Source organism: Pontibacter chitinilyticus (assembly GCF_039748935.1).
GTDB classification, from domain to species: domain Bacteria; phylum Bacteroidota; class Bacteroidia; order Cytophagales; family Hymenobacteraceae; genus Pontibacter; species Pontibacter chitinilyticus.
Map to the genome: position 1 here is coordinate 57672 of NZ_JBDIZJ010000001.1, position 57671 is coordinate 115342.

A 57671-nucleotide genomic window follows, 5' to 3' on the forward strand; every position below is an offset into this window, starting at 1 on the left:
TAATCGTATACCAAAAAACCAGCAGCGTTGTATCGACCAGGAACGCTACAAAGCGGTTCGCAAGGCTGCCATAAAGCGAAGTACGCTTAAAGGTAGTAGGAGTAGGCATGGCGATAGCAGTTTGCATAAGGGTAATGTTAAGAATAGATTATATGGGTGGAAGCAAGTAACAGTAACGTATTCTACAATCTTTAACGGGCTGTGGGTTTTCTGAAAAGCACAGCAGGCACTAAAAGTTATTAAATATAAGGAATGGTTTTATTGTAACAAAAATTTTAACTAAAATAATATATAATTTTAGAAGTATAAAGAAGTTTCTTTCTTTTTAAACTTTTAAAAGCTCCTGAAAATTCAACACAAGGTCGGATAATCGGTGAACTGATATTTTTTTGCTGCGAATGGTGGGTTAGCTACATTTTGTATAACTTAGCCCGGCATGGTAGAAGAACTGAAACAACGGCCAATAGGTATTTTTGACAGCGGGATTGGCGGATTAACAGTGGCAAAAGCCTTGGTGAACATGCTGCCTAACGAACGGCTCGTATACTTTGGTGATACGGCGCACCTGCCTTATGGAGATAAATCGACGGCAGCTATTCAGGCTTATGCTGTTAAAATAAGCGATTTGCTTATCAGGCAGCAGTGTAAATTGATCCTGATTGCCTGCAACTCAGCCTCTGCGGCAGCTTATGAACTGGTAAAAGAATACGTAGGCAGCAAGGCCAAAGTGCTGAACGTTATTGACCCCACGGTAGAGTATATCGGCCAGGCATATAAGGGCAAAACAATCGGCCTGATTGGGACCAAGCAGACCGTTAATTCCAACGTATACCGCAAAAAAGTCGATCAGCTCGACCAGCAAATTGCACTTAAATCGCTAGCTACGCCGCTGCTGGCCGATATGATTGAGGAAGGCTTTTTCAATGATTCTATCTCTGAAAGTGTCATTCACGCCTACCTTTCGCACGCGGAGCTAAACGGCATTGAAGCGCTTATACTTGGCTGCACCCATTATCCGCTTATCAAAAAGCAGATAGAGCAGTACTATAGTGGCCGGGTAGATGTGCTGGATGCCAGCCAGATTGTAGCCCGGCATGTAAAAGATTTCCTCGAAGACAACCAACTGGCCTCTGATCAACTGGTTGGAGATCATACTTTCTATGTTTCGGATTTTACCCGTTCGTTTGAAGAAAGCACCCGTATCTTCTTCAATCGCCAGGTGCACCTGGAGCATTACCCTCTATGGGAGTAACACAAGCAAAAAAGTCTTTTATAAATACTGCCCCTATAGGCCTATGTCTGTCATCAGCTTACTACCATCCTGAATACTGCTTTTCCACTTAACCGGCAGCTATTTCTACCGTATCATATAGCAACTCTACAGGCGTGCTGTGCATGTGAAATTGCTTTTGCACTTCGTAAATAGGAGGGCATTTACCTGAAATAACAATTCAAGCAAAAAATATCATTTCAGTTGTAGTGTTTGATTACGCACTATGATTTATGCCTTGTTATAGGTGATGCAAGGCAGTACAACTTCAAACTGGAGGACTTGTGCCAATGATACAAAAGATGGAGGTGCCAGGCGGAGATGCAGTGTTATGGGATAATTTTAGAAGTGGTAGGGAAGAGGCATTTGCTCTTATTTACGACAAGTATGCGGAGGTGCTGTATAGTTATGGTTGTGGCATAAACCCGGATAAGGAATTGGTAAAGGACTGCCTCCAGGATCTTTTTGTAACCATTTGGCAATCGCGCCATACCTTAGGAGCTACAGATTCTATCCGGTATTACCTGTTCAGGGCAATGCGGCGGCAGATCGTGCAAAAGTGTAAACAGCAGCGCAATCTTACTGCTGAAAGCCTGCCAGATGTTGCAGAAAGCTCTTTCGAGGAGAAATGGATTAGCCTTGAAAACGAGACCTACACCAGCAGGATGCTGGAAGCCGCTTTAAAGCAGCTTTCCGACCGGCAGCGTGAAGCCGTTCACCTCCGGTTTTACCAAAAGATGGAGTTCGACGAGATTGCTGCACTTATGGATATTACGCCCCGTGCCGTCTATAAGCTCATTTATCGGGCTGTAGATGTGCTGCAAAAGTATTATGATACGTTCTGCACAACTGCAGAGCCTGCTTCAGAAGATACACCCGTATTGTTGCAGTTTTATACTTTCTTCCTGCTTTTTCTACTTTATACTTAAACATCTTCCCTTAAGCTCTTAGTTTACCTGGCTTAGGCCTCTGCTTGTGCCTACATGGTAGGATTCAGCAGTCGGAGCAGGTTTAGGCCCGTTCTCAGGAGTTGTGTGCGAATACTTGCGGAAGCAGTAATGACGCGGAAAAGATAACCAGCTTCTAAGTATAAACTAGTATACCCAGGTATAAACTTGTATACAGAAGTTTCTCAGTTTGAAGAAAAAATATACTGAGTGATGGGTCACTTTTGCAGCAATCATTCTTTATACCAGTAGCAGCATCTACAACCTGGTACAAATGAGGAAGAGTTACAAAACACTTCACGATTTTATGTTGGATTCCCGCTTCCGCGACTGGGCACATGCTGCCGATGCCGAAACGGAAGCTTGCTGGAAGAATTGGCTTCACGACAATCCGGAAAGAGCGGAGCTGGCCCACCAGGCAAAAAAAATGATTCAGGACCTGAACGCGTGGAATGCACAACTGAAAGCAGATGAGAAGGCGCAACTTTGGTCTTATATCCACGCCAGAAAAGAGGCAGAAGCCGTACCTATTATAAAGAAAGAGGAGCCAAAAGCTGGCGCTGTTATCGTAATGCTGCAGCAAAGCAGGTTTTGGCCGTTAGCCGCCTGTGTAGCAGCAATCCTTTTATGTGGCGCAGCATTTTTATGGAGCCGGTCTGCCCGAAAACAGGAGCCGCTGGCCCAATACAGCACCAACTATAGCCAGGTAAAGCAAGTTACGCTGCCCGATGGCTCACGTGTGGTACTGAATGCTAATTCAACGTTACGCGTAGCAAAGGGCTGGAACAGGAATGCCGTGCGGGAAGTGCAGCTGAACGGTGAGGCATTCTTTACCGTCACGCATCAAAAAAATAACCAGAAGTTCAGGGTGCAGTTGGCAAACGGCTTAGCTGTAGAGGTGCTTGGGACAAAATTTACGGTTACCCGCCGGCCTCAAAAAACAAGGGTTGTGTTAAATGAAGGCAAAGTAAAGGTAAGTATCACCGAGGAACACCTGCTGGGGCTTACCTCCACTACAAAAGCGGCGGCAGTGCTACAACCTGGCGAGCTGCTGGAAGTAAGGCATGATGCAGTGTTTTTGCCTAAGAGGCAGGTGGCAAACCCAGCAATTTACGCTGCTTTCCGCAATCATAAAATGGCCTTTGCTGATACCCCGCTGGCCGAAGTAGCCCGGGTGCTGCAGGATACCTACGGCTATCAGGTTAGCTTTGCCAATGCCGCTATTGCCAACCGAAGATTCACCGGCACTATCCCCACCAACCGGATAGATATACTGTTTACTGCATTAGAGAAGCTATTTAACCTAAAAATAACGGAAGAAGGCAAACAGATTAAAATCACATAAAACCTGAATTTAAACTTCTTCTGAAACAGGAGCTGGATTGCTTAAGAACCTAATTCTATCTAACCTATTAACTTGGAATACATGATGAGACCTTTCTACAAAGTTCCGTTGCTTGTGCCGGTATTTTTATGCGCTGTACTACAGGTGCCTGCGCAGGCGCAGGCGTTAACTGCCTCCACCAGGTTAGTGCCCGTCGCTAACTATACTCCTAAAGAGTCGAATCTGAAACCTTTGACAACCATACTTAGTGAACTGGAAAGCCGCTACCAGGTAAGCTTTAACTATGATAGTAAACTGCTTTCCACCAAGTATGCTAACCAGGAAGTCGTGCGTGCCAGTCAGGGCTCTGTTGAGGTGGTGCTGGCAAGCTTACTGCCGGAGCAAAAGCTACGGGCGGAAAAGATAAACAGAAATACTTACCTGATCTTGCCCTTTACACAGCAAACAAGTATGATGCAGGACCTGATAGTGGTGAAAGCTGTAAAGGCCGCAGCGGTAACAGTAAGCGGCAAGGTGACAGATGAGAACGGAGAGGGCCTTCCAGGGGTAACCGTAGCCCTGCAGGGCACATCAATCGGGGCTACCACCGACATAAATGGCAATTTCACTATAGCTGTACCCGATGGGCAGGAAAATGGCACACTGGCAATCTCTTATATTGGCTATGTGACCCAGCAAGTTCCTATCAACAACCGCAGCACCATCAACATACAGCTGGCGCCAGATGTGAAGGCGCTGGAGGAAGTGGTGGTGATTGGTTACCAGACAGTAAGAAAGCAGGACTTAACGGGCGCTGCGGCGGTGATTAACCCGGAGCAAGCCAATAAAGTAACTGCTGCCTCTGTTGCAGAGTCAGTACAGGGTTTGGCGCCAGGCGTTACCGTGCGGAATTCCGGTGCACCAGGCTCCGGTGCAACCATCGACATCAGAGGTGTCGCCAGTTTTACCAATACGGCCCCTTTGTATGTGATTGATGGCATGATTGCGGATGCGAACCCGACCATCAACACAAATGATATTGAATCGATCCAGATCTTAAAAGATGCGTCGGCAGCAGCTATTTACGGCTCACGCGCAGCAAACGGCGTGATCATCATCACCACCAAAAAAGGAAAAGAAGGTCCGGCCAAAATTGCCGTTTCTGCCAAGTATGGCCTTCAGCAAATTCCGAAGCGTTGGGATGTAATGAACAGCGCAGACTTTGCCGCCACGCAGCGCCAGCAGTACATCAACTCCGGCTTAACGCCACCTGCCAGCGTAGGCGATGCCTTTGACCCGACCATTGATACGGACTGGCAGGATGAGACCACACGCCTGGGAACCCTGGAGGACTATAATGTGACCTTATCAGGTGGCTCTGCTACCGGTAATTACCTGATTTCCGGCAGCTACTTTAACAATAAGGGCGTGTTGGTAAACAATGTTTTTGACCGGGCTAGCTTACGGGTGAATACCCAGGGTGAGAAAGGCAGGCTGACGTTTGGAGAGAACCTGGTGTTGAGCTACTCCACCTCAGAGTATCCTTTGCTGGGCAACGCCTTTTACGACATGCCGCAGTTGCTTCCGGTAATCCGTGTCCGGGACGAGAGTTACATCGATCCGGGCGCTAACAACCCCGGCGGCTGGGGCATTGGCAACCCGATCACGGCCCCAAGCTATGCCTGGAACTATATTGCTATCGGCGACCTGTTTAACTCTACCCATAACTTTACCAGGGCAGTAGGCAACGCGTATGTAGGCTTAAAGCTCTTCGATTGGCTGGATTATAAGTTTAACGCCGGTCTGGATGGCAGCTTCGACTTTAACCAGAACCTGCGCAAACAGGGCAACTGGGTGCTGGCACAGGCCTTTGAAACCAACCACGTATACCAGAACCGCCAGCGCTGGTACAGCATTCTGTTAGAGCATACGCTTAACTTTAACAAGACCTTCGGACAGCATAACATCAATGGTGTTGTAGGGTACACGCAGCAGTCAGGCAACCGGGATATTATTGAAGCCCGCCGCAATGACCTGCAGGTATTTGGCGGCCGGTACTTTACGACCATTAGTTCTGCCATTGGTGATCAGACCTCTGAGGGACGGGTGCTGGACGACTACCGCCTGCATAGTACCTTAGGACGCTTAAACTATACATACGCTGACAAGTACCTCTTGACGTTTACCGGACGTTACGACCAGGACTCCCGTTTTGGCGCCAACAACCGGAACGGTTTCTTCCCCTCTGTTGCCGTAGGCTGGCGGGTGAGTGAGGAAAGTTTCTTTAACGCGCCCTGGGTGACAGACCTGAAACTGAGAGCTTCCTATGGCGAACTGGGCATTAACACAGTAGGTTCCTGGGATTACATACCGGTGATCACCAACAACCCACGCGCTGTTTTCGGGCCGGAGCAGGTACCTTTTGTGGGCGCTTACCAGGCGCAGCTGACCAATACGGATCTACGCTGGGAAACCAGGATATCAAAAAATATCGGCCTGGATGCAAGTTTCCTGAACAACAAGCTGTCTGTAACCGCAGAGTACTATAACTCCCTGTCGAAAGACGTGCTGGTGCAGCTGCCGGTGGCGTTCTACCTCGGTAACTTGGGAGGTGATCCGTTTATCAATGCCGGCTCTATCCGGAACACAGGCGTAGAATTCTCCGCAACTTACCGTAGTGCTGAAAACCCCTTTAAGTGGGACGTTTCCGGCAACTTTACGACGATTAAAAATAAGGTAGAAGACATTGGCAACCTGGGTGAAGGCATCAACTACCTGCAGGTGGGCGCTACCCGCTCGCAAATAGGCCGCGGCATCGGGGAGTGGTACGTGATCAAGACAAATGGCCTGTTCCAGAGCCAGAGCGAAATTGATAACTATGTAAACTCCGACGGAACGGTGATACAGCCTCTGGCCAAGCCCGGCGATGTTCGCTTTGTGGACCTGAACGACGACGGACAAATCAACAACGATGACAGAACCTTTGTCGGATCGCCATGGCCGACTTTGCAGACAGGCGCGCAGTTCAATGCATCTTACCGCAACTTTAGCTTTAACCTGCAGCTGATTGGCGTGTTTGGCTACAAAGTGTTCAACGATGTGCGCAGAATCCTGGACAGCTACCAGAACACGAACTTCCGCAGCGACATCAGTCCCTGGACACCGCAGAATACCAACACTACGGATCCGCGCCTGGGCAGGGATACGGACCCGGGTATTTCGTCCAACAACCGTTACGAGAGCGATCGCTGGCTGGAAGATGCTTCTTATGTACGCATCCGTAACATTGAGCTTGGCTATACTTTGCCACCCAACCTGCTGGGCCTTGCCCATGTGCAGAATGCCCGCATCTATATCAGCGGACAGAACCTGCTGACCTTTACCGGTTATTCCGGCCTGGACCCTGATGTAACCGGAAATGGTATTTTGCAGCGGGGAGTAGATGCCGGTAATTGGCCCGCCAGCCGTGTATACTCCATTGGGTTAGACTTTGGGTTTTAATTAGTAAAACGGAAGAACTTTATGAAAAAGACACTATATATCATACTAGCAGGCGCCTTACTGGCAACAAGCTGCGACAATGAGCTGGACAGGTTAAATCCGAATGCGCCGACTACTGAACTGTTCTGGCAAAATGCAACGGATGCCCAGCAAGGCGTAAATGCCATCTACAGTACCTTGCACCGGGGGGCGATCTCGCGCTGGCAATGGTTTTACTTCACCATCCGCTCTGATGAGGGCTTTAGCGTGAGCCCTGCCACCGACATTATCAACAACATGGACCGGTTCCTGGTAACTGACCTGAACTATGGCAACATGGTGGGGGTGTATTCTGATAATTACATCGGCATCTTCCGGGCGAATCAGGTGCTGGATAACGTGCCGAACATCGACATGGACCCCGCGCTAAAACAACGCCTTATTGGGGAGGCTAAATTCTTGCGCGGCCTTTATTATTTCAACCTGGCAAGTCTGTGGGGGAACGTACCGCTCTTGCTGCAAACCTCGCAGCCCTCAGACCTGCCACCCACCTCACCCCGGGAGCAAGTATGGGCGCAGATAGAGCAGGACCTGACCGACGCAGCAGCCGCATTGCCCGTAAGCTATACCGGCAACGACATTGGCCGGGCAACCAAGGGCGCCGCAAACGCGCTGCTGGCAAAAACATACATGCAGGCCGGAGATTACAGTGCCGCCCTGGAACCGCTGGAATGGCTTGTAAAAGGGGAGGGCAGCACCGTGTATGACCTAATCCCGGATTACCGGGACAACTTCCTCAAGTCTACTGAAAACAACCCCGAATCTGTTTTCGAGTGGCAGTTTGCTGAAAACCCTTCAGAATTTACGGACAACGACGTACAAACACCAAACCAGAACTATGGCACCTCGCTGCCGCAGTTCTTGAGTCCGGCAAACGTGGGCTTTTCAGACGGCGAGGCTTTCAGATGGTTGGTGAAAGAGTTTGAGGAGGAAAAAACGGCTAATGGCGAAAGGGATCCGCGGCTTGCCGCTTCCTTTATATTCGACTCTACCGATGTACGGGGACCGGAGTTTACGATGGTTTACGGCAGGACCTTTAAAGAACGCTATGGCACCGACAACAGGAGGGTATGGTTCCGGAAGTTTCTGAGCGATACCGATCCGGGTCGCACGGGCGAAGGTTTTCGTTCGGCCAACAACTACCGCTATATCCGTTATTCGGAGGTGCTGCTGCTGTATGCGGAGGCGCTGAATGCAGTAGGCAGAACGGAAGAGGCCTATCCTTATGTAGACAGGGTGCGGGAGCGGGTTGGTTTGGCGCCGCTGTCAGATGTGAAGCCTGGCCTGAACCAGCAGCAGTTTCTGGAGCAGCTGAAGCATGAGCGCATCACAGAACTGGCAGGCGAAGGCCACCGCTGGAACGACCTGGACCGATGGGGGTACTTTACCGACCAGCAGAAAATTAACGAGCTGATCCAGCGGGACCCGGCTTTTGCGAACTTCAAAGTAGGCCGGGATGAGTTCTTGCCTATCCCACAACGTGATGTGGACATCAACCCGAACCTGAGCCAGAATCCTAACTGGTAATCTTTTATACAGGGGCCAGCCCCGGCGCTATACAGTGGTGCCGGGGCTGCCTTTCTTTTGCCATGAATGGCCCGAACGTTCTGCTGGTACGTAACTGATGCCAAAGGAGAAAATAGCTTTACCTTTTGCCTATGACGCTGCAACAATATAAGGTGCTCCTGCTTCTTTTTGGATCACTGGTTTATACTTCCTGCAAAGATAATCCGGACCCGAAGCCCGATCCGGTAACCCCGCCCGGTACAACCGTGCACCCGGACGAGCAGCCGCCTTCCGACAACAGCACGCCCTCGCTCACCATTACCTGGGATAACACGGCCCGGAAAATGTCGCATGACGTATTTTCGGCTGAGTATGGGCGCGTAGAGCGGGTAAAAGGCGATACCCTTCTGCTGACTTACCACTTCGGGCCGCAGGGCAACGAGTGGGATAACATTGCGATTCGGCGAAGTATAGACAATGGCGCTACCTGGTCGGAGGCGGAAACGCTGGTGGCCGATACGGACCCTGGGTATTGGGGCTTTGCCAACCCGGATGTAGAAGCGCTGCAAAACGGCGATGTGTTGCTGGCCTATACCGGCCGCGGAAAGCCCGACGATAACCAACACGATAATATACAGCTCCGCATCAGCAAAGACAGGGGCTGGACCTTTGGCCCGGCAAAGATTGTAGCTATCGGACGCTCCTGGGAGCCAAGTATGACCCAATTACCTGACGGGGAAGTAGAGCTGTTCTTGTCCAGTGAAGCCCGCTGGTGGAATGGGCCTGGCTCAACAGCCTCGCAGCAGGAAATACTGCTGGTGCGCTCCAAGGACAGCGGCCAGACCTGGAGAAGTCCTGAGCAGGTAGCCTATACAGCGGGGATGCGCGACGGCATGCCGGTGCCGCTTGTACTGCAAAATGGGAAAGGCATCGTTTTCCCGATTGAGTCGGTGAATAACACCAAATCGCCCTGGATCCTGTGGTCGTCGTTGGAGGCACGGTGGAATTATGCTGATGTAGGCACAACACAGAACAACCGCAGGTGGCTGGCTACCACGCAGCCCATCTGGGGAGGCGCCCCTTACATCATCCAGCTGCCGACCGGCGAAACAATTCTTTCCTGCCAGGACAGCGGCGGCAGATCGATTGGTTCTGAGTGGAAGAAAAATACCATGCTGGTGCTGGTCGGTAACAGCGTGGCGAAGAACTTTACCAACATCACCTATCCCTGGCCGGGCCTGCCCACTAGCGAAGGAGCTTACTACAGTTCACTTTTTCTGAAAGATGCCACTACCCTGGTGCTGCTTACTACCCGTAACTTCAGCGATGGCCACAGCGAAGTATACTGGAAAGAAGGACACATTACCCGGTAAAGGCATGGCTTTATAGTTGGCAAGTCGTTCGGCTTATACTTCATCACCATATAAAACGCCCTATGCTACAGAAATTACTTACGTTATTATTGTTGATAACAGGAGTTGCCCTGCATGCCTCGGCACAGAAAGCCGGCAGCTTTAGCGGCCTGGACATGAACCTGGGAAATATTTACCGCCTGTCTAATGCAGAGACGCGCTCCATCAGCCCTGAAAACTTTACCGGAGAAAAGGGCAAAGGCGGCATGGCAACAGAAGGGACTGGCCAGAATGCCTCGCGTGAGTTGGGGCAGGGATGGAAGGTGAGCCCGTCGGTTGTGATAGAGCCGGGGCAAACCTTTACGTTGGCTGAGATTACAGGGCCGGGAGCTGTGCAGCATATCTGGATGACTCCTACCGGTAACTGGCGCTATTCCATCCTGCGGTTTTACTGGGATGATGAAAAAGAACCTTCCATAGAAGTACCTGTCGGCGATTTCTTTGGCATGGGCTGGGGGCAATACGCACATCTCAACTCGTTGCCAGTTACGGTTAACCCCGGCAGTGCCTTTAACTCCTACTGGCCGATGCCCTTTCGCCGTAAGTGCCGCATTACGATGGAAAATATAGCGGACGAAAAGATGTACCTCTACTACCAGGTAGACTATACCCTGACGCCGGTGCCGGACGATGCCGCCTACTTCCATGCCCAGTTTCGCCGCAGCAATCCCACTCAAAACTCGCTTTATACTTTGGTGGATGGCATCAAAGGCAAAGGCCAGTACGTGGGCACTTTTATGGCAGTAGGCGTGAACAACAATGGCTGGTGGGGCGAAGGAGAGATCAAGTTCTACATGGATGGCGACAAGAAGTTTCCGACCATCAACGGCACCGGCACCGAAGATTACTTCCTGGGCTCTTACAATTTCGAGAATCAGAAAACACATCAATACCAGGAGTTCACCACCCCATATGCCGGGCTGCACCAGGTTATCCGTCCCGACGGGCTTTATACTTCGCAGCAACGTTTTGGCATGTACCGCTGGCATATTCTGGACCCCATCCGCTTCGATAAAGAGCTGAAGGTAACCATCCAGGACCTGGGCTGGCGCAGCAATGGCCGCTACCTGCCGCAGCAGTCCGATATCAGCTCGGTGGTATACTGGTACCAGACAGAACCGCATGCACCTTTCCCAAAACTTCCTTCCAGAAATGAACTGGAGGTGATTTAATCAGCAATAGCGTACAAAATCAGCTACTATGACAGCATATCACACCAGGAAATTAGCACGAACCGCCGCTGCCACATGGGCCATATTTGCGTTCCTCCTGTTTTCGTCGGGATGTTCGGTCAACAGAACTCCCTCTTCAGACACATTAGCCGGGCAGCAAGTATGGACGAAGGAAAAGGCCAATACCTGGTACGCACGGCAGGGCTGGCTGGTCGGGCCTAACTTTATTCCGAGCACGGCTATCAACCAGCTTGAGATGTGGCAGGCCGCCACCTTCGACACCACCACCATCGACAGGGAACTGGGTTGGGCGGAGTCGCTGGGTATGAATACAGCACGGGTATTCCTGCACGACCTGCTGCACCAGCAGGACTCACTGGGCTTGTATACCCGCATGAATACCTTCCTGCGCATCGCTGATCGACACCACATCAAACCGCTGTTCGTGCTGTTCGACTCGGTATGGGACCCTTATCCGAAATTAGGAACCCAGCCGGAGCCGCGGCCACATGTGCATAACTCCGGCTGGGTGCAGAGCCCCGGGCGCGAGGCGCTTGCGGACAGCACTCAGTATCCTCGCCTGGAACGCTATGTGAAAGGCGTGGTCAGGAAGTTTGGCAACGATGCGCGCGTACTTGGGTGGGATGTGTGGAACGAGCCCGATAACGTAAACCAAGGCTCGGCTTACGGCAAGCAGGAACTACCCGACAAGGTAAACTACGTGCTGCCGCTGCTGCGCAAAACTTTTGCCTGGGCCAGGGCCGTGCATCCCTCGCAGCCGCTTACGGCAGCCATCTGGGCAGGAGACTGGTCGAGCGAAGCCACGCTGAAACCGATCGAAAAGCTGATGCTGGAAGAGTCAGACATCATCTCCTTCCACAACTACGACAATGCCCAGGAGTTTGAAAAGCGCATTGTATGGCTGCAGCGGTATGGCAGGCCTATCATCTGCACCGAGTACATGGCCCGGCCCAATGGCAGCACCTTTCAGAGCTCGCTGCCGGTGGCTAAAAAGTATAACGTGGGCATGTATAACTGGGGCTTTGTGAACGGAAAGACGCAGACCATTTATCCATGGGATAGCTGGGATAAAGTTTATACCGGCGAGCCACCGGTGTGGTTCCATGATATCTTCAGGGAGGATGGCACGCCTTACCGCCCCAAAGAAACGGAGCTGATCCGGCAACTGACCCATGCACCAGAACCCGTGCCGGCACAAAAGTAAAAGGCAGCTCCGGCTATGTATAAACCTATGAGGCAAAAACTTCTTCTCCTCTTCTTGTTTCTGCTGCTTCTGCAGAGCTGCCAGGTTGCGGCACCTGCAGAAAGGGCACGTACTGATGAAAAAGGTACAGCAGCATATTTTACTAACCCCATTGCGGATGGTGCTGATCCGTGGGTGATCAGGAGGGATGGCAAATATTATTTCTGTAGTGCTGGTAATGGCCGGATCTACGTGTCGGCCTCCAAAGCGCTGACGGAGCCGGGAGAGAAGGTGGCGGTTTGGAAAACGCCTGCCTCAGGCTGGAACCAGAGCAATGTATGGGCGCCGGAGCTTCACTTTTTTAACGGGAAGTGGTACATCTATTATGCTGCCGCCAAAAAGCCTGGCTCTCCCTTTCTCTACCAGCGCTCGGGCGTGCTGGAGTCCGTTTCAGATGACCCGTTTGGACCATACGAGGACAAAGGGATGCTTTATACCGGCGACAGCATTCAGGAACCCGGCTCGGCAAAATGGGCCATCGACCTGACCCCGCTGCGCCTGAACGGACAGCTATATGCCATCTGGTCGGGCTGGGAAGCAGATGCGGCAACAGACAAGACAAAACAACACCTCTACATTGCCCGCATGCAGAACCCCTGGACCATCAGCAGCAACCGGGTAAAGCTATCGTCGCCGGAAGAAAGCTGGGAAACGGGCGGGGAGCTAGACCTGAACGAAGGTCCCGAAACGCTCAAGCACCAGGGCAAGCTTTTTCTCATTTATTCTACCCGCGAGTCGTGGCTGAAAGCGTACCGCCTGGGGCAGTTAACCTTGGCTGATACGCTGCAGAACCCCATGGTGCCGGCAAACTGGGTAAAGTCCGGACCCGTTTTTCAGGGCACAGACAACGTGTATGGTGTAGGCCATTGCAGCTTTACCAAGTCGCCGGACGGTACCGAAAACTGGATCTTATACCATACCAAGAAATCGATCGTACCAGGCTGGGAACGCGACATTCGGGCACAACCTTTTGGCTGGCATGCCGACGGCTCGCCGGACTTCGGAGTACCTGTGCCGGCAGGCGTACCGCTCAAAGTACCTTCGGGGCAGTATAAGCTTCTGCACCAACCAAGTATAAACCGTTAACCAGATCGGATTCATGAAAAGAAACATACTCCTGTTTATTGCCGGCCTTACGGCCTTCTCCTGCAGCAGAAATGTACCTGCCGACCAGCAGCAAGACACTACAGAAGCACCTGCTGCCACTACCGTTAGCTACAGTAACCCGGTGCTGGCCGGCGATTTTGCGGACCCTTCCGTGGTGCGCGTTGGCGACGATTACTGGGCCACAGCTACCTCATCGGAGTGGGCGCCTTTGTATCCCATCCTTCATTCCAAGAATTTAGTGGATTGGGAGATCGTCGGGCATGTGTTCCCCGATAAACAGCCTGACTGGGCTGAGGCGCATTACTGGGCTCCTGAAATAAACTATGATAACGGCAAATACTACATCTACTATACTGCCAAAAAGAAGGGCGGCAATCTGTGTGTAGCCGTTGCCAGCGCCACCAGCCCCACAGGCCCTTACACCGATCATGGCCCGCTGGTATGCCAGGAAGATGGTTCTATAGATGGCTTTCCGGTGCGGGATGAGAACGGTGCGCTATACCTGATATGGAAGGAGGACGGCAACAGCGTGCAGCAGCCCACACCCATCTGGGGCCAGCGAATGAACGAGGAGCGCACCGCCCTGACTGGCGAAAAGTTTGAGCTGTTCCGCAACGACCCTGGTACCTGGGAAGGCGGCCTGGTGGAAGGCCCTGCGATTGTGCGCCACGGGGATTACTTCTACTTGTTTTATGCGGGAGATGCCTGCTGTGGCCGTGGCTGCACGTATGGTGTGGGCGTGGCTCGTGCAAAAAGTATAAAAGGCTCTTGGGAGAAGTATGCGGCCAACCCGATCCTGAAGAAGAATGAGGAGTGGCAATGCCCGGGGCATGGTACTGTGGTGTCGGATGGCAAAGGCAACGATTACCTGCTCTACCACGCTTATAATACAAAAAGCACCGTATACCCTGGCCGCCAGGGTTTGCTCGACAAGATCAACTGGGGCGACGATAACTGGCCGCACTTCAACAACAACTCCCCAAGTATAACCGCGCAGGTGCAGGCCGGGCAGCATGCGCCCGAAAAGCTGGATGTGGATGCGGAGTTTGATCATACCCGGTTGGCTGAAGACTGGCAGTGGCCCGTAGCACAAAAGCCGGACTATCAGCTAACAACCAGCAATGGCGGCCAGTTGGTACTCCACGCCTTACCTGACAAGATTGGCACGGTGCTGGGCCTGCGCACAGTAAAAGCAAACTACACGGCTACGGCGGCTATCGATAAAAGTACTTTGCAGCAGGGCACACTGGCAGGCCTTGCCGCAATCGGGGACCAGGACAACGCCATCGGAATTGCTGTGCAGCCCGGAACCATCGAGCTGTGGACGATGAAAGGCGGCACTATGACAACGATAGCCAAAGCAGCCGCGCCAGCTGAGAACCTGATCCGTCTGCAGCTAACCGCTACCAATGGCGACCAGCTGCGATTTGCCTGGAGCACAGATGGCACCACCTGGCACAACCTGAACAACGGGGAAGCCATAGATGCCGCTTACCTGCCGCCCTGGGACAGGGGCGTGCGCGTCGGCCTCACCGCCAAAGGTCCGACCAGCGCCACCGTTGCGTTCGACTGGTTCCGGTTGACCAACCAGGTGGCACAAAAGTAATTCACTACGATTCGTAATAAACAGCGGGATGCTTTACTAAGTATGGGATACAGAAGTAGCGGCGCAGCTTTGTCTGTTACTGCCGCTTTGCGCAAATAAAAAGGAAAAGCAGTACGTGCGGCGGCGTACTGCTTTTCCTTTTTATACCGGCATTTCTGAACTGGCGCCAGATTAGTACATTAGCCTATTATCCCCTAACTTTGTAGTGATAAAATAACCTGGTTATGCCCTTACTTGCTTTCCTGCTGACACTTGGACTTTTACTGGGGATTGTGATCGTGCTGGCGTATGCAGAGCGGAAGGTGGCTGCTTTCATGCAGGACCGCCTTGGCCCGACAGAGGCTGGCCCTTACGGTTCGCTGCAGTCAGTGCTGGACGTGCTCAAGCTGCTGCAGAAAGAAGACATTGTGCCCGCTGCCGCTGACAAGCAACTGTTCAAACTGGCGCCGATCTTGATTTTTGCCGCAGTATATGCGGGTTTTGCTGTTATCCCGTTTACGCCCTCGCTGGTGCCGGCAGGCATTGGAATTGGCGTGTTTTACTTGTTGGCCATTATTTCGCTGGATGTGGTGGGCCTCCTGATGGCGGGCTGGGGATCCAATAACAAGTATGCGATGCTGGGCGCGATGCGCTCGGTGGCGCAAATTGTATCGTATGAAATTCCGGCCGGGCTTGCCATACTATCTGCTGTAATGATCTGCCAGTCGCTTGATCTTCAGGAGATCAGCTACCAGCAGGGGGCGCTGATGAACCAGTTTCAGGGGCTGGAATATGAAATGAACTGGCTGTTCGGCATCAAGGCGTTGGGGATCAACACCACCACAATCGGCGGCATCACCACCTGGAACATTTTCCGGGCACCTATGCTGCTCGTAAGCTTCGTGATCTATTTCATAGCTTCACTGGCCGAGAGCAACCGTGCCCCGTTTGATATTCCGGAAGCGGAGTCGGAACTGGTGGCGGGCTTTCATGTGGAGTACTCCGGCTTCAGGTTTGCGGTGTTGTTTCTGGCCGAGTATAGTATGATGGTGCTGGTAAGCTTGGTCGCGGTGATCCTGTTTCTGGGCAGTTGGAACACGCCGTTCCCTAACATTGGTCCTGTCAGCCTGGCCTACTGGACCTCGGGCACAGTGGGAGAGCTGTCTGCTATACTTTGGGGCGGCTTTTGGTTGCTGAGCAAGACATTTGTGCTACTGTTTCTGCAGCTCCAGATCCGCTGGACATACCCGCGCCTCCGCGTAGACCAGCTCATGCACCTTTGCTGGAAAGTGCTGACACCCATAGCGCTGGGCGTGGTGGTGCTGGCCGGCATCTGGCGCTTATTGATGATTTAGTTTGACATAAGTATAAAGATAAGACTTCTGCTGATTTGAAGAATAAAAGCGTTGTAGGAAGTCACACGATAGAAAAGCATCGGGAATAACTACTTTATGGAGCAGCTTGGATAAATGAGGAAGGAAGTCAGTTACATTTGAAATCGTATTAATGCACAAATTCATTGAAGCACTTAGGAAGAGATTGCAGGAGCCATTACCTGGTGAAGCAGCTCATAACCTAATGGCAAGTATAACCCGAAGTAATATTAAGTTCAGAACAAAGCCCAACAGCACAACCAAAGAGAGTGCAGTATTAGTACTGTTCTATCAGGATGAAGACAAAATAAAGCTGCCACTTATCTTGAGACCCGTTTATGAGGGGGTGCATAGTGGCCAAATAGGATTGCCTGGAGGCAGAATGGAAAAAGCGGATCAGGATTTTTATGAAACAGCCCTGAGAGAAGCGAAAGAAGAAATCGGTATCAACCCGGCAGATGTTACTGTTATAGGCCATTTGAGTGATCTCTTTGTATTTGCCAGCAACCACATGGTGCATCCGGTGGTTGGTTATACCCAGCACAAGCCAGTGTTTTTAATTGATCCAAGAGAGGTAGACCAACTGATAGAAGTACCCCTCTCAACGCTGCTCGATAAAAGCATCAGGGGCATTACCAACATCGTAGTGTCTGGCAATATGGAGATTTCTGCGCCTTATTTTGATGTAGATGGTCACACAGTCTGGGGAGCTACTGCTATGATGCTGAGTGAATTGCTAACCGTAATTAATGAGTTAGAGGATGAAAGAAGCTTTTCGAGCTAAAACCGGGTTTTGGGATGTAGTAAAGTCGCTGGCGAGCGGGCTTGGGCTGACGTGGCGCCACTTTATGCGCGCCCGGCACCGCCGCACCCCGGAGTACGTCACCGACAAAGACTACTTTAAACAGCCGGACGGACTGGTGACCTTGAAGTATCCGTATGAGGCGCTGCCGGTGCCCGATAATGGCCGCTACCGCCTGCACAATGAAATTGATGATTGCATTGTGTGCGACCTCTGCGCCAAAGTATGCCCCGTCAACTGCATCACCATCGAATCGGTAAAGGCGACCGAAGACATTGGTACCACCTCCGACGGTACAAAAAAACGCCTTTATGCACCGGTATTCGATATCGACCTGGCCAAATGCTGCTATTGCGGCCTTTGCACCACCGTGTGCCCCACCGACTGCCTCACCATGACGCCCGTGTACGATTTCTCGGAAGTAGATATCAAAAACATGGTGTATCACTTCACGGACCTGACGCCGGAGCAGGCCGAGGAGAAGAAGCTTTTATTTGCAAAGCAGCAGGAGGAAATGGCTGCTGCCAAAGCGGCGGCGCTGGCTGCTCGCAAAAAATAGCTATTTTAGCGTAGGATTTACTTTAACGGCGGGAGGAGAAAGTATGGCAGTGTTCGAATTGCTGCGGGATATTGGCGTGTTTGGTCTGGCGATGTGGTTTATCCAGAACCTGCTCTCCAAATCAGCAGACAGGAAGTTTGAGAGCTACAAAACAGAACTGGATCATAAGTCCCGGGAGTTTCAGCTGGACCTGGATGCCCGGCTGGAGCAGCAGAAGTATGAACTGACACTGCACAACTTCAAAGCCACGCAGGTATATGAAAAACAGCTTTCGGTAATAGACGAACTTTACAAGAAGCTGATTCTGCTCAATAGCGACATGCAGGAAATGACGGCGGCGCTGCAGCTGGTAATCGAAGACCCGGAGAAAGAAGAGCAGGAGCGGATAAAAAAGGCAGGGACAGCTTACGAAGCTTTTCTGCAGTTTTATACCCAGAATAAGCTATACATTCCTAAAACTGCTATCGCGAAGATCGAAAACGTGCGGAACGATTTTTTTGACAGTTATTGGGATTATACCTTCCGGAGAGGCGCTGCGCCCGGAGAAGCCTTTACGTATGAGCGGGCGAAGGCGGCAGGCGTACGCATCAAAGAGAACATTCAGCCGGCTATCAACCAATTAGAAGATGAGTTTCGCCAACTGCTGGGGGTAGATGTGAAGTAATGTACGGCGCTATAGCAGCAGGTACTCTTAAAGAACTTAACCAGATAAACTATGAGAATCCCAAAGGTACTTTTTTTCTTGTTCGTGACAGGCTTGGGTGGGGTTCTTTCATGGTACGGCTATCAAATGAGCAGACAACCTTTATCTTCCATTCTTTTCTTTGGCGGTTTCCTGGTGATGTTTGCCGGCGTGATCGGCATCTTTATAACTGCTGCAGATAGAAAGTAGCAATGCTTCAGAGTTGAGACAATACAAAATGCGAATAGATCAGAACAGTGCTAACAGACAAATAAGACCATGCTCTTTTATTTTTTCGCCGCACTTGCCATAATTTCCGGCGCATACATGGTGCTGACGCGTAACCTGCTGTATGCGGGCTTTTCGCTGCTGCTTACGCTGCTGAGTGTGGCAGGCATCTATGTGCTGTTGTATGCCGATTTTGTAGCCGTAACGCAGCTGATGGTGTATGTAGGAGGGGTGCTGGTGCTGCTGCTGTTCGGCATCATACTCAGCAGCCGCGTTCATGACCGGTCGGTGCTGTCAGAGAGCGTGAACAAAGGATGGGGTGCGGTGATTGGCCTGCTGCTGATTATCGGTTTGAGCTACACTATCCTGCAGGCCAACCTTGGGCAGCTGTCCTGGCTGCAAGAGGCAGATGCGAACGTGCTGGGCGAACAGAAAAGCACGGTGCAGACCATTGGCATTGCACTGATGACAGATATGGTGGTACCCTTCGAACTCGCCTCACTGCTGCTGCTGATCGCTCTGATTGGTGCCGCCTACATTGCCACTGACAAACAGAAAATATAAGTATGGAACAGATTCCGCTGGAGCACATTTTGCTGTTAAGTGCTGTTTTGTTTAGCCTCGGTATCCTGGCCGTGATCACCAAACGGCATGCTGTAGTTGTGCTGATGGGTATCGAACTCATTTTTAATGCAGCTAACCTGAACCTGGTTGCTTTCAGCCGCTATGATGCCGGCCTGCTGCAGGGGCAACTGTTCTCGCTGTTTGTGATCGTGGTGGCTGCGGCCGAGGCGGCCGTTGCCCTGGCGATTGTGCTGCGCGTGTACCAATATTTCAAAACGGCCAATCTAAGCGAGATCGTGGGTCCGGAGAACAGGTGATTGGCCGCATCGCCTGTGTCTCACCGGCAGGCAAATGCTAAGTATAACGAGTTTGTAGGAAGTATGTCAGTACATTTGAGGTACAAACGCATAATTGGTAGTAAAAACTAAACCTTTCTACTTAACTTTGGGAGGCGTATCGGTTTGATGCTGTGCGTCGGACCATCACCAATCAAACCCGAACTTACCTTGGAGCTATCCGCATTGCTAGAGCCGCTGGCGGGCACCCCGCAAACTACCACCGCATTGGTGGTGCTGTTGCTGCCTCTGCTGGGTTTTGTGGTGCTCTGTTTTGCTGGAGACAAGCTGCCGCGGCGGGGCGACTGGCTGGGGATCGGTACGACAGTGCTGGCGCTTATACTTGCCATTTACCTGTTTAGCCAGACCTGGAACACCGCCATTTTTCATAGCCGCCTGACCTGGTTTAGCATGCCCGGCCGAAGTATGGCGCCCTTTACCGCCGGTCTCCTGCTGGATAACCTCACGGTGCTGATGCTTGTCATCGTCACCTTCATTTCTACGCTGGTGCAGCTGTTTTCGGTGGGGTACATGCACGCCGATAAAGGCTACAGCCGCTACTTTGCCTACCTCGGCCTCTTTACCTTCAGCATGCTCGGCATTGTGCTGGTCGATAATCTGCTGCTGCTGTTTATGTTCTGGGAGCTGGTGGGCTTCTCATCCTACCTGCTCATCGGCTTCTGGTTTGACCGGCCGGCTGCCGTAGCTGCCAACAAAAAGGCTTTCCTCGTAAACCGCGTCGGTGACATCGGGTTGCTGCTGGGCCTCTTTGCCTTTTATACCTTCTTCCGCACCTTTGACCTGGAGGCGCTGCGGGCGCTCCTTGGCACCGGCCACTGGATTGGCGGCAACTTCATGGCTACTTATACTTTACACGGGCAGCCGTGGCTGGTAGAAGCAAGCCCGCTGCTGCTTACGCTGGCAGGGCTGGGGCTTTTTATGGGCTGTGTAGGCAAGTCGGCGCAGTTTCCGCTGCAGGTATGGCTGCCTGATGCTATGCAGGGCCCTACGCCGGTGTCGGCGCTCATACATGCTGCTACCATGGTGGCAGCGGGCGTATACCTGCTAGCCCGTTGCTACGCTTTTTTTACTGTCGATGCCCTTACAGTTATTGCTTTGGTCGGCGCGGTAACAGCCCTTGCCGGTGCTGTGGCGGCCCTCACGCAGTACGACATCAAGGCGGTGCTGGCCTTTTCCACCATCTCGCAGCTGGGGTATATGGTGATGGCCATGGGCACGGGCGGGCACGATGCCGCGCTGTTTCACTTAGCTACGCATGCTTTCTTTAAAGCTGCCCTGTTCCTGAATGCCGGTATCCTCATCCATGCCATGCACCGCGGGTTGCATCACAGCCACCTGCACCAGCACCTCGATCCGCAGGACATCCGCAACATGGGCGGTCTTCGCAAAGTCATGCCACTCACTTTTTATACTTACCTGCTGGCTGCTGCTGCGCTGGTGGGGCTGCCGCTGTTCTCAGGCTTCCTGTCTAAAGATGCGATTCTGGCGGGTAGCTGGGCGTGGGCACAGACCAGGAGTGCTAGCGGCAATCCGTTGTACTTTGTTGTGCCGCTAATTGGCTTTACTGTTGTGCTGCTCACGGCTTTTTACATGGCCCGGCACATGTGGTTCATTTTCTTCGGCCAATTCCGGGCACCGTTTGAAGTGCAGGCGCTGCGGGTATCGGCCAGGCAGGAGCAGGAGTGGGTGATGGCGCTGCCGGTTATTTTGCTGGGCATGCTCTCGCTGGGCATTTTCTTTTCGCTGAACCCGCTGCATTTCAGCGGAAGCTGGCTGCTACAGGGCATTGGCATCGAAAAACTAGTTTCCGGCAAAGCCTTGCTGGCTGGCGACCTGCTGCAGGCCGTGCGGGTGCAGGACGAAGCAAACCACACTGCTTACCTCCTCTTTGGCATTGTATCGGCTTTGCTAGGCATGTTAGGCATTGCCCTAGCTATCAACAAGTATAAAAACAGAACGGGAGCGGAGTTGCTGCAAGAGGCGCCAAAAAGCGCTATCAGCCGGTTTTCGTATCATCATTTTTACCTGGACCGCTTCTATCGTCAGGCATTCATCCAGCCAACTTTGCTGCTGGCAAAAGGGCTCTACCGCGTAGACAAGCGCGTGATCGACTATACGTTGAATTATGGCAGCAAATGGCTGGTGGTCATGTCCAAGATTGTTGCTTGGTTCGACCGGTTGGTGGTAGACGGTATAGTGTGGCTGGTGGCGACACTGTCGCGATTACTTGGCGGTGTTGGCCGGAACCTGCAGAACGGAAAGGTACAAAGCTATTATGCGTACTCTTTATTCGGATTTATTTTAATAATACTATACATCATCCTGTTTTGATGTTAATTTCGCAGGCAGAAGAAGGGCAAAAGTGTGGCATTGCAGCTGTCCCTGTTTTTACAAAGAAGGCTATTACCTATTATCCGGTATGCCTTCAAAAGATCTATACGAACAGTCAACCTAAAAGCCGTTGATGAATTTTATACTTAGCAGCCTCATTTTTGCACCTCTGCTGGCAGCCTTTGTTGTGTTGCTGTTGCCGCTGCGTCTGCAAAAGCTGATGAAGGCGGTGGCGCTGCTGGGCGCATTGGTGCAGTTGGGGCTGGCTATCCTGTTATACCTGCGCTTCGATGGCCATGTGGTATCCAACGGGCAGCAAGGCTACCAGTTTGTAGAAAAACTCTCCTGGATCAGCTTCACGCTAGGCACGCTGGGGCGGTTTCAAATCAACTATTTTCTTGGTGTAGATGGCCTTAGCGTTAGTATGGTGCTGCTCACGGGTATTGTGGGCGTTATTGGCGTGATCTCCTCCTGGACAATCAAAAAGAATGTAAAAGGCTACTTTCTGCTTTACCTCTTGCTGCTCACCAGTGTAATGGGCTGCTTTCTGGCACTCGACTTCTTCTTATTTTACCTCTTTTTTGAATTCATGCTGCTGCCGATGTACTTTCTCATTGGCATTTGGGGTGGCCCCAAGCGCGAGTATGCCGCCATTAAGTTCTTCATCTATACGTTAGTAGGCTCTCTTTTTATCCTGATCGTAATGATCGGGCTCTATACTTCTGTTATTGATCCGCAGGCAACAGCGGTACAACTGGGGCTAATGGAGCAGGGGGCAGGCAGTAGCAACCTGGTACTACAGCAGGTGCAGCAAATGCTGCAGCAAAACGCCATTGCCAGTGCTGACCTGGTGCGCACCTTCAGTATTCCGGCCATGATGCACCCGGCCAATTTTATCCCGGGCAGCCTCTTGCATGTGCTCTCGGGTGTGGGGCTGTGGCATTTGCCCATCCGGTTTGTTGCTTTCCTGTTGCTGTTTGCTGGTTTTGCCATTAAAGTACCGTCGGTGCCGGTGCATACCTGGTTGCCGGATGCGCACGTGGAGGCACCCACGCCCATTTCGGTGCTGCTGGCAGCTATCCTGTTGAAAGTAGGTGGTTATGGGCTAGTTAGGATTGTATACCCCATTTTTCCAGATGCGGCCGCTTACTTTTCTATCCTTGTGGGCGGCTTGGGCGTGCTATCCATTATCTATGGGGCGCTCTGCGCACTGGCCATGAACGACCTGAAAAAGCTGATTGCCTATTCCTCTGTATCGCACATGGGCTTTGTGCTGCTGGGGCTAGCGTCGCTTACGACCGAGGGCGTAAACGGAGCCATTTACATGATGTTCAGCCACGGGCTAATCTCGGCTATGCTCTTCCTGCTGGTGGGGGTGATCTATGACCGTACGCACAACCGTATGATCCTCAACTTCCGCGGGCTCGCGAAACGGATGCCTGTGTATACTACCTTTGTGGTGATCGCATTTTTTGCCTCGCTGGGGCTTCCGGGCTTCTCCGGCTTTATAGCGGAGTTGCTGGTGCTGGTAGGTGGTTTCGGAGCTCCGGAGGCCACCGGTATGCTGCCGCGGTGGCTGACAGTGGTGGCTGTATTGGGGCTGTTACTGGCAGCAGCCTACTACCTGTGGGCGCTGCAGCGCATGTTCTTTGGCAAGTTCTGGATATTTCCGGAGCTGCGCCAAAAGGCAACCATTTCAGACATCGACCTGCGTGAGTACCTGATGCTGGTGCCGCTGGCGGTGCTGGTGCTGCTCTTCGGTATTTTTCCGAATCTGCTCCTCGATAAGATCGGCCAGACCATAAACGGTTTAACGGAACTGGTGCTGCAGAACGGGCAGGAGCAACTGAATTTAGTTTTATCTTCCTTTATCCACTAAGTGAACGGGCAGGCAGCATACTTATCCGATAAATTGAATGCCATAACAGCAGGGGCAGGGTTCCTGCTGCCCGAACTGCTGCTCACGTTTTTCTTTCTGCTACTTGTAGCGCTGGATCTTTTCCGCTCCGACACGATAAAGCGCCTGCTGCCCTGGATTGCCTTAACGGGCCTGTTTGCAGCGCTGCTGGTGCAGGTGTTTGGCGGGGCTACCGCTGAAGGCAGGCTGTTCCAGGAGATGCTGCGCTCCGACGGGCTGGCGCGTTACGGCGGTGTGCTTTTCTGCGGAGCCGGTATTTTTACCGTGCTGCTGTCGCTGCAACACAGGGGGCTGCAGCACCTTAAGCAGGGGCGGGGAGAGTACTATGCGCTGATCCTGATGTTGGTGTTGGGCCTTCATCTGATGGCAAAATCTGTAAACCTGCTGTTGGTATTTCTCAGCATCGAAACGGTTTCCATCACCTCCTACATTCTCACCCTTATTTTAAAAGAAGAGAAGCGTGCCGTGGAAGCCGGTCTGAAGTATATTCTGTATGGAGCACTATCGGCCGGGGTGATGCTGTATGGCATGTCTTTTTTTTATGGACTGACGGGCACCCTGAACTATACTTCAGAAGGATTTGGCCTGGCGCTGCTGCAGGCCGACACGCTGTTAGTGACTGTAGCGGCTATACTTGTATTTGCCGGCTTTTTCTTCAAAATCGCTGCGGTGCCGTTGCATTTTTGGGTGCCGGATGTATACCAGGGAGCACCAATGCCGGTGGTGGCGCTTTTCTCCACCGGTCCCAAAATAGCGGGCATTATCGTGCTGCTTCGCTTTGTGCAGGCCTTTACCGATCCGCTGGCCTTTGCCGATGTGCAGTTGTTTTTAGGTGTTGCGGCGGTCGGCACCCTGGCCATTGGTAACCTGACGGCACTCTGGCAACGCACACCGCGCCGCCTGCTGGCATACTCGTCCGTGTCGCATGCCGGCTTCCTGCTCACAGGGCTCCTGGCTTTCGGCACTGGCTATACTTCCAGCATCCTGTTTTACCTGACAGTGCTGCTGTTCATGAACTTCGGCATTTTCCAGTTCCTGCAGATAGCAGAAGAAAAGCTGGGCGTCACGCACTTAGAGGAGTTTGCCGGTCTTGGGCGGGCTTACCCATACTTGGGCGTGATGGCGTTGCTCTACCTGCTGTCGCTGACGGGGCTGCCGCCACTAGCTGGTTTTATGGGCAAGCTGCTTATTTTTAGCAATGTCTGGGAGGCCTATACCCTAAGCGGAAACAGCCTGCTGCTGGTTTTATTGGTAGTAGGGGTGCTGCTGACTGCGGTTGCCTTATTTTATTATATCAAGATACCATTCTACCTTTTCTTTAAAGGGAATTTAAGTGAAGAAAATTTAGTTATTTCACTGTCTAATAAACTGCTGCTGGCACTGTTTGCCTTGCCGCTGCTGGTCTTGTTTTTTAAGCCTGACCTGCTGCTGCGCTGGATAGAGCAACTGCTGGGGCAAGCATTATAATAGCGTCCATGAGCGAATCGATAAAGCACGAATGCGGGATAGCCTTGATCAGGCTACGTAAACCAATCAGCTATTACGCCGAGAAATACGGCACTCCCATGTATGGCATTAACAAGCTATACCTGCTCATGCAGAAGCAGCACAACCGGGGCCAGGATGGGGCCGGCGTAGCCAGCATTAAGATCAATGCCCTGCCCGGCTTTGACTACATCAGCCGCTTCCGCTCTGTTAAAACCCGTGCCATCGATAGCATATTCGGGAAGATTGGCAAGGAGTATAAAAAGCTGAAAGAAGAGCATCCGGAGCTGGCGCAGGACACAGAGTGGGTGTGGGAGAACATGCCGTTTCTGGGTGATGTATACCTGGGCCACCTGCGCTACGGTACCCATGGCATCAACACCGTAGATAACTGCCACCCGATGGTGCGCGAGAACAACTGGCGCAGCCGCAGCCTGGCCGTAGCCGGTAACTTCAACATGACGAACGTGGAAGAGCAGTTTGAAAAACTGCTGGAACTGGGGCAGCATCCGAAGTATAAAACCGACACCGTGACGGTGCTGGAGAAGATTGGTCACTTCCTGGACGAAGAAAACCAGGCCTTGTTCGGCTACTATAAAAACGACTATACGAATAAGGAAATAACCAGCCTTATTGAAGAAAACCTGGACATGCAGCGGGTGCTGAAGCGCGCCTGTAAAGATTTTGATGGTGGCTATGCGATGGCAGGCCTTACGGGTTACGGCGCCTCTTTTGTAGTGCGCGACCCGAATGGTATTCGCCCGGCCTATTATTATGTGGACGATGAAATTGTGGTGGTCGCATCGGAGAAGCCGGCTATCAAAACAGCCTTTGACATCGAGTATGACGATATCAAAGAGATTACGCCCGGCCATGCGCTGATCATTGATAAAGCAGGTACCCCATCACTCCGCGAGGTGGTGCCACAGGGCGAGAAGACGAGCTGCAGCTTTGAGCGCATCTACTTTTCCCGCGGCAACGACCCGGAGATATACAACGAACGCAAGAACATGGGCCGCCTGCTGTGCCCGCAAATACTGGAAGCGATTGATTACGACCTGAAAGACACAGTGTTCTCTTATATTCCCAATACGGCAGAAACGTCGTGGCTGGGTATGATGAAAGGCATTGAGCAGCACCTGCGTGAGTACCGTAAAAAAGCGTTATTGAATAAAGAGTTGACCGAAGAGCAACTGGATGAGATTCTGCAGTTCCGGCCTCGCGCAGAGAAACTGGTGATTAAAGATGCCAAGCTCCGCACATTTATTACCGACAATGAGCACCGCGACGACCTGGTGACACACGTGTATGATACCACCTACGAGGTGGTGCGCAAAGGCGTGGATACGCTTGTGGTGCTGGATGATTCGATTGTGCGTGGTACTACGCTGGAGAAGAGCATCATCAAAATGCTTGACAAGCTGGAGCCGAAGAAGATCATCATCGTGTCCTGTGCGCCACAGATCCGCTACCCTGACTGTTATGGTATTGATATGTCACGTATGAAAGAATTTGTGGCTTTCAGGGCGTTGCTGGCGATGTTGCAGGAGCGCGGCCTTTCAAATAAAATGGACGAAGTATATGAAAAGTGCCTGTCCACAGTAGGTACGCCTGCTTTTAGGGAGACAAATTATGTGCAGGAACTGTATGATCTGTTTACCCATTATGAGCTGGCTGATAAGGTAGCGGAGATCGTGAGAGCGCCGGAGGTAAAAGCAGAGGTACAGGTAATCTACCAAACAATAGAAGACCTGCATTTAGCTTGCCCCAACCATAAAGGCGATTGGTACTTTACGGGCAACTACCCGACACCGGGTGGTACCGGCGTAGTAAACCGCGCCTTCATGAACTACATGGAAAACAAAGTAGGCAGAGCATATTAATCTTCCTTCTTTTCTTGAAAAAGCCGGCTCCACTCCAGAGCCGGCTTTTTGCTTTTGGCTGAATCCAACTTTCCCCGTAGCGCTTCTTTTAAAGAATTTAAGTGATATTCCGGTAGCACCTTTAACTTGGCTCATGCGCCAGCTTTGACTTGGTAAGAAGTGCAATAGTGAAAGGTGAGCAAAAATTTACTTATTGTTGCTGATCTTGTACTTAGGCGAGCTTTTGTAGAGCTTGGCTTGCTAAGTAGCTTTGTGATATTCTTCTCTAACTATCTTAAATCATACCTAATCACTTCAAATAACAAAATAAAAATGTACAATTGAACTTAAGCTAGATAGTAGCGGTTGAGCTAGAATTATGTAAGTTTTGACACATTCTTATATATAATTGAATCCTGTTTTTAACCCTACTTTATCTTCTATGCAATCAAACATTACCTTCTGTTACAGGCTTCTGCTGGGGATGCTGTTCGCTTATTTGCCCTATAGCCATACTTTCGCTCAGATAAGTATGACAAAAACGACACCAAGTTATTATCAGAATTTTGATGAGCTGCCTGCCCGCGATACGGCGATTTGGGCGAACAATACAGCTTACATGCCGGGGTGGTACATTCAGCGCACCAAATCGACGAACATTATAGTGGCAAATGCTGGTAACAGCAACACAGGTGGCCTGTATAGCTACGGGTTAACCAATGCCAAAGACCGGGCTTTAGGCTCTATCAGTTCTTTAAAAGCTGGGGAGTTTGCTTACGGCCTGTTGCTACAAAATACCACCGGCGACACCATCAAGCTGCTCGATATTAGTTATTATGGCGAGCAGTGGCGTATATCAAACAGCACAGCCGGCCAGCACCAGATTGCCTTTTACTATGCTGTAAGCAGCAGCTCTACTTCTTTTAACCTGTCGCCAAGCTCTGATAAAGGCTGGACGGAAGTGCCTGAGCTTAACTTTAAAGGACCTCACTTTAAAGTAGCCGGAGGGCAGCTGAACGGAAATGCAGCCGATAACCGACGCTTTGTGGCCGCTTCCGTACCTGTTAGCATACCCGCTGGCGCCTACATAATGCTCCGCTGGAAGGATGCTGATGAACTGGAGGCAGACCACGGCCTGGCTATCGACGACTTTAGCCTGACCTGGAGCGTCAGCACAAATCAGCCGGTGACAGTGCTGCCCGTGGAATTAGTAAGCTTTACGGCAAAACTTAAAGCAGATTTGGTGGAGCTGGCATGGCAAACAGCCTCTGAAAAGGAAAGTGACCACTATGATGTAGAACGAAGTATAGGCAACAGCTTATTTGAACCTATCGGAAGGGTAGCTGGCAAAGGCACGACTGCACAAGTGTCTGACTATACTTTTACAGATGAGCAGCCGCAGCCGGGTACCTCTTACTACCGCCTCAAGCAAACCGATACAGACGGTAGTTATACTTACTCTGCCGTGGCAACAGTGGTCAGAGCAGCTACCGAAAGCATTGTACGTGTATACCCTACTATGGCCGAGCAGTTTCTGGAGGTGGACACAGGTGGGCAAATAGAGCAACAGGCCATGGTGCTGGATATGTTGGGCCGGCAAGTAATGGTGCAGCGCCTTCCGGAAACGACCAGCCATTATACCCTGAATGTTGCCAGCCTGCGGGGTGGTACGTACGTGCTGGTGCTACTGAATGCAGCCGGGCGACGGAGCTCCAGCAGGTTTATGAAACGATAAAAAGAACAGGTATAAAAAGCAACAGGGCAGCTATGTATCATAGCTGCCCTGTTGCTTTTTATACCTGTAGTGCTGTTACACCGAAAAGCTGTCGCCGCAGCCGCAGGTACGGGTGGCGTTTGGGTTATTAAAAAAAAAGCCTTTTCCATTCAGGCCATCGGAGAAATCGAGTTCTGTACCGGCTAAGTATAGGAAGCTTTTCATATCGACCACTACTTTCACGCCTTTGTCCTCAAACTCCTGGTCCATCGGCTTTACTTCGTCATCAAAGTCAAGCTTGTAGCTGAGGCCGGAGCATCCGCCACCTGCCACAGAAGCCCGCAAACGGAACGAATCATCCAGCTGGGCATCCTTTTTCAGCTTGATAACCTTTTCTTTTGCCTTCTCTGATACTGTTATCATATTAAGTATAAATTAAGAAACCGGGTTCAGAACCACGCTAAAGACAGTGATCGTATTCACATCCCGGCCAAAGTATAACTTATCGAGTGCCTCATACATATTACGTGCCCGGAAGTAAGAGGTGTTCAGCTCTTTGTCATCGCGCGAAATCCACTGCACGGTGTATGAACTCTCTTTGTCGCGGTAATTTTGCACATAAGCCAGCATTTTACGCAGCGCATCCACCCGGTCGTAGCCCGTTTCGGTATGGAACAGAAACGATTGCTGGTGGCGTGGATTTACAGTGATCAGGTCGAGGCGAACCTTGTTTTCTACCTGCCGGAACTCAAATAGCAAACTGCCTCCGCTTATACCTAAGTGGCTTTCGATCTGCTTTTGAATATGCGCACTCTCAACGTGCACCGCTGATGTTGACTCCATTGAGTCGGTGATTTAGTGGTGAGACTTAGGCAGTTCCAGTTCCGGAAGGCCATTCTTTACACGATAGTCATTAATCGCAGATTTAATCGCGTCTTCGGCCAGCACAGAGCAGTGGATCTTTACCGGCGGCAGCGCCAGCTCTTCCACAATATCCATGTTGTCGATCGCCAGCGCCTCGTCTACTGTTTTGCCTTTCAGCCACTCTGTCGCCAACGACGAAGAAGCGATAGCAGAACCGCAGCCAAAAGTCTTGAACTTGGCATCTGTGATCACCTGGTTCTCGTCCACCTCAATCTGCAGACGCATTACGTCGCCGCACTCCGGTGCACCCACCAGGCCAGTGCCTACATTGTTCTTCGCCTTGTCAAGCGTGCCCACATTGCGTGGGTTGTTGTAATGATCGATTACTTTATCTGAATAAGCCATAGCTATTTTGAATTACAATTTTAAATGATGTTGCATTGAATAAGAAAGTATAACGAAATGTGCTTTTCAGGCCATCCACGTTTCATACTTGTTATTCCTGATGAAATCTTAGTGTTCGGCCCAGGCAATAGAGTCCAGGTCAATTCCTTCTTTATACATTTCCCACAGCGGCGACATATCGCGAAGCTTGCTAACAGCTTCTTTCACGTGGTTGATGGCAAAGTCAACCTCTTCGTCTGTGGTGAAGCGGCTCAGGCCAAAACGAAGCGAAGAGTGCGCCAGGTCATCACTTAATCCTAACGCTTTCAGCACATACGATGGCTCTAAGGAGGCAGACGTACAGGCCGAACCAGAAGAAACAGCCAGGTCTTTCACGCCCATCATCAGGCCTTCACCCTCTACATACTTAAACGAGATATTGGAAACATGGGGCAAACGATGCTCCGTTGAACCATTCACATACGATTCTTCAATCGTCAGCAACTCTCGCTCCAGGCGGTCGCGCATGGCAGAGATGCGGGCCGTATCAGCTTCCATATCCTGCTTGGCAAGCTCACAGGCTTTGCCCAAACCTGCAATGCCAGGTACGTTCAGCGTGCCAGAACGCATGCCGCGCTCATGGCCGCCCCCGTCCATCTGGGCCGTTACTTTAACGCGTGGGTTTTTGCGGCGCACGTACAGAGCACCCACTCCCTTAGGGCCGTACATTTTGTGTGCTGAGAACGCCATCAGGTCGATGCCGTCTGCTTCTACATCTACCGGAATTTTACCTACTGCCTGCGTACCATCAGTAAAGAACAGGATGCCATGCTTTTTAGCAATAGCCGAGATCTCGCGGATCGGCTGAATCACGCCAACTTCGTTGTTGGCATACATCAGCGAAATCAGGATCGTTTTGTCGGTGATGGCTTCTTCCAGTTGCTGCAGGTCAATCAGGCCTTTGTCGTCCACCTGCAGGTAGGTCACCTTGCCGCCAATTTTCTCAATGTGCTTGCAGGTGTCCAGCACTGCTTTGTGCTCAGTTGTAGCCGTGATGATGTGGTTACCTTTGGAGGCATACATCTCAAACACACCTTTAATGGCCAGGTTATCGGACTCGGTAGCGCCCGAGGTAAAAATGATCTCTTTGGGAGAACAGTTGATGAGCGCGGCGATCTGGTCACGGGCATAATCTACTGCTTCTTCGGCATGCCAGCCAAAGGCGTGGTTGCGGGAGGCCGCATTCCCGAATTTATGCGTAAAGTATGGTAACATGGCTTCCAGCACGCGCGGGTCTAGCGGCGTAGTGGCATTGTTATCCAGGTATATAGGTAGTGTTAGCATGGCACTATTTGTTAGCTCTTAATTATCCTGTTTTATAAACAGAAGGTATAAATGATTAGTTTTGAACTGCCGCAAATTTAGATAAAATTACTTACTTAGACTAAATACAAATAGAACAAATAGTAAATGCACCATATAGAACATATCGGGATAGCCGTCAAAAACTTCGGCGAAGCCAACAGTTTATACTTTAAGCTGTTGGGCGTAGCGCCTTACAAAACAGAGCATGTAGCCTCGGAAGCAGTAAACACCTCTTTTTTTAAGGTAGGTGATTCAAAAATAGAGCTGCTGGAGGGCACCACCCCTGACAGCGCCATCAACAAGTTTATAGAGAAGCGCGGCGAGGGCATCCATCACATTGCTTTTGAAGTACAAGATATCATAGCCGAGATGGCACGACTAAAGCAGGAAGGCTTTACGTTGCTGAACGAAGCTCCCAAAAAAGGAGCCGATAACAAACTGGTTTGCTTCGTGCATCCCAAGAGCGCCAATGGCGTGTTGATAGAACTGACGCAGGAAATAAAGTAAACTGTTGGTTGGTTATAGTTGATTGTTGTTCAGGGCAATGGAAATCAACTATGAACGAGCAACAACTAACCCTTAACAATCAAATACAATGAGCCAGTTTTTGAAAGAGATACAGGCGGCGGAAGAAGAAGTGATCCTAGGCAACGTTATACTTTATCCCACCGATACAGTGTGGGGCATCGGATGCGATGCGGAGAATGCAAAGGCTGTAAAGAAGATCTTTGACCTAAAGGAGCGCCCGGAGTCCAAGACGATGATCGTGCTGGTGGCAGATACAGAAATGCTGCGACGCTATGTGAAGGAGGTGCCGGAAAACTTTGAGGAGTTGCTCACGCAGCAGGAGCGGCCTACCACCTATGTTTTTGCGGGTGCGCAGAACCTGCCCAAGGAAGTAATTGCCGAAGATGGTACAGTAGCGATACGCGTGACAAAAGATGAGTTCTGCCACCGGCTGATCCGGCAGGTAGGCCGGCCGATCATTTCTACGTCGGCTAACCTGAGCAGCCAGCCCACAGCGGCAGCCTTTGCCGATATCACTGATAGTATAAAGCAGCGGGTAGACCATATTGTACGTTGGCGGCAGGAGGAAAAAGTAGAAGCCAAGCCCTCGCGCATCGTTAAAATAGAACCGAACGGCAAGCAAACAGTGCTGCGGGAGTGATGCCGGGCCGCTGGCTGCCGGAGCAGTAGCCAGAGTAAAAGCAACTGCTCCTGCGAAAGCAAAACTATGGCAACTCTTAACCTTGGTAAATCCTCTACAGCCCAATCCGGACGATGTTTTCGGAACCAGCTGGAGAGAGCTAGACTGGCCCAGCCGCGCATTGTTTTAATTTATTATCTTACTTTTGCACTTCAGGTGGCGCTTAGGTGGCCTGAGGTTTTGTTTTTAAAATGGAGAAAGTACAATTACCCGAGCATCCGATTTTTGCCGTTGTAGCCGAAGCCGCCGCCGAATTAGGCGTAGATGCTTATGTAATAGGAGGCTTTGTCCGCGACCTGGTGCTCCAGCGGCCTTCCAAAGATATAGACGTGGTGTGTGTAGGGGATGGTATTGCGCTGGCAAGTATGGTAGCACTTAAACTGCCGAACAAGCCAAAAGTAACGGTATTCAAGAATTTTGGAACAGCCATGCTGCGGGCAGGCGAGTGGGAAGTGGAATTTGTAGGTGCCCGCAAAGAGTCATACCGCGAGCACTCACGCAAACCGGAAGTAGAGCAGGGTACGCTGGATGATGACCTGAAACGCCGCGACTTTACCATCAATGCACTTGGTATCAGCTTGAACAAGCGCAACTATGGCGCGCTGATTGATGCATTCGATGGCTTAAAAGACATGAAGCGGAAGGTGCTCCGCACACCGCTGGAGCCCGGTATTACATTCTCCGATGATCCGTTGCGCATGATGCGCGCCATCCGTTTTGCCTCCCAACTCGGCTTTGATATTCACGCCGATACCTTCGATGCCATTGCCGACAACAAAGAGCGTATTACGATCGTGTCGCAGGAGCGCATTACGGATGAACTGAACAAGATCATACTTTCGCCTACGCCCAGCTATGGCTTTAAGCTGTTGTTTGCATCCGGTTTGCTGCAACTGATTTTCCCGAAAATGGTGGAGCTGCACGGGGTGGAAACGATCAACGGCAACTCGCACAAAGATAACTTTTACCATACGCTACAGGTGCTCGACAATGTAGCCGAGGTATCTGATGACCTATGGCTGCGCTGGGCCGCCATCCTGCACGACATTGCCAAACCTGATACCAAACGCTACTCGCCCAAAGTAGGCTGGACCTTTCATGGCCACGAAGACCGGGGCGCCCGCCTGGTGCCCAAGCTGTTTGCCGCACTAAAGCTGCCCCTGAACGAGCATATGAAGTTCGTGCAGAAGTTGGTGCGTCTGCACCTGCGCCCCATTGCGCTAGTGAAAGATACGGTAACCGATTCGGCCATCCGCCGGCTTTTGTTCGAGACCGGAGATGATGTGGATGCATTAATGGCTCTCTGCCGCGCCGACATCACCTCTAAAAATGACAACAAGGTAAAACGCTACCTGCAGAACTTTGATAAGGTGGAAAAGCGCCTGGTGGAAGTAGAGGAAAGCGATCAGCTCCGCAATTTCCAGCCGGTGATCACAGGCGAAGTGATCATGGATACCTTCGGATTAAAGCCCTCTAAAACAGTAGGCGAACTGAAAGAAATTCTCACGGAGGCAATATTGGAAGGCAAGGTGAAAAACGAGTATGACGAAGCCTTCGCTTTCCTGCTGCAGAAAGGGCAGGAGCTCGGGCTTCGTCAGGCTCACTCGTCAAACAACTAAACAAACGTTCAGTAAAGTAAACGCAAGTATAAAGTATTTATTATATATAGTTTTATTTTGTACTAAGCGCAGGGTAGGAGCGGGCTGAACTATAGCATAGTGCAGCCCGCTTTAATTTTTAATTAAATTTATACTTGCTTGCAAAGTATAGAGGTGCTTTTAACTATTGCTTCGCCACTTTACTGGCGCCGTTTGCTTCAACCTTAGTGTTCTCGGGGTTGCCGGCATAGGTTACTTTGCTGGCACCTGAGGCTTCTGCCCGAAGCTCAGAAGAGGCATAGACACTCACCACCGTCATACCGGCGGCATCCACAGCTACTTTACTGGCGCGGAGCTGGTCGGCGTTGATCTTGCAGGCCCCGGCGGCTGTGAGGTCGAACGAGTCGGTTGATCCAACAAATTTACTGGCCGAGGCTCCGGTAATTTCCGCTTTCAAGTTTTTGGTTCGCACGTTGAAAGCAGCCTTCGTGGCCCCCGTCAGGCTAACGGCCAAATCGTTGCTGGTCAGGCCGGTTACATTGGCTTTGATGGCGCCACTCAGATCAATTTTGCTGATGTCCGGTGCCGTGATCTGGATAAGCACGGGCTGGTGGTCATCAAACAGGTTGATAGACCGGCCTTTATAATTGATGCGGACCTCATCTCCTGCTTGCTCCACCTGCATGCGCTTTAGTTCTTCCTCATCGGCACGAACGCGAACGCTGTAGTTGCTTCCCTGCTTTAGTTCTACATGATAGGGACCTCCGATACTGATGTGGCGAAAGTTGCTGAAGTTATAGTTTTGAACGTTGTTGCTATAATCACTTTCGTTCAGCAGCATGCTCTCACCATCTCCAAAGGCATCCAGGTCAACATCCATGTGGAAGTCGCTGCCGTCCTGTTGCTGCGAATCGTCTATCGTGTCGGTGGCGCAGGTGAGGCATTCCAGCATATCGCCTTTTACCTGCCAGGTATTGCGCATGATCTTCTCGTCGCTGTAATCCTGGTCAAAGGTGCCACTCGGCAGCATGTGAATAAAATCACGCGTCAGGCGCAGCTTCTTATCTTTAGGCAGCTTCAGAATAAGGCTCAGGTGCTGGTCGCGGTAAGCGGCGCCGGGCTTGAACTCGTAGCTGTTATCGAAGCGAAGGACGGAGTCACGCTGCACCACCCGGTACGTAATCATGCGGGCATTTGCCTGTGCTTCTGCCTCTGTTCGGCCTTTGGCTTTAACGTTTTGGATGATTTCCACATCCGCGTTGTCGGTTTCCCGCACATCTACATCCACATTTACATAGCTAAAGTCAGTGTTGGTATAATACGCATCCAATGTCAGGGTCTGGTAGTTGCCAACAGGTACAACTTTGCTGGTGGTTAACTCGCCGGAGCGACTGAAGTTACCTGCGTACGACACGCTGCAGGCGATAAGTATAAACAGGCTCACCAGCCATACTCCAAACATCGACCAGCCTACAATCGGGCGCAGGAAAAAGCGCTTTACCAGCAAGCCGATTGCAAGAAAAACCAGCAGAATCACTGGGATGATGCCTACAAAAAAACCTGCCACCAAGCCAAGCCTGGGAAAGCCCTCCAGAAACAAGGAGGGCTGAAAATTGCCAAAAGTGAAGTTTTGCGGCTCGCTGATCAATCCTAAAGAATAAAAGAACGTGGTGAAAAGTGCCATGGTCATGCCAATGGAAACGATCAGCAGAAAGACCCCTGCACCCACCCGTATCAACGTGATCAGGAAGGCAAGTATAGGCCCTATAAAGGAGCCCAGCCAGGCAAACACCTGCGAAATAAGGCGCAGAGGCAACAACACTACTTTGGCTGCTGTGCTTTCTTCGCCCGCATAGTCGTGCATGTTCAGGTTGTCCTTCAGCGACCGTTCAATGCCGGCCAGCGTCACAGGGTCGCCCTGCATCTGCATGCGTTCTGTGAGCGTTACGGCTTCAGGAACAGCCACCCACAGCACCAGGTAGGCGATAAGGCCGAAGCCGCCGGCAAAGATGAGAGCGAGGAACAGGATACGCACCACCGCTATATCTACACCGAAATACTTAGCAATACCGCTGGCAACACCGGCCACTTTCTTGTCCTCAGGGTCGCGGAACAGCTTTTTAACGGTTGTTTCTGGCAGCACGGCGCTCGCGGGCATGGCAATCCAAAGTATAATATATAGGATGGTGCCGAAGCTGGTGGCGCCATGCGTAAACGGAATACCTAGGGCAAGCAGCACAAAAGCCAGCCGCACCCACACCATGTCTACGTTCAGGTAGTTCGCGATGCCGGAGCAAACGCCGCCCAGCACTTTGTGGTTAATGTCGCGGTACAGCTTTTTAGGAGCAACGTAAGTATACGCTTCCGCCTCTGGCCCCATCTTTGGTTCTGTGGCAGCAGCTGCGCCGGCGCCGGCATGCGGCATTTCCTCATCCATCGGCTCCAGTATCTCAAAATCGGTCACATCGCCCATGCGTGCCACCAAGTACTGCACGTCCTCCAGTGAGATGACCTGTTTGCCAGGTGCCAGGCGTGCACTGAAGATTTCGGCAATCCGCGACTCAATATCGGCCACAATTTCCTCATGCCCTTCATAGTTGGAGAAGTATGTTCTAATGGAGGCAAGGTACCGGCTAAGCTGCTCATATCCATCTTCTTCGATGTGGAAGATGATGCCTTGCAAGTTTACGCTTATGTTCTTTTTCATGATTACTTAGCTTTCTTGTTTTGCATGATAATTTCAGTCGACTCTACCAGTTCATGCCAGGTTTCGCGGAGCTGGTCCAGAAACTCCCGGCCTGTATCGGTGAGCTTGTAGTACTTGCGGGGTGGCCCGGAGGAGGACTCTACCCAATTGTATTCGAGAAGTGCGGCGTTCTTAAGGCGGGTGAGCAACGGGTAGAGGGTACCTTCCACAACAATCATTTTAGCTGCTGTTAGCTCTTCCAACATGTCGGACGCATATACTTCACCACGAGCGATAATCTCCAGGATGCAGAACTCCAGAATTCCCTTCCGCATCTGCACTTGTGTGTTTTCTACTTTCATGATGATTCCGTTAGAATGTTGAGCAAATATATAATAAGGTACTATGTAAAGCAAGGTACTATTAAAAATAATTACGAGGGTTTTTTTTATTAGTTATCCGGTGGAGAAGAATATTCTTTTAAATCCTTATTTTTGGACAAAATATTCCAGAGATACAAAAGCCGGAAATGCCACTTATAGTGTTAGTTGAGGCAGTAGCCGGTACTGCTATGTCTATTGGGGCAGTGCAGGAAAGTGCAATTATCTTGAAGCAAGTGAAATAACCTTTACATTATACATGAACAAATTTACCCTTCGCTGTCTGGCTGTGGCTTTCCTGCTGCTTTGCCGGGTGGCAGCTTCGGCACAGGTAGCCACGCCCAAGTATAGCAATGAGTTTTTGAACATAGGCGTAGGCGGGCGGGCGCTGGGCATGGGCAACGTGCAGGCAGCCATTGCCTCCGATGCCACCGCTGGCTACTGGAACCCAGCGGGCTTGCTGCGGCTGGATTACAAGTATAACACAGCCTTGATGCACTCGGAACTGTTTGCCGGTATCGCTAAGAACGACTTCGCCAGCTTTGCCATGCCCCTGGATAGTAGCAGTGCGCTGGCAGTTTCCGTTATTCGCCTAGGCGTAGACGATATTGCCGACACGCGCCGCCTGCAGAACGAGTATGGCTACATTCAGTATGATAGCATCCGCTTTTTCTCGGTAGCCGACTATGCCATGCTGCTCTCGTATGCCCGACGCAGCAACTTAATCCAGGGGCTTCGCCTGGGCGCTAGTGCCAAAATCATTTACCGGAATGTGGGCGAGTTCGCCAAGGCCTATGGCTTCGGCATAGATGCAGGAGCCCAACTGGAGCGCGGCAACTGGCAGTTTGGTGTAATGGCCAAGGATATTACCACTACCTTTACCGCCTGGACGCACAATGTGGATGCCCTGGAAGATGCCTATCTGCAAACTGGCAATGACCTGCCCGAAAATACGGCCGAACTCACGCTGCCGCGCGTTATACTGGGTGCGGCCCATACCTTCCACCTCACCGATAAGTTCTCTGCATTGCTTGCTACAGATCTGGATTTTACTTTTGATGGCAAGCGCAACGTGCTGCTGAAGTCAGATGTGGTGTCGATGGACCCGCATGTGGGGCTGGAACTGGCCTATGCAAATACTGTTTTTGTGCGCGGGGGTCTGAACAATTACCAGGAAACGACCAACTTCAATGGCAGTACCATCAAACGGATGCAGCCTAACTTTGGAGTAGGTATTAAAACAAACGGCTTCAACCTCGACCTAGCGCTTTCCCGTGTGAACGACAAAGAAAGTAGTGCCATCTCCAGCGGCAGCACCTCCTCCGTGATTGTGTCGCTAGGCTATTCCTTCAACTAATTGACAATTTCACTGTTTCCTATAACAGCTATGCGCAAATCTTTATACTCGGTTCGGCTGGCTCTGGCCTTACTCTTTTTCATACTTGGGAGCTACGGTACTGCAGCCTATGCTCAAAGCAAGTATGGTAATGAATGGATCAATAACTCGCAAACCTATTATAAGCTAAAGATTATCAATACAGGGTTGCACCGTCTCAGCTACGGCTACCTGGATAGTTTGGGGCTGTCCAACGTAAATCCGCAGCAACTGCAGCTTTTCAGACGAGGAAAAGAAGTGGCACTCTATGTAGCCGGCGAAGCAGATGGCAAACTGGATGCCCCGGATTATGTGGAGTTCTACGGCGAGCGCAACGACGGTGCCCTCGATGGGGAGCTTTATCAAAACCCAGCCAACCAGGTAAACCAGTTTTATAGCCTTTACACCGATACAGCAGCTTATTTCCTGACTATAAATCCAGCGGGCGGCAAGCGTATGCGGCAAGAGAACACTGCGGTAACCGGACGCACGCCGGAGCCATACCAGATGCAGAAGGCATTTGATATAGAAACTCCATTTTACTACGTAGGCAGGAAATATGATCAAAGTAAGATGCCTTGGATGGATGAAGGGGAAGGCTATTTTTCTTTAGCCTCACGTCTTCTTAAAACATATACTATTTCAGGTATTACCAACATCTTAACTACGGGGCCTAAGCCTTATTTGGAGTTTGCAACGGTAGGAGAAAATTACGAGTATCATACTGTAGATGTGAACATCCTGAAACCTGATAATTCTGTTAGAAAATTGAACACCTATAAGTATGGAAGCTACAGTTTTGCAAAAGATATACAAGAGATAGAATTTAGTGAAATAAGTACCCAAGGAAAGCTGACAGTTCAGGTTGTGCCGCTGGAAACTGCTGCACAGGCTAACCAGATTGCATTTTCATACGGGACTTTAACATATCCTCAGAAAACAGCTATGTCGGGCAATAGCATGTTTTTTTATACAGATTCCACGCGCTCTGCCTCTCCTTATTTTGAGTACACCAACCTGGCAGCTGCCATAGTGGCCTATGATGTTACAAATCCTTATAATCCCATCAGAATAGAAGGGTATATTGCTGGTACAAAAAAAGGCTTTGTAATAAACAGTGGCACAATTACCCATAAGGTATTACTGGCAAATACATTAAAGCCATTTAAGCCTAAAGGAGCTGTAAAGCAGGTTAAATTCCGGGAAATTACGCCTGCTGCCTACAATTATATTATTGTCACAAATAAGCGGCTGATGAAGCAAGCCTTAGGGTCAGAGGTAGCGGCTCCGTTAGCCTATGCGGCATACAGGTCCTCTGCAGCTGGTGGAGGGTATGAGCCGCTAGTGATGGAAATGGATGAAATTGTAAACCAGTTTCATTATGGGGACTTCTCGTCTAATGCCATCCGGCACTTGATGCAGTACATGCTGACGTCGGATCGAGAGAAGCAGCTTTTTATTATAGGCAAGGGGATTGCTTATGCTGATGATTTTTACCGGGATATTAATGGTAAGTTCAGTTATTACCAGCCTGGCGCTCGGAATCCCCTGGTGTATACTTATGATCTGGTGCCAACCGGAATCGCACCTGCTTCAGACATCTTCTTCACGGCTGATTTTCAGAACTCCTCTTATGCGCCGCAGGTGCCTACCGGCCGCTTGTCGGTCACTACCCCGGAGCAGGTAATACAGTATCTGAATAAAGTAAAAGAATACGACGCGCTGTCACCTACAGCGCCATGGCGAAAAAATATCCTGCAATTAGGTGGCGGCAAAACAACCAGTGAGATAAACTTGATCGCCTCCTATCTGCGGGAGTATAAAAAGATTGCCGAAGGCCCGCTTCTTGGAGCTAAAGTAACTGAAAAGTATAGGCAAAATGTGAGCGAAGTAGTAGAAACAGTTAATGTGGCGGACGAGGTGAACAATGGCGTTTCGTTAATTACTTTCTTCGGGCATAGTGCTGCGGGTGCTACAGACCTGGACATCGGGTTAGCCTCTGTGGCTGTAAATGGGTATAAGAACAAAGGCAAGTATCCGGTAATGCTGATGAATGGCTGTAATGCAGGAAATGCATTTGTACCAGGTAACGTGCCAAATAGTACTTCCTTCGGAGAAGACTGGCTGGCAACAGCAGACAAAGGCGCCGTTGCTATGATCGCACATTCGGATGCCGGTTACCTTAACTTTCTCAACCTATACTCCAGCTTTTTCTACTCTACTGCTTTTCAGGACGAGGCGTTTTATGGCAAACCGCTCGGTACTATACAACAGGAAACAGTGAAGCGGGTACTTAACGCCACCGGAAGCGATATTGCCAGGGCGATGGTAACGGAAATGGTACTGCAGGGTGACCCAGCGCTTACATTATATTCGCCCGCTAAACCTGATTATCTGTTTAGCGGAAGCGCATTTACCATCTCTACAGATGACAAATCTACCGTAACAGCTGCAACAGAAAAGTTTGACCTGACAGTTGGCGTGAACAACTTGGGGAAAGCTATTCCGGATTCGGTTTATATAAAAGTGAAGCGAACGCTTGCCAATAATACTGTTCTTATACTGGACTCTATCAAAGTTGCCCCTATACTTAAAGAAGGAACAATCACCCTACCAATAAATAACAGTGGAGTAGCCTCCTTAGGGATGAACATGTTTGATATATATCTGGATAGCCCCAATACGATAGAAGAGTATAACGAAGATAATAACATCGGGCACTTTCAGCATTACTTTCCGGCCAGCGGACTCATTACCCTGGCGCCGGCAACGTATGGCATCGTAAATACCCCGCAGGTAAAGCTGGTAGCACAGGCAACGCAACTGGAGAGTAACCAGCAGGGATATTATTTTGAGATAGATACGACCACAGCCTTCAATAGCCCCGCTCGGCTGACACACCTAGCTGATAAAGCCCTGCTGCCCATGTGGGAATTAAACCTTCCTGCTCCTGAGAAAACAGTTGACAGCTTGGTGTATTATTGGCGGGTACGCTTTCAGAACTATGAAGCAGGCGAAGATACGGTATGGGCAACAAGTTCCTTTCGTTACATCCAGAATGGCAGCAATGGATGGTCTCAGAGCCACTATGGCCAGTTTGCACATACCCAAACTGATAAAATAAGTCAAACAGGAAAGCAAAACATCAAATGGGAATTTGACCCGGTGCTCGCTGAAGTAGGAGTTAAGGCAGTAGGAGGCGACGAGCGCTACAAGTTAAACCAGTACAACCTTTATTATAATAGTAAGCCGCTCATTGCACGCGAATGTGAAAACCCGGACGTTAGTGCCCTGCCGCGGATATATGTGGCGTTGGTGAACAATATAGATCTGGCGCTGGTGGAGAATTTTAATCCGAATGTAACTTGCAGTACATTCCCGTATGTGTATGAGTTTGGAGATATTTCTAATTCTGCTAACCAGCTCAAGCTGGAGAATTTTCTCAAGAGTGTACCCGAAGGCTACTATGTTATAGCCGGAACAGTTAACAAAGTCCCGTTCAGTGCCTTTCCTGCTAGCCTCAAGAATGAATTTAAGCATATCGGCTCCAGCCTGATCGATCAGCTACAAACAGGCTATCCGTTTGCAATTATCGGGCAGAAAGGAGCAGCGCCAGGTACAGTTAAGGAGCTTTCAGCAACAGTAGAACCGCCAGCCCCTGCGCCTACTTCGCAGGCCATTTCGTTGCAAACAGTGCTGAAAACGAAACATATGGCCGGTACGCTCACCTCCTCGCCGGTGGGGACAGCGCTGAGTTGGGGAGCGCTCTACCATAACGTTTCCCGTAACGGGGAAGGCAACGACAAGTATAAACTGAGTGTGATTGGCGTAGAAGCGACTGGTAAGGAGCAGGTGCTTGTCGAGAACGTTAATACAAAAACGTACGATCTTACCCACATCGACGCCCATACCTATCCCGTGCTGAAACTGCAGGCCTTTGTTTCTGATTCTACAGCGCGAACAGCACCGCAATTACGCGAATGGCTGGTATACTATGAGGCGGCTCCGGAAGGTGTGATACGGCCTGATTTGGTGCAGGTAAATGAAGATATTCTGACAACGCAGGCAAATCAGGGCAAGCTTACGATGCCAATGGCCTTCCAGAATGTGACCAATGTTCCTTTTCCTGATTCGTTGGCTGTGGACGTAACCTTAACCGGAGACGGCATCCAGGCGACTACTTCGCGCATCAAAATAAAGCCGGCTGGCGCTAACGAAACCGTAAACTTTAGCTATTCCATGCCAACGCTTTCCATGGATGGCAGCTACAAGCTTAGCATGTTTGTAAACCCTCATGTGCAGCCGGAGCAGCAATACTTCAACAACTTCTACGAGGTGCCTTTTAAGGTAAAATCGAAGCTGCACCCGATCATGGATGTGGCCTTTGATGGCGTGCATATCTTAGACGGAGAACTGGTGTCGCCAAGCCCGTTGATCAGCATTGTGGTGAAAGACGAAAACCGGCAGGCTTATCTGCAGGACCCCTCCACCATGTCAGTCATCATTATTCAGCCGGATGGCCAACAGAAGGAAGTTTCATTGGCGAACAACCCGGAGGAAGTACGGTTTTATCCTGCCGACGAAAAGAATGATTTCCGGCTGGAGTACAAGCCGCTGCACCTAGAGGACGGCAAGTACAGCATGGAGGTGCAGGCAAAAGATATAGCGGGTAAAGCAGCAGGCGCATCGCCGTACCGCATCGGCTTTGAAGTGGTGAATGAGGCAAGCGTCACAAATTTCTACCCTTATCCGAATCCTTTCTCCTCTAAAACACAGTTTATCTTCACGCTGACGGGCAGTACGATTCCGGAGCATATGAAGATTCAGGTGATGACGGTAACTGGTAAGGTTGTGAAGGAGATCATGAAGGAGGAGATGGGGCCGCTCCGCATCGGTAACAACAAAACCGAATATGCCTGGGATGGAACAGATATGTATGGCGACAAACTGGCCAATGGCGTATACCTTTACCGGGTGGTGATGAGCCAGGTAGGCGAGGACATGAAGCACCGCTATACTGCAGGCGATAAAGCCTTTAAGAACGGTTATGGCAAGCTCTACATTTTGCGCTAACCGGTTGATATAAGTATAAAACAGAACGGGCCGCTAAAGTATAGCGGCCCGTTCTGTTTTATACTTATACATGCTACTTTCTGCGCCGGAGCTCCAAAAAGCTATAGCTATACTTGTTCTTTTCGTCCGGTGCATGTTTTTCTTCTGATACCACCTGCCACTCGTTTTCATGCAGTTCCGGAAAATATGTGTCACCTTCAAATTGATGATGGAGCCGTGTCAGGTAGATAGTATCAACCTGCGGAAGCGCCTGCTTATAAATTTCAGCGCCACCTATGAGGTATACCTGCTCATCTAATTCCAGCGCTTTTTCGAAAGCCTCTTGTAATGTGTGTACCACAATACAGTCGGCGGCGGTATACCCCATTTGTGTTGTGATGATCAGCGAGGTGCGGCCCGGCAGTGGCTTCCCAATCGATTCATAGGTCTTGCGGCCCATCAGGATAGGATGGCCCATCGTGATCTGTTTGAAATGCTTCAGGTCGGCTGGCAAGTGCCAGATCAGCTGGTTGTCTTTGCCAATGACGTTGTTCTCGGCGACAGCTACTACAAGGGCAATCATACGTGTTCTGCTTTAAAACTATAGCCCCGCAGCAAATCCTGCAGCGGCATCCGCTTTTTCCCTTCCATCTGCAGGTCTAGTATGGCTACTGTTCCGGCAGCGGTTTGCACGTGCAGAAAAGTTTTATTGTCCGTTGTAAGCTGGCCGGGTGCTAAGGTATCAGCAGTGTTCTCCCACACTTCTACCTTAAAGATTTTAAAAGTTTTATCGCCCAAGCGGGTCCAGGCGGCAGGGTAGGGGCTGAGGCCGCGCACAAAGTTGCGCACAGTAGTGGCTGGCTGGTTCCAGTTGATTTCACAGGTTTCTTTGTAGATCTTTGGAGCATGTTTAATATCGCCGGTAGCAGGCTGCGGCTGCGGCTGCACATCATCGTGTTCAATAGCCTGTACCGTACGCAACGCAAGCCTGGCGCCTTCCTGCTTCAGTTTCTCGTACATCGAGCCAAAATTATCCTCTTCAAGCACCGGCACCCGTGACTGAAAAATAATATTGCCGGTATCAATCTCATGCTTGAGAAAAAAGGAGGTAACGCCCGTTTCTTTCTCGCCGTTGATGATGGCCCAGTTAATAGGCGCAGCTCCGCGATACTGCGGCAGCAGCGAACCATGAATGTTAAACGAGCCCAGTTCCGGCATTGCCCATACTACTTCCGGCAGCATCCGGAAAGCAACGATGATCTGCAGATTAGCCTTGTAGCTGCGCAGTTCCTCCAGAAAAGCCTCCGATTTCAGGTTGGTTGGCTGTAGCACCGGAATGCCCTGCGCCACAGCATATTCTTTTACCGGCGACTGGTGAAGCTTCTGTCCACGGCCAGCCGGTTTGTCTGGTGCAGTGAGCACGGCAACCACATTATACTTGTTTTCAACGAGTATCTGCAGGGTGGGCACGGCGAAATCAGGCGTACCCATAAATATGATGCGTAATTCTCTCATAGTTTCGCGTTATCGGGGTAAAGCAGGTACTGTTTGCGCATTTGCTTATAGTTAGTTAAAGCGGGTTCCCAGCTGGCTCTAATCTCAGCTTCGGTCTTTCCAGCTATTATTTGCTCGCGCAGTAGGGGAGTGCCGGCTAACTTTTCGAAAAAGCTGTTGAAGAATTTATCTTTCTGAGTAGAATGCTGATACATCTCCAACAGAAAAGCAAGTGTAAATGGCTGCGCATCGGCCGGTTGTGTCAGGTCATAACCGTAGCAGGTTTCGCCTTTATGGGGCGGGTTGGTAGCACCCGGCGTACTCTGCGGTGTAAACGAAAAAGCTTTTGACGTGTAATAGGGGCTGCCGATTACTTGAAAAGGTGTGTCGGTGCCACGGCCCACGCTCACAGTGGTGCCCTCAAACAGGCACAGCGACGGGTAAAGCAGAATGGCTTGTTGGTTGGGCAGGTTGGGCGATGGCTTCACGGGTAAGGTGTAAGCCGTTTGGTGCGTATAGTTGGCGACCGGAATAACCGTCAGGTTGGCTTGGCGGCCGCCCTCCAGCCATTTTTCGCCGTTTATCATCTTCGCCAGTTCGCCCACAGTCAGGCCGTGTACGATCGGAATCGGGTGCATGCCTACAAAAGACTTCAGCGCGGGGTCCAGCACCGGGCCATCCACATAGTTGCCGTTTGGGTTGGGACGGTCGAGGATGAAGATGGGCTTGTTGTTTTCGGCAGCGGCTTCCATGGCGTAGTGCATGGTGCTGATGTACGTATAAAAGCGGGTGCCCACATCCTGAATATCGAACACCAGCACGTCTATTTGCTGCATCTGCTCCGGCGTCGGTTTTCGGTTGCTGCCGTACAGTGAGATAATTGGCAGCCCCGTTTTCGTATCTTTAGCATCTTTGACGTGGGCACCGGCATCGGCTTCGCCCCGGAAGCCGTGCTCCGGCGCAAAGATGGTGGCAACGTTTATGCCCCGGCTCAACAAGGTATCCACCAGGTGCGTTTTCCCTACCATCGAGGTCTGGTTCACGATCAGCCCCACGCGTTTGCCTTGTAGCTCTGGCAAGTATAATTCCAGCTGTGCGGCCCCCATTTTCAAGGGCGCTGCTGCAGGAGTAATGGGTACTGTAGCGACCGGAACAGGAGGTACGGCAGGTGCTTGTTTGGGCGTGCAGCCACTAAAAGCCAGCAGCAGCGCTGTATAAAGGATCACAAAAGGTTGTATCATCATATATTCGGGAAGAAATCAAAATTCATACCTATCTTTAAGGCTGTTTAGAAACCAGGTGCGTGAATATTTCCAAGTACATATCCGAAAAAATTTCCGAAGTGCAGGCCGGCACGTTTACCTCGTCGGTTACAAAAATAGCAATAATCAGCATAGCCGCAGGCATTGCCATCATGATTGTGTCGTTTGCCATTCTGGAGGGCTTCCGCAGTGAGATACGCAATAAAATTTTCAGCTTTGGGGCGCACATCCAAATTAGCAAGTACGACACTAATAATTCTTACGAGGGCGCGCCAATTAGCGAGAACATCGGTATCACCGATTCCATCCCCGGTATCAAAGAAATACAGCCCTTTGCCCGTAAAACGGCTATCATCAAAACTAAAGACGAGGTGCTGGGCGTGGTGCTCAAAGGCGTGGACAAAACCTACGACCTGCAGGCCATGAAGCAAAACCTGGTAGCCGGCAACCTGATTGCTTTCCCGGATTCAGGGATCTCGCAGCAGGTGCTGGTGAGCCAGACCATTGCCGACAAACTGAAGCTGAAGGTGGGCGATGACGCTATCTTTTACTTTATCCAGAATCCGCCTCGTGCCCGCAAACTTAAAATCGAAGGCATCTATAAAACGGGGCTGGAGGAGTTTGATGAGGTGTTTGTGGTAGGCGACATAGCCCTTATAAGGCAGCTGAACAACTGGCCCGACTCGCTGGCCGGTGGCATGGAGATCGTGCTGAAAGACTACAGCCAGATAGACCAGGTGGCTGACAAAGTATTTGATCAGATGCACTATGATCTGCAGCTGGAAAAGATTACCGATCGTCATGCGCAGCTATTCGACTGGTTGAAACTGTTGCAGAAAAACGTGATCATCTTCCTGGTGCTCATCATCTTTGTGGCCACTTTCAACATGGTATCTACGGTGTTCATCATGATCATCGAGCGCATCAACATGATCGGAGTGCTGAAAGCCGTAGGAGCGACGGACGCCCAGATACGGAAGATTTTCTACTTCCGAGGCCTTAACCTTACCATTAAGGGCATGTTGTGGGGCAACCTGATTGGCTTAGCGTTCTGCGCCATCCAGTACTACTTCAAGATTATCCCCCTCGATCCTGAGAATTATTATATGGACACGGTGCCGATCAGCTGGAACTTGGGCATTTTTATAGTGCTCAACGTGGTGACGCTGCTCCTGACGATGCTAGCTATACTTATACCTGCCGCCACTGTAGCCCGCATTAAGCCGGTAAAAGCAATTAAGTTTGATTAGGAAGCCAGCATGCCAACAAAAAAGCCTCACAATTAATATGTGAGGCTTTTTTGTTTTATTCTTAAGTTGCTTGTGCTGTAGCTGCTGGATTACACTGCTATTTAGGTCGCCTGCACTATTTCGTGCTTTTGCAACGGTGCTGGCATCTTCACACTATTTTGCTCAAATGCAATTTTCACACGCTCGTTCATATCCCAGTTCAGGGGCCAGAACTCCTCTTTTTTAGCCCATAAGCGCATGCTGATGGTGATGGAGTATTCGGTGAAAGCAGTCACTGCTATAAAAGGTGCAGGCTCGGGGAGAATGCGCGGATCAGCATCTACCAGTTCCTGCAACAGTTGCTTTACGGCTGCTATGTCATTCTGTGGGCTGATGACTAAGTTCAGCTCCATGCGGCGCGTCGGCTCTACTGAGTAATTTACCACTACACTGGAGGCCAACGGCCCATTCGGCATATAGATCACCTGGTTGTTGCCCGTTTTGATCACTGTGTTGAAGATGTTGATCATGGACACAGTGCCCATCTTACCCTGCGCCTCGATAAAGTCACCCACGCGGAAGGGTTTGATGGTGAGGATCAGCACGCCGCCGGCAAAGTTAGAGAGGCTGCCCTGCAGCGCCAAACCAATGGCCAGGCCGGCAGAACCCAGCACAGCGATAAAGGAGGTCATTTCCACGCCTAACTGCGCGATGACCAGCACGATGAGCATAATCCAGAGCGTGACATTGAGAATGCTCCCCAAGAAAGGCCGCAACGACTCGTCCACTCCTTTGCGCAGCATGGCTTTTTGAATAAAGGAATGTAACCTCCGAATAATCCAGGTGCCGATGATTAATAGAAATGCAGCAAGCAACAGGCGCATGCCATAAAACATTACAAAGTCATAAGCGGTGGTGCGGTAAGCGTCGAGGTCAAGCATGGGTGCGTTCATTGTAAGGTAAAATAAAAAAGCGCTGCCTGCAGTGGCAGCGCCTCCGAAGCGCAATTTACTTAAAAAGGAAAGCGAAGGCAACTCCTACGGCAGGTGGCGGCACTGCAGGATCAGGTTGGGGTTCGGGCAGATCGCGCTATACTTGCTTTTTTCTGCCAGTGTAGCTACACCCGGGAAGTCGCCGCTGCGGCCTTCCAAATCGCTGATTACCTGAAAGTGCAGGTGCGCGGGCCAGTCGCCGTTCTCCGGGTAGGGGCCTACTTCGGCCAATTTATCACCCTTGTAAAAGTGCTGGCCAACCTGCAGCCCCTCCAGCGAGGTGCGGGTCAGGTGGCCATACAAGGTATAAAACACGACGCCTTCCAGCTCGTGTTCTAAAATAATAGTGGGGCCGTAGTCGCCGAAATGGGCATTGTCCTGAAAGCTGTGCACAGTGCCATCGAGCGGCGTATAAACAGGTGTGCCGGCAGCCAGCCATACATCTACCCCGAGGTGCAGGTTCCGGCTTTCGGCCTGTACATCAAAATGCGCGCTGCGGCGGTAAATAAATCGGTTCTCAAGGTAGCCGCCTACTCCTACCTGCGCCTTATTCTGCCGGAGCATGCTCTGCACCGCCTCGTTGAAGGCAACGGTATCGCGCAGGTCTACGGTTTGCAGCAGTTGGTTGCCCGCTGTAAAATCCAGTTGGCAGACAGTTACTGCATTCAGGTCAAGGTTGAACACAGGGGCGAAGGCATGCTGGTGCCGCCTTAGTATAGTGCTAAGCGTTTTTATAGAGTGCATATAAACTGGCGCGGAGGGTTGGCCGCGCACTGCAAGTATAAGAAGAATTAACTTACCTCTTCCTCTACATACTTAGAGAGCGTGCGCAGGCTTTTGGTCTTACCAAAGAGTTCTTCCGACTTTTTGCTGTAGGCGAGGGCTGCTTCCTGCAATGTTTCGAATGTGCCTAGGTTAATGCGTTGCTTGTTAAAGTGGATGATGGCCCGGTACTTTTGCGCCTCTTTGTGCACCCCGCGCACCCCAAGTTTGTTCTCGGTTTTGGTGGTGTTGCGCACAATCTTGCAAAGCGGTGCCCATTCCAGGTTGTCGCGGCGGCAGTCTAGTTTGTTGCCATTCTTAAAATGCACATAAAGCTTAATGTCGCTCTCCGGCTTTTTCAGCAACTGTTCCCCGATCCACTTATGCAGGTAAATGGTCTCGTTGCGATACTTGCCGTTCTTGAGGGGCCAGTTCTTTTGAAAAAAGGCATAGCCATTGGAGTGGATGCGCAGGTGCTTCAAAAATTCGATCTGTTGCAGATACGGTTTGTTTTGAATAATCTCGTAGGTCTGGTCGTCCACCACTACGGTTTTTTCACAGTTTTTTAGCGTGAGTTTGTAGAGCATGTGTCTTCAATGCATGTTGTTTTCAACGAATTTTTTGTAATGGATCGGGACGGGGTCCCAAGGCAGCTAGTATTTTTTGCACAATACAGCCTTTTCAAGGACATGTAAAGTTGCTTTTTTTCTATATCTGCTACAACTAATATTGGTAAGTTTTTAGGGTAATACGTATAAAAATTATGGAGGAGCTGATTTTTATGCAAAACTTTCTTACTCCACATGGGATTGTTGTAACTTTCATCGCCTAAACATGTTAGAAAGTAACCTAAACGGTTAAAAAACGCCTAAATTTAAAAATGAGTAGCCCATACTTTACCCTTAGAGTAGTGGACATCACCCGTGAAACACCCGATGCCATTACCCTTCATCTTGAACATCCAGATAACTTAGTTATTCCTTACAAGCCCGGCCAGTTCCTGACGCTGATCCTGCCGGTAAACGGAAAAGAAGTACGCCGTTCGTACTCCCTCAGCAGCACTCCACACGAAGGCCCGCGGCTCTCGGTTACCATCAAGCGGGTAGCTGACGGCCTGGTCTCTAACTACATTCTCAGCCAGGTACATGAAGGTGATGACCTAAAGGTGATGGAGCCTTTAGGTAATTTCTGTCATACTTGCTTACCCGCTGTTCGGCGGCAGGTGGTGCTGTTCGGCGCCGGCAGTGGCATTACGCCCCTGATGTCGATCTTAAAGGCCGTATTGCGCGAGGAACCAGAAAGCCAAGTAACGTTGCTCTATGGCAACCGCAACGAAGATTCTGTCATCTTTAAAGCGCAGCTGGATGCCCTGAAAGAACAGCACCAGAACCGCTTGCATGTAGAGTATATTTACAGCCAGCCCCGTTACGATTGCGAGCACCGCGGCCGCATGAACCGAAGTATGATCCTTAAAATTCTGGAGCGCCTGAACCTGGCTAAAAAGCCAGGTGTGGTTAGTGGCTTGTTAGGGCGGTTGCAACTGATCAAACAACCCGAAGCAGTCTACTACCTGTGCGGTCCGGCAGGGATGATGGAAGAGGTACGACAGGCCTTGATCATTTTGCATGTGCCGGCCAACCGCATTTTCCAGGAGAGCTTTATCAGCAGTAAACCCGCTAAGCCGGCACAGCAACCTGGTGCAGCGACGGCTGAAGTAGCAGAAGGCGGAATTACAACACAAACGGTAACCATTCTCTACGAAGGAGCCGAATATAAAATAAAGGTAAACCCGGAGCAAACCATATTGGGAGCAGCGCTGGAGCAGGATGTGGACCTGCCATACTCCTGCCAGGCGGGCCTTTGCACCGCCTGCCGGGGCCGCAGCATCAGCGGAAAAGTGCACATGGATGAACGTGATGGTTTGTCAGATGCTGAGTTGGAAGAAGGCTACGTGCTGAACTGTGTAGGCCATCCGCTTACGAGTGATGTGATAATCGAAATCGGATAATGTTTTTTAACGTACGTATACAGCGGAGCTGGTTCACAAAATAAAATGGGCCGCTGTATTCTTTTTGTACTTTCAGAAGAAGTGCGTATATTGGATTTTAAAGATATAGATTAAGATAATGACATCAACCTCAACTAGTATAGCCATACCCAGGCGTAAGCCGCGTGTATACCTTTCTGAAGATTTTAAAGTTGATACCTGGCAAACCATTCAACCATACTTTGAAGAGCTGAAAAACCGCGAGATCAACTCGGTGGAGCAGCTGGAAAAGTGGATGGCAGACCGTAGCGAGCTGGAAAGCGTACTATCGGAGGATCTGGGTTGGCGCTACATCCGGATGACCTGTGACACACAAAGCGAGGAGATCACAGCGGCCTTTCAATATTTCATTTCAGAGATAGAGCCCAACATTGCGCCTTTCGATCACGAACTAAACCAGAAGCTGATGCACTCGCCTTATATTGGCAGCATCAATAGGGAAAAATTTAGAATTTACCTGCGTAGCGTCGATCGGGCACTGGAGATCTTCCGTGAAGAGAATATCCCGTTAAACACAGAGATCAGCACCAAACAGCAGCAGTATGCCGCCACTACAGGCGCCATGACGGTGACCCTGGATGGGGAAGAGGTAACCCTGCAACGAGCCGCCGACCGCCTGAAGCGCAACGACCGTGCCGTGCGGGAGGAAGCCTGGCGGGCTATCCAGGAGCGTCGCTTCCAGGACCACCAGAAGCTGGATGATCTTTTCGACGAACTGCTGCGCCTTCGCAACCAAGTAGCACTGAATGCCGGTTTCCAGAACTTCCGCGATTATATGTTTGCTGCGCTGGGCCGCTTTGATTATTCGCCGGAAGATACGTTCAACTTTCACCAGTCTATCGAGGAAACCATCGTGCCGCTGCTGACAAAGCTGGATGAGGAGCGGCAGCAGAAGCTGGGGGTAGCCGAACTGCGCCCCTGGGACCTGGATGTGGACCCGACCGGCAAAGCGCCCTTAGAGCCGTTTAAATCAGGCGAGGAACTGCTGGAGAAAACGGTACAGGTATTCTACCAACTTGATACCTTCCTGGGCGACTGCCTGGCTACTATGCGCGAGATGGGGCACCTGGATTTGGAATCTCGCAAAGGCAAAGCGCCAGGCGGCTACAACTACCCCCTGGATGAGATTGGGGTGCCGTTTATCTTTATGAATGCCACTTCCAGTTTACGCGATGTTATCACGATGCTGCACGAAGGGGGGCATGCCGTTCACTCGTTCCTGACGCGCGAAATGAGCCTGAATGCTTTCAAACATCCGCCTTCTGAGGTGGCCGAACTGGCCTCGATGTCGATGGAGCTGATTTCTATGGACTATTGGGATACTTTTTTTGAGGATGCCGACGAACTGCGCCGCGCCAAGCGTACGCACCTCGAGAGCGTGCTGGAAACGTTTCCGTGGGTAGCTACAGTAGATAAGTTTCAGCACTGGATTTACGAGCACCCGGAGCAAACGCAGGAGCAGCGCCACAACGCGTGGCTGCACATGTTCGACACGTTTAACCATAAGCTGGTAAACTGGACGGGGCTGGAGAAGTATAAACCGTTCTTGTGGCAGAAGCAGCTGCATATCTACGAGGTGCCTTTCTATTACATCGAGTATGCGATGGCGCAGCTAGGAGCCATTGCCGTCTGGAAAAACTTCAAGGAAAATCCTGCAGCAGGACTGGCAGCTTACAAACGTGCCCTCAGCCTGGGGTATACTGTGGCCATTGGCGAAGTATATGAGGCAGCCGGTATCAAGTTCGACTTTAGCACAGACTACATCAGGAGCCTGGCCGATTTTGTTCAGGCAGAGATAGAGAAGCTTTAGTAAAAAATAAGTATAAATATAAAAGGCAGCTGGCGATCCTGGCTGCCTTTTATATTTATACTTATTATGGTTTATGCTCCTGAATGTGGCACATGTTACCCAGTATAAATGATATACTAGCTGCTGAGAAAGAAATCAGGAGGTTGCCGCGGAGTTTGGCTGCAGCCCGTTCAGTAGCATTGCTGTTAAATTTGTGGCTATTTCTGCTGGTGTCATTTTCCCATCCGGTTTATACCAGGTATGAATCCAGTTCAGGCTAGAAAGTATGGCCAGCACGGCAAATTTCTCGTCAGGTACTGTAAACTCGCCGTGGTGTATGCCTGTACGGATAATGTTGTGGAAGCGGGCCTCATACTTGTCGCGCAGGACCAGGAAGTCGCTTAGGTAAGGCTCGCTTAAGTGGCGCCACTCGTGCAGGAAAACGGCGGAGGCTGCTGTGTTTTGCGTCAGCACGGCCACATGCGCCTGTATGGCCTTTCGGAGCCGCTCCGTTGCCGTTGCTTCCGGGGCCTCGGCCGCGTCTATCGCTTCAAAAAACTCGCCGGCCATCCGGAAACATATCCGCTGCAGAATCTCCTCCTTCGACTTGATGTGCGAATACAGGCTTGCCGCTTCCATACCTAGCGCATTGGCCAGGTCGCGCATGGACGTTGCGGCAAACCCTTTTGATTTGAAAAGGCGGGTAGCAGTAAGCTCAATTTGTTGTTTGCGGCTCAATCCGATATCTTCCATAGCGTTGTGGCAAGTATAAGCAAACTAACAGGCGTTAGCAAATGTGTTATAACGCACCAATCAAGGCAGTGGTTGAGCAGTAGTCACCGCAAAGTAGCCGAATGCCTCCAGTGTAAGGGCAGATTTAAAATATTTTCCTGTTGCTATATTTTAATTTCCGGATTAGGGCAGGGCGAACGGTACTGGTGCGTTGTTTGCTGTAAGTTAAGCGGCTGGTTTACAGGTATGGTTCGAGCAAATAGCGACGGAAGGCATACCGGAACAGCGAAAGTTCGTAGGCTACCAATAGTTGATATCCTGCTCCCTTTAAGTGACTACTATTAATAAAAACCATGACAACGACACCTAAACTTATTGAAACGCAGGCTGCTGAGTTCATCAAATATCATGTGCAGGAGCGCGTTGGCTATATCACCCTGGCCCGACCTGAAAAGCGGAATGCCCTGAATTACGAAGTTGTTTCGGAACTGAAACGAGCCTTTACCTTGGCCGAAGAAGACGAGAGTTGTAAAGTGGTGGTGCTGCGCGCTGAAGGCGATGTGTTCTGTGCCGGAGCTGACCTGGCGTATATTAAGCGCCTGCAGGAGAATGACTACCATGAAAACCTGATTGACTCCACGCACCTGATGGAGCTGTACCGGCTGATTTATACGTTGAAAAAAGTTGTGATTGCGCAGGTGCAGGGGCACGCTATTGCCGGTGGCTGCGGCCTGGCTGCTATCTGCGACATCAGCTTTACAGTGCCGGAAGCCCGGTTTGGCTATACAGAAGTGAAGATCGGCTTTATACCTGCTATTGTTAAAGTATTTCTGCTGCGCAAAATCGGGGAGTCGCGGGCAAAGCAACTTCTGCTTACCGGCGAGTTGATAGCGGCAGAAGAGGCGGAGCGGTTCGGACTGGTAAATTTTGTAGTGCCTGCTGCAGCGCTGGAGGAACGGGTGTTTAACTTTGCCCAAAAGCTGTGCGCCGAGAACTCACGGCAGTCGATGGAGCTAACCAAAGATATGATTGCGCGCGTACAGGGCATGGGCCTGGAAGAAGGCCTGCAGTATGCTTCTGAGATGAATGCTGTTGCCCGTAGCAGCGAAGATTGCCGCCGGGGGATAGCCGCTTTTCTCAACAAGGAGCCGCTTGCGTGGTAAAAATTTTGTTTAATACCATAAACTATTTGTTAAACTTGCTGTTCAGAGGGTATGTTGGTAGGAATAGGCATTATGCTCCTCACGTTTGTAGGTATGGAAGGTATGGCCTGGGTCATGCACAAGTATGTGCTGCATGGGTTCCTGTGGTTTCTGCATAAGTCGCACCACACCCGCCATACGCATGCCTTTGAGCTAAACGACCTTTTTTTTGCCTACTATGGTACCTTGGCGATGCTGTTCTTTCTTTTTGGAAGTGAGCCGATCGACTACCGGTTCTGGATAGGCGCAGGCATTACGTTGTATGGGGTTGCTTACTTTGTGATACATGATGTGTTCATCCACCGACGGATCAGAATTTTTGGAAAAACGTCTAATGTTTACCTCAAAGCCTTAAACATGGCGCACAAAGTGCATCACAAAACAGAGGGCAAGTATGGCTCAGAAAGTTTTGGGATGCTGTGGGTAGACCAGCGCTATTTCCGTCTGGCATCAAAACGTGCAAACAAATAAGCAAAACTAAAAACGTGGCTCAATACACCATTAAAGAACTCGAGCACTTGTCCGGCATCAAGGCACATACTATACGGGTGTGGGAGCAGCGGTATAACATCCTGTGCCCGCAGCGTACTGATACGAACATCCGCTATTACAGTGATGAAGACCTCAAGAGCATCCTGAATATATCGCTGTTGAACGAGCACGGGTACAAGATCTCGAAGATAGCCAAAATGGCACCCGACCAGATCCTGAAAACGGTGCAGCAACTTTGCGAAGTACCCAGCCGCTGCTCGCATCATATCGGCGCTTTAATTGCGGGTATGGTAGATATGGACGAGGATAAGTTTGATAAAACCATTTATACGGCTACCTTGCAGATGGGCTTTCAGGATACTATGCTGGAGGTAATCTATCCTTTCCTGAACAAGATCGGTATTCTGTGGCAGACAGGCAATATCTCTCCGGCGCATGAGCACTTTGTCAGCAACCTGGTGCGCCGCAAAATTATTGTGGCCATTGACGGGCAGGTGGTGTGCCGGCAGCAGAATGCGCCTTCCTACCTGCTCTACCTGCCTGAAGGCGAATTGCACGAGTTGGCGCTCCTGTTTATGTCTTACATCATCAGGCAATACAACCTGCACGTAATTTACCTGGGCCAGAACCTGCCTTTTCAGGACCTGGTGCAAACGTATGAGCAATGTAAGCCGCAATACATTTGCACTGTTGTAACTGCTGTGCCCGAGCGAGACCAGGTGCAAGGATATATAAACAAGTTATCCCACCATTTTCCGAAAGCCACCATCCTGATGTATGGCCTGCAAACTCAGTATGACTTTCTTGTTTTTCCGCCAAATGTAAAACGGCTGCAGCATATACAGGAATTTCATAACCTGCTCAAGCAGAAAGAGGTCCTGCAGGCTTAATTATTTTCAGGCTCTAAATCCGCATGCCGGACTGTATCGTTTGTTTCGATGCAGCCCGGCTTTGTTGTTTACAGGGGAATGCCTGCTGTTGGCAGGAGATTAGGAGTTGTTTAGCTGTTTTGTTTAAACATTATTTAAAATAATCTCCACAAACTAAGATTAATATTCTCTTTGATCGTATATTTGTTTATAGTTTTATAGGTAAACGGTAAACAAAATGACAACACTCGAATTTTCCGACCTGGTACAGCACGTAGCGCAGTCGCTGCGGCCAGCCGCCATGAACCTGACGCGCGATGTGGATGATGCCAAAGATCTGGTGCAGGAAACATTGCTTAAAGCTTTAAACAACCGCGATAAGTTTAAAGCAGGCACTAACCTGAAGGCGTGGCTGTACACCATTATGCGCAATACCTTCATCAACAACTACAATAAAATTACAAAGCGCAGCAGTAACATCGACAGCGCCGAGTATTTGCAGTACCTCAACACCGACGAAAATTATATTACTCAGAACAAAGGCACAGCAACTTTCGTCATGAATGATATAAACCAGGCTATTGCCAGCCTGAATGAGGAACACCGCACGCCTTTTATGATGTATTATCTGGGGTTCAAATACTTGGAAATCGCCGAAAAACTTCAGATACCAATTGGCACCGTGAAGAACCGAATTCACATAGCACGCAAAGAGCTCAAGCAAATGCTAAAGGTGTACAAGGTAGAAGCCTAAGTAGCGGAGAGGTATGGATCAAACCAAAGTTGTTGTCATTGGTGCTGGATTTTCCGGGTTGTCTGCGGCTACCTGCCTGGCTGACCAGGGGTATGCGGTTACGGTGCTGGAGAAGAACAGTACGCCAGGTGGCCG

At 50.5% G+C, this 57671-nt stretch carries 49 protein-coding genes (2 of these 49 cut by a window edge); 35 read left to right on the top strand and 14 right to left on the bottom strand.

The features are described 5' to 3' along the window. Positions 1 to 127: the beginning of an RDD family protein gene (locus ABDW72_RS00230; protein ID WP_347156419.1), read on the bottom strand. The gene continues 380 nt to the left of window position 1, outside the view; the window shows 127 of its 507 coding nt (coding positions 1–127); it begins with the start codon at positions 125 to 127; its stop codon lies beyond the left edge, outside the window. Between the two features lie 309 nt (positions 128 to 436). On the opposite strand from ABDW72_RS00230, the gene murI reads away from it, so the two are divergent. The 22 genes from murI (at position 437) to ABDW72_RS00340 (ending at position 29022) form a co-directional block, all read left to right on the top strand. Further along, entirely contained in the window at positions 437 to 1252 is an 816-nt protein-coding gene (gene murI, locus ABDW72_RS00235) for a glutamate racemase (RefSeq protein ID WP_347156420.1), read from the top strand. 308 nt (positions 1253 to 1560) lie between these two features. Then, a complete protein-coding gene (locus ABDW72_RS00240) occupies positions 1561 to 2199 on the top strand; it encodes an RNA polymerase sigma factor (protein WP_347157065.1) in 639 nt (212 codons plus the stop codon). Between the two features lie 292 nt (positions 2200 to 2491). After that, entirely contained in the window at positions 2492 to 3562 is a 1071-nt protein-coding gene (locus ABDW72_RS00245) for a FecR family protein (protein ID WP_347156421.1), read from the top strand. 81 nt (positions 3563 to 3643) lie between these two features. Further along, complete coding sequence (locus tag ABDW72_RS00250) at positions 3644 to 7042, top strand: SusC/RagA family TonB-linked outer membrane protein (protein ID WP_347156422.1); 3399 nt, start codon at positions 3644 to 3646, stop codon at positions 7040 to 7042. Positions 7043 to 7063: 21 nt separating this feature from the next. Then, positions 7064 to 8608, top strand: coding sequence for a RagB/SusD family nutrient uptake outer membrane protein (locus tag ABDW72_RS00255; protein ID WP_347156423.1), 1545 nt, complete (start codon positions 7064 to 7066; stop codon positions 8606 to 8608). 131 nt (positions 8609 to 8739) lie between these two features. Next, the gene (locus ABDW72_RS00260) at positions 8740 to 9960 is read left to right on the top strand and encodes an exo-alpha-sialidase (RefSeq protein WP_347156424.1); all 1221 of its coding nucleotides are present in this window, start codon (positions 8740 to 8742) and stop codon (positions 9958 to 9960) included. A gap of 62 nt (positions 9961 to 10022) precedes the next feature. Continuing rightward, entirely contained in the window at positions 10023 to 11171 is a 1149-nt protein-coding gene (locus ABDW72_RS00265; protein ID WP_347156425.1) for a glycoside hydrolase family 172 protein, read from the top strand. A 28-nt stretch (positions 11172 to 11199) separates the two neighbouring features. Next, on the top strand, positions 11200 to 12396 hold the full coding sequence (locus ABDW72_RS00270) for a cellulase family glycosylhydrolase (RefSeq protein WP_347156426.1): 1197 nt from the start codon (positions 11200 to 11202) through the stop codon (positions 12394 to 12396). A gap of 27 nt (positions 12397 to 12423) precedes the next feature. After that, the gene (locus tag ABDW72_RS00275; RefSeq protein WP_347156427.1) at positions 12424 to 13521 is read left to right on the top strand and encodes a glycoside hydrolase family 43 protein; all 1098 of its coding nucleotides are present in this window, start codon (positions 12424 to 12426) and stop codon (positions 13519 to 13521) included. 13 nt (positions 13522 to 13534) lie between these two features. Continuing rightward, positions 13535 to 15148, top strand: a complete 1614-nt coding sequence (locus ABDW72_RS00280; protein WP_347156428.1) for a family 43 glycosylhydrolase — start codon at positions 13535 to 13537, stop codon at positions 15146 to 15148. Positions 15149 to 15372: 224 nt separating this feature from the next. After that, a complete protein-coding gene (locus ABDW72_RS00285; RefSeq protein WP_347156429.1) occupies positions 15373 to 16482 on the top strand; it encodes a complex I subunit 1/NuoH family protein in 1110 nt (369 codons plus the stop codon). 151 nt (positions 16483 to 16633) lie between these two features. Beyond that, on the top strand, positions 16634 to 17284 hold the full coding sequence (locus ABDW72_RS00290; protein WP_347156430.1) for an NUDIX hydrolase: 651 nt from the start codon (positions 16634 to 16636) through the stop codon (positions 17282 to 17284). Continuing rightward, positions 17262 to 17861: a NuoI/complex I 23 kDa subunit family protein gene (locus tag ABDW72_RS00295; RefSeq protein WP_347156431.1), complete on the top strand. Its 600-nt coding sequence runs from the start codon at positions 17262 to 17264 to the stop codon at positions 17859 to 17861. The genes ABDW72_RS00290 and ABDW72_RS00295 overlap by 23 nt, the downstream gene beginning before the upstream one ends. A gap of 43 nt (positions 17862 to 17904) precedes the next feature. Next, the gene (locus ABDW72_RS00300; protein WP_347156432.1) at positions 17905 to 18525 is read left to right on the top strand and encodes a hypothetical protein; all 621 of its coding nucleotides are present in this window, start codon (positions 17905 to 17907) and stop codon (positions 18523 to 18525) included. Between the two features lie 51 nt (positions 18526 to 18576). Further along, on the top strand, positions 18577 to 18753 hold the full coding sequence (locus ABDW72_RS00305; RefSeq protein WP_347156433.1) for a hypothetical protein: 177 nt from the start codon (positions 18577 to 18579) through the stop codon (positions 18751 to 18753). A gap of 69 nt (positions 18754 to 18822) precedes the next feature. Then, positions 18823 to 19335, top strand: a complete 513-nt coding sequence (locus tag ABDW72_RS00310; RefSeq protein ID WP_347156434.1) for an NADH-quinone oxidoreductase subunit J family protein — start codon at positions 18823 to 18825, stop codon at positions 19333 to 19335. Between the two features lie 2 nt (positions 19336 to 19337). Beyond that, positions 19338 to 19652, top strand: a complete 315-nt coding sequence (gene nuoK / locus ABDW72_RS00315; protein WP_347156435.1) for an NADH-quinone oxidoreductase subunit NuoK — start codon at positions 19338 to 19340, stop codon at positions 19650 to 19652. 189 nt (positions 19653 to 19841) lie between these two features. Continuing rightward, on the top strand, positions 19842 to 22022 hold the full coding sequence (gene nuoL / locus ABDW72_RS00320; protein ID WP_347156436.1) for an NADH-quinone oxidoreductase subunit L: 2181 nt from the start codon (positions 19842 to 19844) through the stop codon (positions 22020 to 22022). A gap of 133 nt (positions 22023 to 22155) precedes the next feature. Further along, positions 22156 to 23901 (top strand): complex I subunit 4 family protein, encoded by a 1746-nt coding sequence (locus ABDW72_RS00325; RefSeq protein ID WP_347156437.1) that lies wholly within the window; start codon positions 22156 to 22158, stop codon positions 23899 to 23901. Further along, the gene (locus ABDW72_RS00330; RefSeq protein ID WP_347156438.1) at positions 23902 to 25407 is read left to right on the top strand and encodes an NADH-quinone oxidoreductase subunit N; all 1506 of its coding nucleotides are present in this window, start codon (positions 23902 to 23904) and stop codon (positions 25405 to 25407) included. An 8-nt stretch (positions 25408 to 25415) separates the two neighbouring features. Continuing rightward, positions 25416 to 27308 carry an amidophosphoribosyltransferase gene (locus ABDW72_RS00335; protein WP_347156439.1) on the top strand — a complete coding sequence of 631 codons (1893 nt, stop codon included), beginning with the start codon at positions 25416 to 25418 and terminating at the stop codon, positions 27306 to 27308. 511 nt (positions 27309 to 27819) lie between these two features. Then, positions 27820 to 29022: a T9SS type A sorting domain-containing protein gene (locus tag ABDW72_RS00340; RefSeq protein WP_347156440.1), complete on the top strand. Its 1203-nt coding sequence runs from the start codon at positions 27820 to 27822 to the stop codon at positions 29020 to 29022. 75 nt (positions 29023 to 29097) lie between these two features. Here the strand turns inward: ABDW72_RS00340 and ABDW72_RS00345 are convergent, their stop codons facing one another. The 4 genes from ABDW72_RS00345 to ABDW72_RS00360 form a co-directional block, all read right to left on the bottom strand. Then, positions 29098 to 29424, bottom strand: coding sequence for a HesB/IscA family protein (locus ABDW72_RS00345; protein WP_347156441.1), 327 nt, complete (start codon positions 29422 to 29424; stop codon positions 29098 to 29100). A gap of 12 nt (positions 29425 to 29436) precedes the next feature. Beyond that, positions 29437 to 29844: a hypothetical protein gene (locus ABDW72_RS00350; RefSeq protein WP_347156442.1), complete on the bottom strand. Its 408-nt coding sequence runs from the start codon at positions 29842 to 29844 to the stop codon at positions 29437 to 29439. A 12-nt stretch (positions 29845 to 29856) separates the two neighbouring features. After that, positions 29857 to 30270 (bottom strand): Fe-S cluster assembly scaffold IscU, encoded by a 414-nt coding sequence (gene iscU / locus ABDW72_RS00355; RefSeq protein WP_347156443.1) that lies wholly within the window; start codon positions 30268 to 30270, stop codon positions 29857 to 29859. A 108-nt stretch (positions 30271 to 30378) separates the two neighbouring features. Next, on the bottom strand, positions 30379 to 31593 hold the full coding sequence (locus ABDW72_RS00360) for an IscS subfamily cysteine desulfurase (RefSeq protein WP_347156444.1): 1215 nt from the start codon (positions 31591 to 31593) through the stop codon (positions 30379 to 30381). A gap of 126 nt (positions 31594 to 31719) precedes the next feature. On the opposite strand from ABDW72_RS00360, the gene mce reads away from it, so the two are divergent. From mce to ABDW72_RS00375, 3 genes are all read left to right on the top strand, one after another. After that, on the top strand, positions 31720 to 32121 hold the full coding sequence (gene mce / locus ABDW72_RS00365; RefSeq protein ID WP_347156445.1) for a methylmalonyl-CoA epimerase: 402 nt from the start codon (positions 31720 to 31722) through the stop codon (positions 32119 to 32121). An 88-nt stretch (positions 32122 to 32209) separates the two neighbouring features. Further along, positions 32210 to 32782, top strand: a complete 573-nt coding sequence (locus ABDW72_RS00370; RefSeq protein ID WP_347156446.1) for an L-threonylcarbamoyladenylate synthase — start codon at positions 32210 to 32212, stop codon at positions 32780 to 32782. A 230-nt stretch (positions 32783 to 33012) separates the two neighbouring features. After that, a complete protein-coding gene (locus tag ABDW72_RS00375) occupies positions 33013 to 34440 on the top strand; it encodes a CCA tRNA nucleotidyltransferase (protein ID WP_347156447.1) in 1428 nt (475 codons plus the stop codon). Between the two features lie 163 nt (positions 34441 to 34603). Here ABDW72_RS00375 and ABDW72_RS00380 read toward each other — a convergent pair whose 3' ends face one another. Together ABDW72_RS00380 and ABDW72_RS00385 are read right to left on the bottom strand one after the other, a co-directional pair. Further along, positions 34604 to 37126, bottom strand: a complete 2523-nt coding sequence (locus ABDW72_RS00380) for a PspC domain-containing protein (RefSeq protein ID WP_347156448.1) — start codon at positions 37124 to 37126, stop codon at positions 34604 to 34606. Between the two features lie 2 nt (positions 37127 to 37128). Next, the gene (locus ABDW72_RS00385; RefSeq protein WP_347156449.1) at positions 37129 to 37467 is read right to left on the bottom strand and encodes a PadR family transcriptional regulator; all 339 of its coding nucleotides are present in this window, start codon (positions 37465 to 37467) and stop codon (positions 37129 to 37131) included. A 277-nt stretch (positions 37468 to 37744) separates the two neighbouring features. Between ABDW72_RS00385 and ABDW72_RS00390 the strand changes: the two genes are divergently transcribed. Both ABDW72_RS00390 and porU2 read left to right on the top strand, forming a co-directional pair. Further along, positions 37745 to 38842, top strand: coding sequence for a putative type IX sorting system protein PorV2 (locus tag ABDW72_RS00390; RefSeq protein ID WP_347156450.1), 1098 nt, complete (start codon positions 37745 to 37747; stop codon positions 38840 to 38842). A gap of 30 nt (positions 38843 to 38872) precedes the next feature. Then, the gene (porU2, locus tag ABDW72_RS00395) at positions 38873 to 43933 is read left to right on the top strand and encodes a putative type IX secretion system sortase PorU2 (protein ID WP_347156451.1); all 5061 of its coding nucleotides are present in this window, start codon (positions 38873 to 38875) and stop codon (positions 43931 to 43933) included. A gap of 73 nt (positions 43934 to 44006) precedes the next feature. On the opposite strand, the gene ABDW72_RS00400 is transcribed toward porU2, so the two are convergent. From ABDW72_RS00400 to ABDW72_RS00410, 3 genes are read right to left on the bottom strand one after another with little or no spacing between them, the layout of a single operon-like run. Then, positions 44007 to 44495, bottom strand: coding sequence for a dihydrofolate reductase (locus ABDW72_RS00400; RefSeq protein ID WP_347156452.1), 489 nt, complete (start codon positions 44493 to 44495; stop codon positions 44007 to 44009). Continuing rightward, complete coding sequence (gene fmt / locus ABDW72_RS00405) at positions 44492 to 45427, bottom strand: methionyl-tRNA formyltransferase (protein WP_347156453.1); 936 nt, start codon at positions 45425 to 45427, stop codon at positions 44492 to 44494. The genes ABDW72_RS00400 and fmt overlap by 4 nt, the downstream gene beginning before the upstream one ends. Then, complete coding sequence (locus ABDW72_RS00410) at positions 45424 to 46647, bottom strand: exo-beta-N-acetylmuramidase NamZ family protein (RefSeq protein WP_347157066.1); 1224 nt, start codon at positions 46645 to 46647, stop codon at positions 45424 to 45426. Before ABDW72_RS00410 ends, fmt begins: the two co-directional genes overlap by 4 nt. Positions 46648 to 46709: 62 nt before the next feature. On the opposite strand from ABDW72_RS00410, the gene ABDW72_RS00415 reads away from it, so the two are divergent. Further along, on the top strand, positions 46710 to 47918 hold the full coding sequence (locus ABDW72_RS00415; RefSeq protein ID WP_347156454.1) for an ABC transporter permease: 1209 nt from the start codon (positions 46710 to 46712) through the stop codon (positions 47916 to 47918). 101 nt (positions 47919 to 48019) lie between these two features. Here ABDW72_RS00415 and ABDW72_RS00420 read toward each other — a convergent pair whose 3' ends face one another. The 3 genes from ABDW72_RS00420 to ABDW72_RS00430 all read right to left on the bottom strand — a co-directional run bounded on the left by ABDW72_RS00420 (position 48020) and on the right by ABDW72_RS00430 (position 50238). Beyond that, positions 48020 to 48838 (bottom strand): mechanosensitive ion channel family protein, encoded by an 819-nt coding sequence (locus ABDW72_RS00420; RefSeq protein ID WP_347156455.1) that lies wholly within the window; start codon positions 48836 to 48838, stop codon positions 48020 to 48022. A gap of 96 nt (positions 48839 to 48934) precedes the next feature. Continuing rightward, complete coding sequence (locus tag ABDW72_RS00425) at positions 48935 to 49633, bottom strand: peptidoglycan DD-metalloendopeptidase family protein (RefSeq protein WP_347156456.1); 699 nt, start codon at positions 49631 to 49633, stop codon at positions 48935 to 48937. A 47-nt stretch (positions 49634 to 49680) separates the two neighbouring features. Then, complete coding sequence (locus ABDW72_RS00430) at positions 49681 to 50238, bottom strand: HNH endonuclease (protein WP_347156457.1); 558 nt, start codon at positions 50236 to 50238, stop codon at positions 49681 to 49683. A 293-nt stretch (positions 50239 to 50531) separates the two neighbouring features. On the opposite strand from ABDW72_RS00430, the gene ABDW72_RS00435 reads away from it, so the two are divergent. Together ABDW72_RS00435 and ABDW72_RS00440 are read left to right on the top strand one after the other, a co-directional pair. Continuing rightward, positions 50532 to 51659 (top strand): 2Fe-2S iron-sulfur cluster-binding protein, encoded by a 1128-nt coding sequence (locus ABDW72_RS00435; RefSeq protein WP_347156458.1) that lies wholly within the window; start codon positions 50532 to 50534, stop codon positions 51657 to 51659. 118 nt (positions 51660 to 51777) lie between these two features. Continuing rightward, complete coding sequence (locus ABDW72_RS00440; RefSeq protein WP_347156459.1) at positions 51778 to 53508, top strand: M3 family oligoendopeptidase; 1731 nt, start codon at positions 51778 to 51780, stop codon at positions 53506 to 53508. A 135-nt stretch (positions 53509 to 53643) separates the two neighbouring features. On the opposite strand, the gene ABDW72_RS00445 is transcribed toward ABDW72_RS00440, so the two are convergent. Next, positions 53644 to 54240 carry a TetR/AcrR family transcriptional regulator gene (locus ABDW72_RS00445; protein WP_347156460.1) on the bottom strand — a complete coding sequence of 199 codons (597 nt, stop codon included), beginning with the start codon at positions 54238 to 54240 and terminating at the stop codon, positions 53644 to 53646. Positions 54241 to 54572: 332 nt separating this feature from the next. Here ABDW72_RS00445 and ABDW72_RS00450 point away from each other — a divergent pair, with 332 nt between their 5' ends. The 5 genes from ABDW72_RS00450 to ABDW72_RS00470 all read left to right on the top strand — a co-directional run. Further along, on the top strand, positions 54573 to 55382 hold the full coding sequence (locus ABDW72_RS00450; protein ID WP_347156461.1) for an enoyl-CoA hydratase/isomerase family protein: 810 nt from the start codon (positions 54573 to 54575) through the stop codon (positions 55380 to 55382). Positions 55383 to 55433: 51 nt separating this feature from the next. Continuing rightward, positions 55434 to 55892 (top strand): sterol desaturase family protein, encoded by a 459-nt coding sequence (locus ABDW72_RS00455; protein WP_347156462.1) that lies wholly within the window; start codon positions 55434 to 55436, stop codon positions 55890 to 55892. 14 nt (positions 55893 to 55906) lie between these two features. Beyond that, entirely contained in the window at positions 55907 to 56803 is an 897-nt protein-coding gene (locus ABDW72_RS00460) for a MerR family transcriptional regulator (protein ID WP_347156463.1), read from the top strand. A 217-nt stretch (positions 56804 to 57020) separates the two neighbouring features. After that, positions 57021 to 57536, top strand: coding sequence for an RNA polymerase sigma factor (locus tag ABDW72_RS00465; protein WP_347156464.1), 516 nt, complete (start codon positions 57021 to 57023; stop codon positions 57534 to 57536). A gap of 13 nt (positions 57537 to 57549) precedes the next feature. Continuing rightward, positions 57550 to 57671, top strand: the beginning of a protein-coding gene (locus ABDW72_RS00470; RefSeq protein ID WP_347156465.1) for a phytoene desaturase family protein. The gene runs 1378 nt beyond the window's last position; 122 of the gene's 1500 nt are visible here — the first part of the coding sequence; it begins with the start codon at positions 57550 to 57552; its stop codon lies off the right edge, out of view.

Bases quoted from the DNA above. Each gene is read 5' to 3' on its own strand.
- murI (WP_347156420.1), top strand. From the start codon at position 437: ATGGTAGAAGAACTGAAACAACGGCCAATAGGTATTTTTGACAGCGGG.
- ABDW72_RS00240 (WP_347157065.1), top strand. From the start codon at position 1,561: ATGATACAAAAGATGGAGGTGCCAGGCGGAGATGCAGTGTTATGGGAT.
- ABDW72_RS00245 (WP_347156421.1), top strand. From the start codon at position 2,492: ATGAGGAAGAGTTACAAAACACTTCACGATTTTATGTTGGATTCCCGC.
- ABDW72_RS00250 (WP_347156422.1), top strand. From the start codon at position 3,644: ATGATGAGACCTTTCTACAAAGTTCCGTTGCTTGTGCCGGTATTTTTA.
- ABDW72_RS00255 (WP_347156423.1), top strand. From the start codon at position 7,064: ATGAAAAAGACACTATATATCATACTAGCAGGCGCCTTACTGGCAACA.
- ABDW72_RS00260 (WP_347156424.1), top strand. From the start codon at position 8,740: ATGACGCTGCAACAATATAAGGTGCTCCTGCTTCTTTTTGGATCACTG.
- ABDW72_RS00265 (WP_347156425.1), top strand. From the start codon at position 10,023: ATGCTACAGAAATTACTTACGTTATTATTGTTGATAACAGGAGTTGCC.
- ABDW72_RS00270 (WP_347156426.1), top strand. From the start codon at position 11,200: ATGACAGCATATCACACCAGGAAATTAGCACGAACCGCCGCTGCCACA.
- ABDW72_RS00275 (WP_347156427.1), top strand. From the start codon at position 12,424: ATGAGGCAAAAACTTCTTCTCCTCTTCTTGTTTCTGCTGCTTCTGCAG.
- ABDW72_RS00280 (WP_347156428.1), top strand. From the start codon at position 13,535: ATGAAAAGAAACATACTCCTGTTTATTGCCGGCCTTACGGCCTTCTCC.
- ABDW72_RS00285 (WP_347156429.1), top strand. From the start codon at position 15,373: ATGCCCTTACTTGCTTTCCTGCTGACACTTGGACTTTTACTGGGGATT.
- ABDW72_RS00290 (WP_347156430.1), top strand. From the start codon at position 16,634: ATGCACAAATTCATTGAAGCACTTAGGAAGAGATTGCAGGAGCCATTA.
- ABDW72_RS00295 (WP_347156431.1), top strand. From the start codon at position 17,262: ATGAAAGAAGCTTTTCGAGCTAAAACCGGGTTTTGGGATGTAGTAAAG.
- ABDW72_RS00300 (WP_347156432.1), top strand. From the start codon at position 17,905: ATGGCAGTGTTCGAATTGCTGCGGGATATTGGCGTGTTTGGTCTGGCG.
- ABDW72_RS00305 (WP_347156433.1), top strand. From the start codon at position 18,577: ATGAGAATCCCAAAGGTACTTTTTTTCTTGTTCGTGACAGGCTTGGGT.
- ABDW72_RS00310 (WP_347156434.1), top strand. From the start codon at position 18,823: ATGCTCTTTTATTTTTTCGCCGCACTTGCCATAATTTCCGGCGCATAC.
- nuoK (WP_347156435.1), top strand. From the start codon at position 19,338: ATGGAACAGATTCCGCTGGAGCACATTTTGCTGTTAAGTGCTGTTTTG.
- ABDW72_RS00325 (WP_347156437.1), top strand. From the start codon at position 22,156: ATGAATTTTATACTTAGCAGCCTCATTTTTGCACCTCTGCTGGCAGCC.
- ABDW72_RS00335 (WP_347156439.1), top strand. From the start codon at position 25,416: ATGAGCGAATCGATAAAGCACGAATGCGGGATAGCCTTGATCAGGCTA.
- ABDW72_RS00340 (WP_347156440.1), top strand. From the start codon at position 27,820: ATGACAAAAACGACACCAAGTTATTATCAGAATTTTGATGAGCTGCCT.
- ABDW72_RS00345 (WP_347156441.1), bottom strand. From the start codon at position 29,424: ATGATAACAGTATCAGAGAAGGCAAAAGAAAAGGTTATCAAGCTGAAA.
- ABDW72_RS00350 (WP_347156442.1), bottom strand. From the start codon at position 29,844: ATGGAGTCAACATCAGCGGTGCACGTTGAGAGTGCGCATATTCAAAAG.
- iscU (WP_347156443.1), bottom strand. From the start codon at position 30,270: ATGGCTTATTCAGATAAAGTAATCGATCATTACAACAACCCACGCAAT.
- ABDW72_RS00360 (WP_347156444.1), bottom strand. From the start codon at position 31,593: ATGCTAACACTACCTATATACCTGGATAACAATGCCACTACGCCGCTA.
- mce (WP_347156445.1), top strand. From the start codon at position 31,720: ATGCACCATATAGAACATATCGGGATAGCCGTCAAAAACTTCGGCGAA.
- ABDW72_RS00370 (WP_347156446.1), top strand. From the start codon at position 32,210: ATGAGCCAGTTTTTGAAAGAGATACAGGCGGCGGAAGAAGAAGTGATC.
- ABDW72_RS00375 (WP_347156447.1), top strand. From the start codon at position 33,013: ATGGAGAAAGTACAATTACCCGAGCATCCGATTTTTGCCGTTGTAGCC.
- ABDW72_RS00380 (WP_347156448.1), bottom strand. From the start codon at position 37,126: ATGAAAAAGAACATAAGCGTAAACTTGCAAGGCATCATCTTCCACATC.
- ABDW72_RS00385 (WP_347156449.1), bottom strand. From the start codon at position 37,467: ATGAAAGTAGAAAACACACAAGTGCAGATGCGGAAGGGAATTCTGGAG.
- ABDW72_RS00390 (WP_347156450.1), top strand. From the start codon at position 37,745: ATGAACAAATTTACCCTTCGCTGTCTGGCTGTGGCTTTCCTGCTGCTT.
- porU2 (WP_347156451.1), top strand. From the start codon at position 38,873: ATGCGCAAATCTTTATACTCGGTTCGGCTGGCTCTGGCCTTACTCTTT.
- ABDW72_RS00400 (WP_347156452.1), bottom strand. From the start codon at position 44,495: ATGATTGCCCTTGTAGTAGCTGTCGCCGAGAACAACGTCATTGGCAAA.
- fmt (WP_347156453.1), bottom strand. From the start codon at position 45,427: ATGAGAGAATTACGCATCATATTTATGGGTACGCCTGATTTCGCCGTG.
- ABDW72_RS00410 (WP_347157066.1), bottom strand. From the start codon at position 46,647: ATGATACAACCTTTTGTGATCCTTTATACAGCGCTGCTGCTGGCTTTT.
- ABDW72_RS00420 (WP_347156455.1), bottom strand. From the start codon at position 48,838: ATGCTTGACCTCGACGCTTACCGCACCACCGCTTATGACTTTGTAATG.
- ABDW72_RS00425 (WP_347156456.1), bottom strand. From the start codon at position 49,633: ATGCACTCTATAAAAACGCTTAGCACTATACTAAGGCGGCACCAGCAT.
- ABDW72_RS00430 (WP_347156457.1), bottom strand. From the start codon at position 50,238: ATGCTCTACAAACTCACGCTAAAAAACTGTGAAAAAACCGTAGTGGTG.
- ABDW72_RS00435 (WP_347156458.1), top strand. From the start codon at position 50,532: ATGAGTAGCCCATACTTTACCCTTAGAGTAGTGGACATCACCCGTGAA.
- ABDW72_RS00440 (WP_347156459.1), top strand. From the start codon at position 51,778: ATGACATCAACCTCAACTAGTATAGCCATACCCAGGCGTAAGCCGCGT.
- ABDW72_RS00445 (WP_347156460.1), bottom strand. From the start codon at position 54,240: ATGGAAGATATCGGATTGAGCCGCAAACAACAAATTGAGCTTACTGCT.
- ABDW72_RS00450 (WP_347156461.1), top strand. From the start codon at position 54,573: ATGACAACGACACCTAAACTTATTGAAACGCAGGCTGCTGAGTTCATC.
- ABDW72_RS00455 (WP_347156462.1), top strand. From the start codon at position 55,434: ATGTTGGTAGGAATAGGCATTATGCTCCTCACGTTTGTAGGTATGGAA.
- ABDW72_RS00465 (WP_347156464.1), top strand. From the start codon at position 57,021: ATGACAACACTCGAATTTTCCGACCTGGTACAGCACGTAGCGCAGTCG.